Source organism: Sanguibacter keddieii DSM 10542, assembly GCF_000024925.1.
GTDB classification, from domain to species: Bacteria; Actinomycetota; Actinomycetes; order Actinomycetales; family Cellulomonadaceae; genus Sanguibacter; species Sanguibacter keddieii.
The window spans coordinates 3,730,469-3,788,139 of record NC_013521.1 but is presented as its reverse complement, the minus strand read 5'-3'; the positions used below and the strand labels follow the sequence as shown (position 1 = coordinate 3,788,139).

Annotated in this window: 44 protein-coding genes and 1 tRNA gene (2 of these 45 running past the window's edge); 15 read left to right on the top strand and 30 right to left on the bottom strand. The window is 72.3% G+C overall.

Features of this window, described 5'->3' with window-relative positions; genetic code table 11:
• Both SKED_RS16635 and SKED_RS16630 read right to left on the bottom strand, forming a co-directional pair.
• Positions 1-503, bottom strand: the 5' portion of a protein-coding gene (locus SKED_RS16635) for a DUF4166 domain-containing protein (RefSeq protein ID WP_012868349.1). Its footprint begins 184 nt before the window's first position; only the first 503 of its 687 coding nucleotides appear in the window; the start codon lies at positions 501-503; the stop codon falls past the left edge of the window.
• Positions 500-1,312: a hypothetical protein gene (locus SKED_RS16630; RefSeq protein WP_012868348.1), complete on the bottom strand. Its 813-nt coding sequence runs from the start codon at positions 1,310-1,312 to the stop codon at positions 500-502. The genes SKED_RS16635 and SKED_RS16630 overlap by 4 nt, the downstream gene beginning before the upstream one ends.
• Before the next feature lie 137 nt (positions 1,313-1,449).
• On the opposite strand from SKED_RS16630, the gene SKED_RS16625 reads away from it, so the two are divergent.
• The gene (locus SKED_RS16625) at positions 1,450-2,793 is read left to right on the top strand and encodes an MFS transporter (protein WP_081448024.1); all 1,344 of its coding nucleotides are present in this window, start codon (positions 1,450-1,452) and stop codon (positions 2,791-2,793) included.
• A gap of 136 nt (positions 2,794-2,929) precedes the next feature.
• The gene (locus tag SKED_RS19210) at positions 2,930-5,935 is read left to right on the top strand and encodes a hypothetical protein (protein WP_012868346.1); all 3,006 of its coding nucleotides are present in this window, start codon (positions 2,930-2,932) and stop codon (positions 5,933-5,935) included.
• 106 nt (positions 5,936-6,041) lie between these two features.
• Here the strand turns inward: SKED_RS19210 and SKED_RS16615 are convergent, their stop codons facing one another.
• The 4 genes from SKED_RS16615 to SKED_RS16600 all read right to left on the bottom strand — a co-directional run bounded on the left by SKED_RS16615 (position 6,042) and on the right by SKED_RS16600 (position 8,092).
• Positions 6,042-6,314, bottom strand: a complete 273-nt coding sequence (locus tag SKED_RS16615) for a hypothetical protein (RefSeq protein WP_012868345.1) — start codon at positions 6,312-6,314, stop codon at positions 6,042-6,044.
• Between the two features lie 145 nt (positions 6,315-6,459).
• On the bottom strand, positions 6,460-6,831 hold the full coding sequence (locus SKED_RS16610) for a hypothetical protein (RefSeq protein ID WP_012868344.1): 372 nt from the start codon (positions 6,829-6,831) through the stop codon (positions 6,460-6,462).
• A gap of 161 nt (positions 6,832-6,992) precedes the next feature.
• Complete coding sequence (locus SKED_RS16605; RefSeq protein WP_012868343.1) at positions 6,993-7,715, bottom strand: DUF1700 domain-containing protein; 723 nt, start codon at positions 7,713-7,715, stop codon at positions 6,993-6,995.
• A complete protein-coding gene (locus tag SKED_RS16600) occupies positions 7,712-8,092 on the bottom strand; it encodes a PadR family transcriptional regulator (protein ID WP_012868342.1) in 381 nt (126 codons plus the stop codon). The genes SKED_RS16605 and SKED_RS16600 overlap by 4 nt, the downstream gene beginning before the upstream one ends.
• 148 nt (positions 8,093-8,240) lie before the next feature.
• Between SKED_RS16600 and SKED_RS16595 the strand changes: the two genes are divergently transcribed.
• Together SKED_RS16595 and SKED_RS16590 are read left to right on the top strand one after the other, a co-directional pair.
• Positions 8,241-8,906, top strand: a complete 666-nt coding sequence (locus SKED_RS16595) for a PASTA domain-containing protein (protein WP_143755805.1) — start codon at positions 8,241-8,243, stop codon at positions 8,904-8,906.
• An 88-nt stretch (positions 8,907-8,994) separates the two neighbouring features.
• A complete protein-coding gene (locus tag SKED_RS16590) occupies positions 8,995-9,432 on the top strand; it encodes a VOC family protein (protein ID WP_012868340.1) in 438 nt (145 codons plus the stop codon).
• 51 nt (positions 9,433-9,483) lie between these two features.
• On the opposite strand, the gene SKED_RS20385 is transcribed toward SKED_RS16590, so the two are convergent.
• The gene (locus SKED_RS20385; protein WP_012868339.1) at positions 9,484-9,645 is read right to left on the bottom strand and encodes a hypothetical protein; all 162 of its coding nucleotides are present in this window, start codon (positions 9,643-9,645) and stop codon (positions 9,484-9,486) included.
• Between the two features lie 118 nt (positions 9,646-9,763).
• A complete protein-coding gene (locus SKED_RS19205) occupies positions 9,764-10,417 on the bottom strand; it encodes a winged helix-turn-helix domain-containing protein (RefSeq protein ID WP_012868338.1) in 654 nt (217 codons plus the stop codon).
• Between the two features lie 410 nt (positions 10,418-10,827).
• Between SKED_RS19205 and SKED_RS16580 the strand changes: the two genes are divergently transcribed.
• Positions 10,828-11,427 (top strand): Ltp family lipoprotein, encoded by a 600-nt coding sequence (locus SKED_RS16580; RefSeq protein WP_012868337.1) that lies wholly within the window; start codon positions 10,828-10,830, stop codon positions 11,425-11,427.
• Positions 11,428-11,488: 61 nt separating this feature from the next.
• Here the strand turns inward: SKED_RS16580 and SKED_RS16575 are convergent, their stop codons facing one another.
• Both SKED_RS16575 and SKED_RS16570 read right to left on the bottom strand, forming a co-directional pair.
• Positions 11,489-11,713 carry a hypothetical protein gene (locus tag SKED_RS16575; protein WP_012868336.1) on the bottom strand — a complete coding sequence of 75 codons (225 nt, stop codon included), beginning with the start codon at positions 11,711-11,713 and terminating at the stop codon, positions 11,489-11,491.
• Between the two features lie 99 nt (positions 11,714-11,812).
• Positions 11,813-11,888, bottom strand: a tRNA-Lys gene (locus SKED_RS16570).
• A gap of 358 nt (positions 11,889-12,246) precedes the next feature.
• On the opposite strand from SKED_RS16570, the gene SKED_RS16565 reads away from it, so the two are divergent.
• Positions 12,247-12,531: a Fe-S cluster assembly protein HesB gene (locus tag SKED_RS16565; protein ID WP_042439590.1), complete on the top strand. Its 285-nt coding sequence runs from the start codon at positions 12,247-12,249 to the stop codon at positions 12,529-12,531.
• Positions 12,532-12,676: 145 nt separating this feature from the next.
• Here SKED_RS16565 and SKED_RS16560 read toward each other — a convergent pair whose 3' ends face one another.
• Entirely contained in the window at positions 12,677-13,408 is a 732-nt protein-coding gene (locus SKED_RS16560; protein ID WP_012868334.1) for a M50 family metallopeptidase, read from the bottom strand.
• Between the two features lie 282 nt (positions 13,409-13,690).
• Between SKED_RS16560 and SKED_RS16555 the strand changes: the two genes are divergently transcribed.
• Positions 13,691-15,229, top strand: coding sequence for a DEAD/DEAH box helicase (locus tag SKED_RS16555; RefSeq protein WP_012868333.1), 1,539 nt, complete (start codon positions 13,691-13,693; stop codon positions 15,227-15,229).
• A 113-nt stretch (positions 15,230-15,342) separates the two neighbouring features.
• On the opposite strand, the gene SKED_RS16550 is transcribed toward SKED_RS16555, so the two are convergent.
• Complete coding sequence (locus tag SKED_RS16550) at positions 15,343-16,542, bottom strand: MFS transporter (protein WP_012868332.1); 1,200 nt, start codon at positions 16,540-16,542, stop codon at positions 15,343-15,345.
• Between the two features lie 113 nt (positions 16,543-16,655).
• On the opposite strand from SKED_RS16550, the gene SKED_RS16545 reads away from it, so the two are divergent.
• Both SKED_RS16545 and msrB read left to right on the top strand, forming a co-directional pair.
• Positions 16,656-17,258 (top strand): TetR/AcrR family transcriptional regulator, encoded by a 603-nt coding sequence (locus tag SKED_RS16545; protein ID WP_012868331.1) that lies wholly within the window; start codon positions 16,656-16,658, stop codon positions 17,256-17,258.
• Positions 17,259-17,357: 99 nt separating this feature from the next.
• Positions 17,358-17,765 (top strand): peptide-methionine (R)-S-oxide reductase MsrB, encoded by a 408-nt coding sequence (gene msrB, locus SKED_RS16540; protein WP_042438157.1) that lies wholly within the window; start codon positions 17,358-17,360, stop codon positions 17,763-17,765.
• Positions 17,766-17,882: 117 nt separating this feature from the next.
• Here msrB and SKED_RS16535 read toward each other — a convergent pair whose 3' ends face one another.
• The 4 genes from SKED_RS16535 to SKED_RS16520 form a co-directional block, all read right to left on the bottom strand.
• Positions 17,883-19,142 (bottom strand): hypothetical protein, encoded by a 1,260-nt coding sequence (locus tag SKED_RS16535; RefSeq protein ID WP_012868329.1) that lies wholly within the window; start codon positions 19,140-19,142, stop codon positions 17,883-17,885.
• On the bottom strand, positions 19,126-19,833 hold the full coding sequence (locus SKED_RS19200; protein ID WP_052293907.1) for an RNA polymerase sigma factor: 708 nt from the start codon (positions 19,831-19,833) through the stop codon (positions 19,126-19,128). The genes SKED_RS16535 and SKED_RS19200 overlap by 17 nt, the downstream gene beginning before the upstream one ends.
• Before the next feature lie 219 nt (positions 19,834-20,052).
• Positions 20,053-21,780, bottom strand: coding sequence for an MDR family MFS transporter (locus SKED_RS16525; protein ID WP_012868327.1), 1,728 nt, complete (start codon positions 21,778-21,780; stop codon positions 20,053-20,055).
• Positions 21,781-21,795: 15 nt separating this feature from the next.
• On the bottom strand, positions 21,796-22,290 hold the full coding sequence (locus SKED_RS16520) for a MarR family winged helix-turn-helix transcriptional regulator (RefSeq protein WP_012868326.1): 495 nt from the start codon (positions 22,288-22,290) through the stop codon (positions 21,796-21,798).
• A gap of 334 nt (positions 22,291-22,624) precedes the next feature.
• Here SKED_RS16520 and SKED_RS16515 point away from each other — a divergent pair, with 334 nt between their 5' ends.
• Positions 22,625-23,905 (top strand): hypothetical protein, encoded by a 1,281-nt coding sequence (locus SKED_RS16515; RefSeq protein ID WP_012868325.1) that lies wholly within the window; start codon positions 22,625-22,627, stop codon positions 23,903-23,905.
• Positions 23,906-24,026: 121 nt separating this feature from the next.
• Here the strand turns inward: SKED_RS16515 and SKED_RS16510 are convergent, their stop codons facing one another.
• The 5 genes from SKED_RS16510 to SKED_RS20125 form a co-directional block, all read right to left on the bottom strand.
• On the bottom strand, positions 24,027-25,520 hold the full coding sequence (locus tag SKED_RS16510; protein WP_012868324.1) for a sugar porter family MFS transporter: 1,494 nt from the start codon (positions 25,518-25,520) through the stop codon (positions 24,027-24,029).
• Between the two features lie 231 nt (positions 25,521-25,751).
• Positions 25,752-26,798 (bottom strand): hypothetical protein, encoded by a 1,047-nt coding sequence (locus SKED_RS16505; protein WP_042438154.1) that lies wholly within the window; start codon positions 26,796-26,798, stop codon positions 25,752-25,754.
• Entirely contained in the window at positions 26,788-27,432 is a 645-nt protein-coding gene (locus SKED_RS16500) for an ABC transporter ATP-binding protein (RefSeq protein ID WP_012868322.1), read from the bottom strand. The genes SKED_RS16505 and SKED_RS16500 overlap by 11 nt, the downstream gene beginning before the upstream one ends.
• On the bottom strand, positions 27,429-28,583 hold the full coding sequence (locus tag SKED_RS16495) for a peptidoglycan-binding domain-containing protein (protein ID WP_012868321.1): 1,155 nt from the start codon (positions 28,581-28,583) through the stop codon (positions 27,429-27,431). The genes SKED_RS16500 and SKED_RS16495 overlap by 4 nt, the downstream gene beginning before the upstream one ends.
• A 31-nt stretch (positions 28,584-28,614) precedes the next feature.
• Positions 28,615-29,082, bottom strand: a complete 468-nt coding sequence (locus tag SKED_RS20125; RefSeq protein WP_012868320.1) for a hypothetical protein — start codon at positions 29,080-29,082, stop codon at positions 28,615-28,617.
• 882 nt (positions 29,083-29,964) lie between these two features.
• Between SKED_RS20125 and SKED_RS16485 the strand changes: the two genes are divergently transcribed.
• The 3 genes from SKED_RS16485 (at position 29,965) to SKED_RS16475 (ending at position 32,618) form a co-directional block, all read left to right on the top strand.
• Positions 29,965-30,564, top strand: a complete 600-nt coding sequence (locus tag SKED_RS16485; protein WP_012868319.1) for a hypothetical protein — start codon at positions 29,965-29,967, stop codon at positions 30,562-30,564.
• A 423-nt stretch (positions 30,565-30,987) separates the two neighbouring features.
• Positions 30,988-31,608 carry a DUF47 domain-containing protein gene (locus SKED_RS16480; protein WP_012868318.1) on the top strand — a complete coding sequence of 207 codons (621 nt, stop codon included), beginning with the start codon at positions 30,988-30,990 and terminating at the stop codon, positions 31,606-31,608.
• A gap of 5 nt (positions 31,609-31,613) precedes the next feature.
• On the top strand, positions 31,614-32,618 hold the full coding sequence (locus SKED_RS16475; RefSeq protein ID WP_012868317.1) for an inorganic phosphate transporter: 1,005 nt from the start codon (positions 31,614-31,616) through the stop codon (positions 32,616-32,618).
• Between the two features lie 113 nt (positions 32,619-32,731).
• Here SKED_RS16475 and SKED_RS16470 read toward each other — a convergent pair whose 3' ends face one another.
• The 5 genes from SKED_RS16470 to mshD form a co-directional block, all read right to left on the bottom strand.
• Positions 32,732-37,594, bottom strand: a complete 4,863-nt coding sequence (locus SKED_RS16470; RefSeq protein WP_143755803.1) for an ExeM/NucH family extracellular endonuclease — start codon at positions 37,592-37,594, stop codon at positions 32,732-32,734.
• A gap of 344 nt (positions 37,595-37,938) precedes the next feature.
• Positions 37,939-38,559: an L-threonylcarbamoyladenylate synthase gene (locus tag SKED_RS16465; protein WP_012868315.1), complete on the bottom strand. Its 621-nt coding sequence runs from the start codon at positions 38,557-38,559 to the stop codon at positions 37,939-37,941.
• Positions 38,560-38,628: 69 nt separating this feature from the next.
• The gene (locus SKED_RS16460) at positions 38,629-39,660 is read right to left on the bottom strand and encodes an NUDIX hydrolase (RefSeq protein WP_012868314.1); all 1,032 of its coding nucleotides are present in this window, start codon (positions 39,658-39,660) and stop codon (positions 38,629-38,631) included.
• Positions 39,657-41,954, bottom strand: coding sequence for an RNA degradosome polyphosphate kinase (locus SKED_RS16455; RefSeq protein WP_012868313.1), 2,298 nt, complete (start codon positions 41,952-41,954; stop codon positions 39,657-39,659). The genes SKED_RS16460 and SKED_RS16455 overlap by 4 nt, the downstream gene beginning before the upstream one ends.
• 79 nt (positions 41,955-42,033) lie before the next feature.
• Positions 42,034-42,981 (bottom strand): mycothiol synthase, encoded by a 948-nt coding sequence (gene mshD / locus SKED_RS16450; protein ID WP_012868312.1) that lies wholly within the window; start codon positions 42,979-42,981, stop codon positions 42,034-42,036.
• A gap of 137 nt (positions 42,982-43,118) precedes the next feature.
• Here mshD and SKED_RS16445 point away from each other — a divergent pair, with 137 nt between their 5' ends.
• Entirely contained in the window at positions 43,119-44,000 is an 882-nt protein-coding gene (locus SKED_RS16445) for a DUF5666 domain-containing protein (protein ID WP_012868311.1), read from the top strand.
• A gap of 197 nt (positions 44,001-44,197) precedes the next feature.
• Here SKED_RS16445 and SKED_RS16440 read toward each other — a convergent pair whose 3' ends face one another.
• The 4 genes from SKED_RS16440 to SKED_RS16425 form a co-directional block, all read right to left on the bottom strand.
• On the bottom strand, positions 44,198-47,533 hold the full coding sequence (locus SKED_RS16440; protein ID WP_012868310.1) for a bifunctional proline dehydrogenase/L-glutamate gamma-semialdehyde dehydrogenase: 3,336 nt from the start codon (positions 47,531-47,533) through the stop codon (positions 44,198-44,200).
• A 102-nt stretch (positions 47,534-47,635) separates the two neighbouring features.
• Complete coding sequence (locus tag SKED_RS19195; RefSeq protein ID WP_012868309.1) at positions 47,636-48,532, bottom strand: hypothetical protein; 897 nt, start codon at positions 48,530-48,532, stop codon at positions 47,636-47,638.
• Positions 48,533-48,603: 71 nt separating this feature from the next.
• On the bottom strand, positions 48,604-50,592 hold the full coding sequence (gene acs / locus SKED_RS16430; RefSeq protein WP_012868308.1) for an acetate--CoA ligase: 1,989 nt from the start codon (positions 50,590-50,592) through the stop codon (positions 48,604-48,606).
• Positions 50,593-50,679: 87 nt separating this feature from the next.
• Positions 50,680-53,496, bottom strand: a complete 2,817-nt coding sequence (locus SKED_RS16425) for a helix-turn-helix transcriptional regulator (RefSeq protein WP_012868307.1) — start codon at positions 53,494-53,496, stop codon at positions 50,680-50,682.
• A 336-nt stretch (positions 53,497-53,832) separates the two neighbouring features.
• On the opposite strand from SKED_RS16425, the gene SKED_RS16420 reads away from it, so the two are divergent.
• A protein-coding gene (locus tag SKED_RS16420; protein ID WP_012868306.1) for a choice-of-anchor G family protein crosses the window boundary here: on the top strand, positions 53,833-57,671 show its start. It continues 5,854 nt past the right edge of the window; the window shows 3,839 of its 9,693 coding nt (coding positions 1-3,839); it begins with the start codon at positions 53,833-53,835; its stop codon lies off the right edge, out of view.

The following is a 57,671-nucleotide window of genomic DNA, read 5'->3' as shown; positions in this document are numbered from 1 at the left end:
GTGCCCGAGGCGACCATGGGGAACGAGAAGCCGACGGGGCCCTCGTAGAACCGCTGCGCGCCGGAGCGCAGCAGCAGCCCGCCGCGCTCGTCGACGGTGAGGTCGAGGTCGACCGCGAGGTGCTGGTGCGTGCCGAGGTAGTCGAGGACCCTGCCGGCCTGCGCGTCGTACACCATGGTCGCGTCGAAGCGGCTGCGCCGGCCGCGCGGGAACTCGAAGGTCCGCACGAAGGTCGTGGTGTCCCGACCGAGCCCGTCGACGTAGCAGTAGTTCTCGATGGTGAACGGGACGCCCCTGCCGGTCCGGGGGACCAGGATGTTCCGCCAGGCCCCGAACCACAGGAACGGGACCGTGGCCAGCGGCCCGCGCCACACCTCGTCCATCACCCCGCGCCCGACGCAGGCGTTCTCGCCGTCCGGGGTGAGGCCGAAGCGCCGACGCATCTGCGGGTGCAGGCGCTCGACGTCGCTGCCGAGGGCCTGCGCGAACACGGAGGTGGTCATGAGCGGGGCTCCTCGGTGGGGTCTGCAGGTGCAGGTGCGGGTGCGGGTGCGGGTGCGGGTGCGGAGGCGGAGGGGCCAGGGGCGTCGCGACGGACCCGCTGCAGGGCGGCCTCGTCGACGTCCGCGGCGATGCGAGGGACCGACGGCCGGTGGCCCGGCCGTGGGCGGCGCAGGCACCGGCGTGCGCGGGGGATGCGCACCGGAGACGGCACACCGATGGCGAGCAGGACGGCGGCGACCGCGGCGAGCGGGACGGGGGAGAGCAGCACGACCGCAGCGACCACCAGCGCCACCCGCAGGGCCCAGACGACGACGGTGCGGCGCAGCGCGTCGGCCGGTGCGAGGCCGTGGTCGAGCCAGAGGCGCAGCCGGTCGAAGCTCCACGCGGTCATCCACCCGATGAGCGGACGCACGACCGCGCGGTCGAGGGCGCGCCCCTGCCACCCGGGCACGTAGTCGTAGCCGGTGAAGAACCTGATGTGGTCACCGTCGGGGACGTAGCGCCAGTACCCGTCGCCCGACGCGATCGGCGAGAGCCGTGAGTCCGCGGAGAACCGCAGGGCCGAGGTGCACGAGCCGTCCGGGCGGTGGCGCTCGCCCCGGGAGACCCCGACACCCGTCATCGGCGCGAGGGGCACGGTCCGGTTGTCGTAGCGGAAGCGCTGCGGCTCGCCGGGCGGCGTGGGCAGGTGGGTGATGGACGAGAAGCGCAGGTCCCACGAGGCGTGCGCGCCCGGGTCCTGGGTGGCGTGCCACAGCCGGTCCATCGGCGCCGCCACGAGCGTCTCGACGTAGATCCCGGTCCCCATGCCTCGCACCCTACCGACGGGCCCTGCCCACGAGCGCTCGCCCGACACGTTCGCGGGGTATCGCGCGCCGTACCCCGGGAGCGTGTCGGGTGGTCTCTCGGTGGACGGGAGACGGGGGACCGCCTAGGTTTATCTTGATGTCAAGATACTTCGGGGGTCGGCGCGCGCGCAGCCAGGGTCAGGGCTGGGTGCGCCCGATCGTGTGGCCCGTCCTCGTGCCGACCACGCTGATCTTCGGCGCCGAGGGCGCCGCGATGGTCGTCCTCGGCCTCTCCGCGATCGCCGGCGGCGCATCGCTCGCGCTCGCGGCCCTGGTGGTCGCGACCGTCGGCATCGGCCAGCTCGCCGGCTCCATCCCTGCGGGACAGCTCACCACGCGCTACGGCGAGCGACGCGTGCTCGTCGTCGCGAGCCTCGCCTCGACGGTCACCTGGGCCGGTGCCGCCCTCGTGAGCTCGCCAGCAGCGCTCGCCGCGGTCGGGTTCGTCGGGGGAGTCGCGTCCGCAGCCTTCGCCGTCGCCCGGCAGTCCTACACGATCGACGTCGTGCCCCACGCCTACCGGGCGCGCGCGATGTCGCTCCTCGGCGGGTCCGGCCGTGTCGGGCTCGTCCTCGGGCCGCTCGCCGGGGCGGGGCTCCAGGTCTGGTTCGGGCTCGCCGGAGGGTTCGTCGTGGCGAGCGCTGCGGCCGCGCTCGCCGCGCTCACGCTCCTCGTCGTACGCGAGCCGGGCGACCGCGGGGTAGCCGGGGCGGCTGGGTCGTCCCCGGCTGCCACCGCGTCGCTGCCTGCCACGTCGCGGGACCGTGCCGCGGCACAGGACGCCGTCGCCTCCGACCCGCGCCGGACGACCCGTCCGGCGACCCTGCGCGAGCTGGTGCGCGCCCACGCCTCGGTCCTCGCGACCGTCGGCATCGGTGTCGTGGTCATCAACCTCGCCCGCTCGCTGCGACCCGTCCTGGTGCCGCTCGCGCTCTCCGAGGCGGGCGCCGACGCCCACACCACCTCGCTCGTGGTCGCCGCGGCCGCCGCCGCCGAGCTCATGCTGTTCTACCCGGCGGGCGTCGTGATGGACCGGTACGGCCGACGTGTCGTCGCCGTCTCGTGCTCGGGCGTCATGGGGGTCGGCCTGATCCTCATGGGGGCGCTCGGAGCCCTCGAGGGGCTGGCCGGCATCGTGGCCGGCGCCGTGCTGCTCGGTATCGGCTCGGGCATCGGGTCCGGCGTCGTCAAGACCCTCGGGGCCGACGCGGCACCGGTGCGTGACCGGGCCACGTTCCTCGGCGTGTGGAACGTCCTCGGGGAGACCGGCGGTGCCGCCGGACCGCTCGCCCTCAGCGCGCTCACCGCGGTCGCCTCGCTCGCAGGGGCCGGCGTCGTGCTCGGGGTGGTCGCGCTCGCGGGGGCCGTGGGGCTGACCCGGTGGCTCTCACCCGGCCGTGCCGGACCGTGGGCGCGGCCCGGAGCAGCAGCCGGCGCCTGATCCCCTGGCACCTGAGAGCCCTCGGTGCCTGAGGTTCTCGCCCGGGAGGCCTGCCGGACGGTCGGGGTTCAGCGCCCGTTCACCTCGAGCGGGTTGGTTGGCGGCGAACGGTCCGCCCCCGACCCGAAGGTTCCTGATGCGCCTCGTCTCCCGTCTCGCAGCCGTCCTCGCTGCCTCCGTCGTCGCAGGAGGTGCCCTCGCGCTGCCCGCCGGCGCGGCGGACCCCGCGCCCGACAGGCTCGCGCTCTCCGTGGTCGGCGACGGCGCCACCACCGGGAACGTCGCCGTGCCCGTCGCGCTGCGTCTCCTCGACGGAGACGGCCTCGTCTCCGGGACGGTCCCGCTGCCGACGACCGCCGACGGCGACCAGCACGCCCTCACCCTCGGCGCGGACCGCGACCAGCAGGGCGCGCTGCAGCAGTCCGCCGACCACCGCTTCGTCACCCTCGCCGGGTACGACGCGGCACCGGGGACCGCAGACGTCAACGCGACCACCGCGCCCGGTGTCCTCCGCGTCGTGGCGCGCGTCGCCGAGGACGGCACGGTCGACACCTCGACGACGCTCGCCGACGGCTTCTCCGCGCGGCACGTCCGCGGTGCCGTGACCGACGACGGCTCGACCGTCTGGGTCGGCGGCCACGGCGGTGACGCCCCGACCACCAAGGGCGGTGTCCTCACCCTCCCGCTCGGTGGCGACGCCCCGACGGCCGTCACGACGGGGTCGTCGAACCTCAACAACGGCAGGGTGCCGGTCCTCCACGACGGCCAGCTCTACGTGTCGAGCGACCGCAGCGGCTTCTCCGGCGTGAACAAGGTCGGGACGGGGACGCCCACCACGCCGTCCACCCTCGAGCTCGTGGCCGCAGCGCCGGCCGGCGCGGACATCGCCCACGACTTCACCTTCGTCGGCGAGGACCTGCTCTACGTCGCCTTCACCGAGGGGACCGGGCAGGGCCTGGCCAAGTACGTGCGGGACGGTGCCGGCTGGCAGCACGTCGGGACGTACCCCGGGGCGTTCTGGGGCGTGACGGGGCGCGTCGCCGGTGACGACGTGGTGCTCTACGCCGTGCGCGGCGCCTCGCAGGGCAACGAGGCCGTCCGCCTCGTCGACCAGGGCGACACGACGGTCGACGTGGTCCACGACGAGACCATCGCCCGCGCGGGCCTCGGCGAGGCCTTCCGCGGTGTCGCCTTCGCCCCGGGCTTCGTGCCCGGCGACGGCCCCGTCGACACCGGCTCCGAGCAGCCGGGCATCGCCTGGGACGTGCGTGTGGCCAGCGGCTCCGGCAACGTGCTCTCGGCCGTCGTCGGCGACCCGACGAACCCCGTCGCGACCGGGACCGTCACCGACCCGCTCGGCGAGGACGTCACGCTCACGGCGACCTCGGGCGACGCCGCAGTGGTGCCCGACGAGGGCATCACGGTGACGGTCGCGCCGGACGGGACCTTCACCGTCGCGGCCGTGCCTGCAGCCGCCGGCCGCGCGCCCCTCACCCTGACCGCGACGACCACCGACGGACGCACCAGCACCTCGGTCCTCGACTACTGGGTCTCGACCGCGCTGTCCGACCCGACCGCCACCACGCACGTCGGCATGTCTGACGCGTCGGCTGCGTACGACGTCGGCGACGGCTACTTCGTGGCGGGCGACGACGACTCCAACCAGATCCGCCTCTACGCCCCCGAGGGCGGAGAGCCCGTCGCCGAGTTCGACTTCCACGACCAGGTGCCGGCCGGCGACCCGTCCCGTCCCGCCGACGCGTGGGACCTCGAGGCGGCCGCCCGCATCGACGACGTCATCTACTGGGTGGGGTCCCTCGGCAACACGAACAGCGGCAACGTCCGGCTGGCCCGCGACGTGGTCGTCGCGACCCGCGTTGTGGGCTCGGGCGCCGGGACGACCCTCGAGCTCGTCGGCTCGACGCACGGCATCCGCCAGGCGCTCGTCGACTGGGACGTCTCCGACGCGCACGGCCTCGGAGCCGACACCTTCGGCTTCGACGTCGCCACGCAGCCCGGGTGGTCCGCACGCGGCCCGCACTCGCTCAACGTGGAGGGTGCGGCGATCGCGCCCGACGGCACGACGCTCTGGCTCGCCTTCCGCTCGCCCATCATCACCGGCGCCGACGGGGCCGACCGCGCCACGATCGTCGGGGTGCGCGACATCGCGGACGTCGTCACGGGCGACGCGCCCGTCGTGATCGGCGACCCGGTGCTGCTCGACCTCGACGGCCTCGCGTACCGCGACATGGAGCGCACCGACGACGGGCAGTACCTCATCCTCGCCGGAGGCTCGGACGAGGAGGGCGGCTTCGCGGTGTTCGGGTGGAGCGGCGACCCCGCCGACGCACCGGTGCGGTCCGCCGCAGACCCGGTCCTGGCCGGGTGGGACGGGTCCTACGAGGCCATCGTCAGCGCACCGTCCCTGGTGGACGGCACCGTGGTCCGCCTGCTCAAGGACTCGGGGACCGTCGACATCTACGGCACCGGGACCGTCGCGCAGGACCTGCCCAGCACCGAGCTCAAGAAGTTCGTCGGGCACGACGTCGACCTCTCCTTCGGGGCGCTCTTCACCCCCAAGTCGGTGACCCTGGCCGCCGGCACGACGCTGCGCGCGGGGGAGCCCTTCGAGCTGCTCGCCTCCGGCTACGCCGCAGGCGAGGCCGTCGACGTGGTGCTGCAGTCGGCCCCCGTGACGCTGCTGAGCACCTCGGCGGACGCGGCCGGACGGCTGAGCGCCACCGCCGTGGTCCCGGTCGACGTCCCGGCCGGCGAGCACACCCTCGTGATCTCCGCCGCGAGCGGCGAGGCACGGCTGCCCGTCACGGTCCTCGCGGCCGCCCCGGACGACGGGACCGTCACGCCGCCGCCCGGGACGGAGACGCCTGCTGAGTCGGGCGTGCCCGGTGAGTCGTCTGCGCCCGGTGCAGGTGGCCCCGGGGGCGACGGTGCCGGTGCCGGGGGAGGCGCGGTCTCCGGGCCCGCTGCCGGCGGTGCGGGTGACGGGTTGGCCTCGACCGGTGGTGACGTCGCCGAAATGGTGGCCCTCACGGTGCTGCTGCTCCTGGCGGGTGGCACGGCCGTGGCCGTGCGCCGGTCGCGGGTCCGGGTGCTCACCGACGCCGGGACGTCCCGGCAGTAGTCGCGAGCCGTCGGCGGGCAGAGTGCCCGCCGACGGTCGCGGAGGGCAGGACGCGAGGAGGGCGGCCGCCGTCCTGGGGGTCGCCTCGCGGGGTCGAGCGGTCCGGTCAGACCGGGATCTCGACCGTCCCGCCCTTCTCGGCCTGACGGACCCAACCGGCCACGACGTCGGCGCCGCTGTGGATCGGGTCGGTCGTGTCGATCTTGAAGGCGATGGGTACCCCGGGGCTGAAGGACAGCGCCACGGTGCTCTGCGGTCCCTGGAGCTCGACGAAGAACCCCTGGCGGTGCTGGAAGGCACCGACCGTCGCGAGCTGCAGCCCGACGAGGTCCTTGTCGGCGACCACGTACGAGTCCGCTCCGTACCTGAGGGTTCCCATCCCACGCTCCATCTGCTCGGTGCGCAGGCGGCAGCCCCGTCGCGCTCGCCTGACCTATCGGCAGGTCAGGGCGTCGTGTGAGCGGTGCAGGTGGGTGTGAGGCAGGGACGAAGCCCGCGTGCCGTGTCGAGCTTGCGCTGGCGTGTCAGCGCGCGAGGAGCTGGCTCACCCGTTGAGGACTGACCTCGAGGATCGACGCGATGTCGGTCCCGGTGAGCCCCAGCCCCTCGAGCTCGCGCGCGGCTGCTCGTGACTCGGCCGCCGCGTCCCCCTGCATCCGAGCGGCCTCAGACACGGCGCGCCGCGCTGAGGCGACGTGGTCGAGAACTGTCCGGTCGATCGCGGGCGCGACCGCGACCTCGAAGGAGCCGGCGTCGATGTCGAGCATCGAGGACACCAGACCCCGGACCGCCTGAGGTGCGTCCTTGAGAGTGCGTGACTGCGTCGCGCCGAGGCCGTCGACGGTCAGCAGCCACCACCGTCCGTCTCGGACCGCTGTCGCCGTGTAGAGCGTCATGTGCAGGCCTCCAGCTCCGGTGTTCCCATGACTATGGGTCTAGCCCACCTAGATGTCAACGTCGTCCGAAGAGGTCACACCTGTGGACGGCACCTGCTGTCAACAAGCGTGCCCGCACGAGAGAGGCTGCTGCGTCGGACCCTCCCCGACGTCGAGCCGGTTCAGCGCGTCGCGCGGCGGAGGGCTCGTCGGGTGGTGACGACCATGCCGACGAGTCCTGCGACGGCGAGGGCCGCGATGACGACGGTCGCGGCGAGGGCACCGTCGACCGGACCGGTGGTGCACACGGTCTGGACGTCCTGGCCGGTGGCGGTGGTCGAGCAGGTCTCGACGCCGACGGCGACGGAGTAGGTGACCCAGACGGCCAGCCCGGGGACGATCGCCGACACCGTCGCGAGCATCTTCTCGGGCACGGTCCACAGCGACGTCCCCCACACCAGCACGAGTCCGGCGACGGCCAGCGCGATCGGGAGCACGAAGGGGAAGAGCGCCGTCCCGACGAAGAGCAGGCCGAGCGCGAGGACCGGGACCCAGGGCTCGCGCCAGCGGCTGGGGCGCGGCAGCGTGTGCTCGAGCCGCGGGAGCAGGCTGGTCTGGAGGGTCTGCGCGCCCTGCTCGGACGCGGCCTCGGCGGCGATGAGCTGTGGGTCGCCGAGGTCGCGGAGGACGGCGTCGACCGTCGCGCCGTCAGCCGGACCGTCGACGGGGTCGGCGTGCTGCGTCGCGTCGAGGATGTGCTCGCGCAGACCGCCCACGATCTCGGTGCGGTCCTCGACGCCGCGCGCCGCGAGGGCGGCGTCGACCTCCGCGAGGTACCGCTCGACGGGGTCGGGCGCGGTGCCGTCGGGGCGGCTGCCAGGACCTGCGGTGCTCATCGAGGTCATGACGGTTCCTCCTGGTGGTCGACGGTGCTGTGGTCGATGGGGGTCGGGTGGTCGGACAGGGCCGCGTCGACGGCGTCGCGGAACGGCACCCAGGCCGACTCGAAGGCCTGCAGCGCGGCCTCGCCGTCGTCGGTGAGCCGGTAGTAGCGGCGGGGCGGGCCCTCGGTGGACTCCTGCCACGACGACGCGACCAGGCCGGTCTTGCGCAGCCGTGACAGCAGCGGGTAGAGCGTGCCGGCGCTCGCCAGGAGGGTGCCCTCGAGGTCGCGCGCGATGTCGAAGCCGTAGCGCTCTCCGGAGCGCAACGACGCGAGGATGCAGTGCTCGACGACCCCTCGACGGAGGTTCGCGAGAGCCTGCGACTGGCCAGGTACCATGCGACGCACTCTACTGGACGGGGACGGTCGTCCGAGGGTGAAGAAATCTGCCCACGTGCCCACGCTGGCGTGGAGAAAGGGCGCTGTCGGGACCATTCGTCGTGTCTGTCCTGGCTGCGCGCACCGTCCCGTCGGTACCCTCGTCCGCATGACTCTTCGCGCTGCCGCAGTGCTCGTCGCCGCCGGGCTGCTCCTCGCCGGGTGCTCGTCCGAGGAGGGGCCCGAGAGCGGGACCGCGTCGGTGTCGCCGTCGGTTACGCCGACCGAGCCTCCCGAGGAGACGGAGACCGAGCGGGCGTCCGTCGAGGTCCCTGACGTCATCGGCATGGACGGGGCGTCGGCTCTCGCGGAGCTCGAGAAGGTCGGCCTGGGGGCTGCGGCGTCCTGGCAGAACGTCGAGGTGGCTCCAGACGGCGAGCTCGACGTCTTCACGCAGGAGCCGCGCGCTGGCGAGACGCTCCTGTCGGGGGACGAGGTCGTCCTCGTGCTCGACGTCCCGGCGGTCCCGGAGATCCTGGTCCGGCAGACCGGTCAGGCGTACGAGGTGCTGGTCGGCGCGGGGGTCGACGAGCGTCAGGTGGGGTGGATCGTCACGGACCTCATGAACCCTGACCGCACGCCGTACCACCTGGACGTCGTCGAGCCCGACCGGCCGGCCGGCACCTACTCCGTCGTGGTGCGGTGCGAGATGGCGCCGTCGCCGGAGGAGAGCATCCTCGCCGAGGCGACCTTCACGGTCGACGACGGCGCGCCGACGGAGGGACGCCAGACCGCCGACACCCTCACCATGGTCGACGAGAGCTCCTGCGCCTGAGCCGCACGCCCCGGTGGTGTGTGCACGACTGCGGCTGCGCGGACGCGCACACCGGGCGGGACCTCCGGGACTCGCTAGTGTCAGACGCATGAGCATCAAGCTGGAGAACGTCGGCATCGCCGTGCGCGACCTCGACGCGACGATCGCCTTCTTCACCGACCTCGGGCTGACGCTCGTGGGACGCGACACGGTCAGCGGGGAGTGGGCTGACACCGCCGTCGACCTCGACGGCAACCATGCCAACATCGCCGTGCTCCAGACGCCCGACGGGCAGGGGAGCATCGAGCTGTTCGAGTACATCCACCCGGACGCGATCGAGACGGAGCCGACCCGCCCGAACGAGATCGGGATGCACCGCGTCGCCTTCTCCGTCGACGACCTCGACGCCGCCCTCGAGGTGGTGGCCCGGCACGGCTACGTACCGCTGCGCGGGGTCGCGACCTACGAGGACGTCTACCGGCTCACGTACGTGCGCGGTCCGAGCGGGATTATCGTGATGCTCGCGGAGGAGCTGGGCAAGGGCTGATCCGGCAGCCTTCGGGTAGACGGTGTGCCGTCCACGGTCAGCTGAGGCTCGTCATCGGTCGTGAGCATCCCACTGCGGCACGACACCAGCCTGGGTCGCTCGAGAGACGAGCTGGTGCACCTTCGACGCGATGTCGATCGCCTGCTGCGCCTGGTCGGACGTCTTGTCCGGGGCGGTGTACCCGTACTGGCTGTCGTTCCGACCGGCTCGCATATCGTGAATCGCATTGGCGACCTCGGTCGTGATGATCCGCTGCAGCTGAGCAAGAGCGGCGTCAGATGGTGCGACTCGACGTCCGGGGGCCGTCGGGAGCTCTGGGTTCTGCTGGATATCAGTCTCGCGGCGGAGGGATGCGTGCGATGAAGTCGTCGAGGCTGCTCAGGTCGGCGGGTGGGCCGGCGAGCGCGTCCTGCGGGGCGTGCACGACGCGGACGGAGGGCTTGGAGCTCAGCGCCTGGAGGAGCGCTCGTCCGCCCTCGCTCGGTTCGTGAGCATCGACGAGGGTGGGGCTCACCGGTGTCCCGAGACGCTGCGTCGCTGTGCGCACTGCGGCGTCGATCTCCCTGGGCGCCGCGTTGGCGACACGGACCAGCAGGTCGATGTCGTGCGGGGGCGGCCCTGGGATTCCGCTGACGCGCGCTGCCCAGGATCCGAAGACTCGCATCTCTGTGATCCCTCGGACGTCGGTGAAGGCCGAGGAGATGATCGCCGGGACCTCCATCGTCGCCTCGAGCAGCTCCACGAGGGGACGCACCGCAGGCGTGTCGGGCCGCCCTCGGACGAGCCGCGCGCGTCCGAGGCGCGTGCTGGACACGAGGCCGTCCACCTCGAGCTCGTCGCACGCGCGCGACGCGGTCGTCCGGTCCACGCCCACCTTCGCGGCGAGCTCGGTGATGGTCTGCGGGGTGCTCGCGGTCAGGATCTCCCACGCGAGTGCCGCGGAGTGCGCAGACCGGAACATCGAGAAGGTGGTCGGTGCGCGCATCGGAGGGCTCCCTTCTGGTGGTCGAGTCCACGCCGTCGGAAGACACGTGCAGATACTGCACGGTAGCAGGTGGTGCGTCGTACCCAACCCCAGCCCTAGGCCAAGCCCCCGGGCGTCGAGGCGACGGGCTCGTCGCGGCCAGTGCGCTCGTCCTGGCCTCGCAGCATCGCGGCGCCGCTACGCTCCGAGAGACATCCACAGCACGCAGGGGGAAGAACCACATGAGCGCCGACGACCGACACGTCCCACCACCGCCCGTGCCCCCGGCTCCCTGGGCGCCGGCGACCGCGCCCGTCCCCACCTCTGCCGGAGTTCCTGGCTTCGCCGGGCCGGGTCCTGTGGGACCGGTAGGACCTGGCGATCCCGGAGCGGCCTTCGGGCCGGGCGGCACCGGACCGGGCGGTGCGCCGGTGAAGAAGTCCCGACGCTGGGTCCTCCCGACCGTCGTCGGCGTCGTCGCGCTGCTCGTCGGGGTGGGTATCGGAGGCAGCGGCTCGTCAGAACCGGCCGACGAGCCGACCGCTGCAGCCTCGACGACACCGGCCGACACCTCCGAGGTCGACGACCTCAAGGCGTCGCTCGAGGCCGCGGAGGCTCGTGTCGGTGAGCTCGAGACCGAGGTAGAGGAGGCGAAGGCAGCGGTCCCCGAGGAGCCGGTCGCGACCGTGACGGAGGAGCCCGTCGAGGCCGCCCCTCCCGCTGAGGCCCCAGCGCCGGACCTCTCGCTCTCCCAGCAGAACGCCGTCGGGTCGGCGCAGAGCTATCTCGACTACAGCGCGTTCTCACGGACCGGCCTCATCGGACAGCTCGAGTTCGAGGGTTTCTCGACCGACGACGCCACCTTCGCGGTCGACCACATCGCCCCGGACTGGAACGCGCAGGCCGCCGAGTCGGCGCAGAGCTACCTCGACTACAGCGCGTTCTCCCGCCAAGGGCTGATCGACCAGCTCGTCTTCGAGGGGTTCAGCGTCACCGAGGCAGAGTTCGGCGTCGCAGCGGTCGGGTACTGACGCGAGCGCAGGTGACGCCGCATCGTCCCGGTACAGCGCGGGGCCGGTCGTGCACCGCGTGTCAGGAGGCGACGAGCTCGCGACCGGCGAAGTAGCGTGAGTGCGTCTTCTTGATCGTCTCGAGGGAGTCGCTCACCAGCGAGACGATCTCGATGTCGGCGTCGGTCCGCACGCGCTCCCGCTCGAAACGCAGCTTGATCGCGTCGCGGTGACCTGTGTCGGAGAGGAACTGGGTCACCGACCAGTCGCTGGTGCGACGGTTGTACTCGATCAGAAAAGCGGCCATGACCTGAGGTTGCGCCACATCTGTGCCCAGTGGCGGTCCTCGCGCCTCGCTGAGCCGGTGGAAGTCGTTGGTATCGCAACGATCCTGGCGGGTGGTGCGTGGTGGGCCCCGTGGGGCTCGAACCCACGACCCGCGGATTAAAAGTCCGATGCTCTGCCAACTGAGCTAGAGGCCCCTGGCGTGCCTGGCTGTCGGGTCGTCCTGCGTGCTCGTGCGGGCAGCGCTGGCCGACGTCGACCGTTGCGACGCGCCAGCGACAGGTTACGCGGTCGGGTGGTCTGGGTGCGAACCGGGTCCTGAGGGGTGGTCTCGGCGCAGAAGTTTCACAACTGCTCGTCAGCCCCACGATGCCGGGGCTGAGAGCGCGTCCACACCGCCGTCATGGCAGACCGTGGCGTCCTCCTGGGTTGCGTGGCCCCCGGGGACTTGATTCGGTGGAGTGGTCCGAATGACTCCACGACGGGTCGTCGAACGACGCGACACCCATGCGTCTCGACGGTCCGGGAGTGCCCGGCAACACCCAGGAGACCAGCATGCTGACTCTGACTGACAATGCCCGACAGGCCGTCGTCGACCTCGCCACGCAGGCCGAGCTGCCCGCTGACGGCGGGCTGCGGATCGCCGCTGCCGAGGGGACGCCCGGTGACTTCGACCTGGCCCTCGTGACCGAGGCCAAGACCGAGGACGAGGTCATCGACCTCGGCTCGACGCACGTGTTCGTGGAGAAGGTGACCTCGACGGTCCTCTCCGACCTCAGCCTCGACGCCGAGCCCAACGGCGCGTCGACTGCTTTCAGCCTCACGCCGCAGCAGGCGTGACCTGACATCCTGAGCTGCGCCGGGCGGGTCCGCCCGCACGGCGCTAGGTGCCCCGGTCGCCTCACCACCCCCCTGGGACGGTGACCGGGGCATCTTCATGCCCGCCCCGGCTCGGTCGTGAGCATCGTCGGCGGGACCGCCGCCCTCAGAGCCGCGGCAGCGTCTCGATGGACCAGAGGCCGATCCACCAGGACCCGAGCACCAGCGCGCCGACGGTCACCACGAGGAACACCCCGACCCAGAACAGACCGGGGAAGGGCGTGAGTCCGGCGAGCATGTCGGCGTCGGAGGTCCGTGCCTTGCCGCGTCGGCGCTGGGCCTGGAGCTCGAGCACCGGTCGCGGTGCCCCGATGAGCAGGAACCAGGTGACCAGGTAGGCGACGGCCAGCTGCCACTCGGTGCTGGCGTACCAGGAGACACCCACGAGCACGACGGCGCTCACCAGGATCGACAGCAGCCCGAACCAGTTGCGGATCTGCAGCAGCATGAGGGCGAGCACGAGGATCAGCAGCCACAGCAGCCCGACCCCGTAGCCCTGGCGCAGCATGAACGCCGCCCCGAGCCCGACGAGACCCGGCCCGACGTAGCCGGCGAGGGCCGTGAGGATCATGCCGAAGCCACGTGGCTTGCCATATGACAGGGTGAGGCCCGAGGTGTCGGAGTGCAGCCGGATGCCACTGAGGCGGCGCCCGGTGACGAGCGCGGCCACGGCGTGCGCGCCCTCGTGGGCGATGGTCACGACGTGCCGCGACAGCCGCCAGGTGGGGCGGAAGCAGACGATCGCGAGGGCGACGGCGGCGGTGACCCACACGACGCTCTGGTCGGGGGCGGGCAGCTGCTCGGTCGCTCGGGACCAGATCTCGGAGAGGATCGACACCCGAGCATTGGACCACACGGGTACCGGCCGACCAGGCGAGTCGCTCGTCACATCACACGATCTCCAGACAGTCCACGCCCCTCTCGTGAGAGACTGGGAGGAGGCAGCGCGACATCACGCGCACCGAGCGTCGAGGGAACAGCCCGACGGCGCCAAGAGATAAGGCAACCCTTGACGAACTCCCAGCGCTCCGGCGCGCCCGCATCCTCCCGTACCCGGAACCGTTCAGGCCAGCGGCCTGCCGGCGCACCGGCCAGCAGCACTCCCGCCGCAGCAGCCCCCGTGGCCGCGGCCCCGGCGGCCCCGCTCGCGACGTCGTTCGACGACTTCGCGCTGCCGGCCCCGATCATCAGCTACCTCGCCGACAACGGCATCGCCGCCCCGTTCCCGATCCAGTCGGCGACGCTCGGCGACACCCTCGAGGGCCGCGACGTCCTCGGCCGCGGCCGCACCGGCTCCGGCAAGACCCTCGCGTTCTCGCTCCCGACCGTCACGCGCCTCGCGGCCGACGGCGGACGTCGTCGGCCGGCCCGCCCGCGCGGCCTCGTAATGTGCCCGACGCGTGAGCTCGCCAACCAGATCAACGCGACCATGGAGCCGCTCGCCAAGCTCCTCGGCCTCAAGACGACCACCATCTTCGGTGGCGTCGCGCAGAGCCGTCAGGTCACCGCGCTCCAGGGGGGCGTCGACATCGTCATCGCCTGCCCGGGCCGCCTCGAGGACCTCCTCGGCCAGGGCCTGCTGTCCCTCGACGACGTCGAGATCACCGTCCTCGACGAGGCCGACCACATGGCCGACCTCGGGTTCCTCCCCGGCGTCAAGCGCATCATGGACCGCACCCCCTCCAAGGGGCAGCGCCTGCTGTTCTCGGCGACGCTCGACAACGGTGTGGACCAGCTGGTCAAGCGCTACATGGACGCCCCGACGAGCCACTCGGTCGACAGCGCGGACTCGCACGTCTCGACCATGAGCCACCACATCTTCGAGGTGGCCGACGCCGCCGCGAAGCGCGACGTCATCCGTGAGCTCGCCTCCGGTGTGGACAAGCGCGTCCTCTTCACGCGCACCAAGCACCAGGCCAAGAAGCTGGCCAAGCAGCTCACGGCCGACGGCATCCCCGCCGTCGACCTGCACGGCAACCTCGGCCAGGGTGCGCGCGAGCGCAACCTCGAGGCGTTCTCGAGCGGCGCCGTCAAGGTGCTCGTCGCGACGGACATCGCGGCCCGCGGCATCCACGTCGACGAGGTCAGCCTCGTGGTGCACGTGGACCCGCCCGCCGAGCACAAGGCGTACACGCACCGCTCGGGCCGTACCGCCCGTGCGGGCTCCGGCGGCGACGTCGTGACGATCATGCTCCCCGAGCAGCGTGGGGACGTCCGCGACCTCACCCGCCAGGCGAAGATCAACGCCCAGCCCCGCAAGGTCGTCCCGGGCGACGCGCTCGTGACCGACCTGATCGGCGAGGTCGCCGACTACGTGACCCCGGCTCCCGTGCAGGAGCAGCCGCAGCAGCGCCAGGGTGGTGGCGGCGGAGGCCGTGGCCGCTCCGGTCGCGGCGGCTCCTCGGCCGGCGGCTCGGGCGAGGCCCGTGGCGGCGCGCGCGGCGGGTCCTCCCGCGGCGGTGCGTCGGCAGGCGGCGGACGCGGCGGCTCGAGCCGTGGCGTGACCACCTACTCCACGAGCACCCCCTCCGCCGGTGGCGGCAGCGGGTCCGGGCGTCGCTCCTCCGGTGGTGGCCAGCAGGCGGCAGCCGGCAGCGGCGCGTCGACCGGTGGCGGCCGCTCCGGCGCTTCCCGCGGACGCCGTCGCGCGCAGGGCTGAGCCCAGCGCGAGCGGACGCGTCCCACCACAGCACGACGCGGCCTGAGGCTGCGCAGCACGAGGCCCGTCGGTCACGACCGACGGGCCTCGTGCCTGTCTGGGGGCAGGGTGCTCTAGCGTCGCGGGAAGGCGTGCGTCCTGCCGAGGGCGACGACGAGCAGGGCGACCGCGGACAACCCGACCATCGCGACGGGCAGCGCCGCGGGTCCCCTGCCGTCGACGAGGAGCGCACCGAGCGCTCCGCCACCGAAGATCGCCAGGTTGAAGGCGGTCGTGAGCATCGCGTTGGCCACGTCGACGCTCTCACCGGCTGCGTCCCCCACGGCGGTCTGCAGCTGGGTCGCGGACCCGCCGAACGCGACACCCCACAGGACGACGGCGACGACCGTCGCCAGCGGCGAGCCGGGGAGGGCGAGCAGCAGCGCACCGGCGACGACGAAGGTCGCGGTGCTCGCGAGGGCGAGCCCACGGAGCGCCCGGTCGACGAGGCTCCCCGTGACCCCGATGCCGACGAGCGCGGAGACGCCGAAGACGAGCAGGACGAGGTCGGGGCGGAGCCCGACGCCCGCTCCCTCGAGGTACGGGGCGATGTACGAGTAGAGCAGGTTGTGCGCGAGCATCCAGGTGAACACCACGCCGAGGACCACGGCCACACCGGGGATCACGAGCACACGGCCGAGCGGGAGCCGAGACCCTGCCCGCTGTCCCGGGGCGTCCGGGACGTGCGCGAGCACCAGCAGGACGACGACCACGGTGAGCGCCGACACGGCGGCGAAGGACCACCGCCAGCCGACGGCAGAGCCGAGCCACGCGCCGAGCGGTGTCCCGACCGAGAGGGCGACCGGGGTGCCCGCCATCGCGATCGCGACGGCGCGGCCCGCGTGCTCGGGGGCGGCGACGCGGCGTGCGTAGCCGGCGAGCATGCCCCAGACCAGGCCGGAGAACGCCCCGGCGACGAAGCGCACGGCGAGGGCGAGCGCGAGCGTCGGGGCGAGGGCTGTGAGCGTGTTGGACACGAGGAAGCCGAGCATCCCCACGACGAGCAGAGGCTTGCGGGGCGCTCCGCGCGTCATCGCGATCGTCGGGATCGCGGCGACCACTGTGCCGAGCGCGTACGTGGTGATGAGCTGGCCGGCGGTGCCGTCGCTGACCTCGAAGTCTTCTGCGAGCTGGGGGAGGAGGCCTGCCGGGAGGGTCTCGGTCACAATGATGATGAACCCGCTGAGGGCCATCAGGGCGAGGGCGAGGACCGGGAGGCGGTGCTCGACCTCCGGCTGTCGGTAGGTTGCGGGCTCAGGTGCAGGGGCGGTCACGTCGACTCTTCTCGATTTATGGAATGAACGTTCCCATAGTGAGGAGACGACTCTGGTGTGTCAAACTGGAACGAGCGATCCGAAAGAACGCGCAGCGATCCGAGAGGACTGAGATGGCACGGCAGGGACGACCGAGGACCTTCGACGAGCACGACGTGCTCGACGCTGCGATGCAGGTGTTCTGGCGCCACGGGTACGAGGCGTCCTCGATCGCCCAGCTGCGGGCGGCGACGGGTCTGTCCGCCGCGAGCCTCTACGGCGCCTTCGGGTCGAAGGAGGGGCTGTTCGAACGCGCGGTCCAGCACTACGTCGCCGGACCGGGGCGGGTCAGCGACCTCGTCGGCGACCCGACCCTCGACCCGCTCGACGCCCTCGGCCAGATGCTCCACGGGACGGTCGAGATGCAGTCCGACCCGGCGCACCCGGGCGGGTGCCTCGTCACGCTCTCGGCGACCGTCGGAGCAGGCGGAGACGACGACGTCGCCGCGCGCCGCGCCGTCGCGGCTCGACGAGCGCAGGACCGGGCTGGTGTCGAGGCGTGCCTGCGTCGAGGTCGCGACGGTGGCAGCGTCCGCGCCGACATCGACGTGGAGGTGTCAGCGGTCCTCGTGCACTCCTTCGTGCTGGGGGTCTCCACACAGCTGCTCGACGGAGTGCCGCCCGCGGCACTCCACGCCGCAGCCGACCTCCTGCTCGACGGTCTCCGTCGCACCTGACTCTGACCCACGAGTCTTGGCCCGGTTCCCGGACCAGGTCGCGGCGCCCGCGGGAATGCCGCAGGCTGGTGAGCAGTTGATCCGTGCGGAGGTGGACCCATGTCCTATGAAGTGACCAAGACCGACGAGCAGTGGCGTGACGAGCTGAGCCCCGAGGAGTACCAGGTGCTGCGCCAGGCCGGCACCGAGCGCCCCGGGACCGGTGAGCTGCTGCACGAGAACCGCGAGGGTGTGTTCCGCTGTCGTGCGTGCAGCGCCGAGCTGTTCCGCTCAGACACCAAGTTCGACGCCCACTGCGGGTGGCCGAGCTTCTTCGCGCCGCAGGACTCCGACGCCGTCGAGCTCATCGAGGACCGCACCCTCGGGATGGTCCGCACCGAGGTGCGCTGCGCCCGCTGCGGCTCGCACCTGGGGCACGTGTTCGACGACGCGCCGCAGACCCCCACGGGCGAGCGGTTCTGCATGAACTCGATCTCGCTGACCTTCGAGGACGGCAAGACCGCCTGAGCGCAGCGCGACAGACGTAAGACAGACAGAGCCCACCGGGCCCGAGGGAGATACCTCGAGGGCCGGTGGGCTCTGTCGTGCCAGCAGGGCTGTGCCAGCAGGGCTGTGCCAGCCGTGTCAGTACGTCGCGAAGTACTGCGACGTCGTGTAGAAGTCGTTGATCGTCACCTCCTCCAGGCCTTCCGTGTCCACCTGGAACAGCCACGAGTCGTCGGCGGTGACGGGGAACCACTCGAAGGTGGTCGAGTAGGTGGTGCCTCCGTCGACGTCGGCGAGCTGGGGCGAGATGCCCGCGTAGGGGTGCATGCGTGTCACGGTGCTGCTGCGCAGGGGGAGCTTTGACTCGTCGTCCACGCAGATCTCCTGGGAGTCGCCGAGGAACACGATCGGCTCCCGGGTGTCGGGGCCCGCCGCGTCAGCGTCCTCGTAGGCGAAGCAGGTGGCGGCGTGGCCGTCGATCGTCTCGGACCGCTGGCTGCCCTCGACCAGCACCCAGCTGGTGCCCTCCCCGGACACGATCTCGGCCGCCAGCGCCCGCACACCGTCGATGCGTGCGGTCAGGACGTTGGTGAGCGGTCCCCACTCCACGTTGCCGTCCTCGTCGACCTCGCCGGTGCCGGTCAGCGACTCTGCCGGCTCTGCCGAGTAGCTCGCGGCCCAGATCCCGAGGTCGCGGTCGACCGAGTAGCTGCCCCACATCCCGTCTGGTTCGTGCAGCGTCCCGAAGGACGCGACCCACCCGTCCAGGTCGACAGGCTCGTCCTGGAGGCCGTTCCCCGCATAGCCGGCGACGACCTCGCGCATGAGCGCGACGTTCTGCTCCTCCGAGAACGCGTACACCTCCTCCGGTGCGTAGTCGTCGAGAGCAGAGGGCACGCGCCTCTCGGGCAGCACCGTGATGACGTGCGGCGAGCCGCTGGGTGAGGTCACGGTGCGCTGGTACGACTCTCTGACGACCTCTCCCTCGGTGATCGTCTGGTCCCGGGTCGTCATGACCACGTTCAGCTCGTCCTGCGCGGCCAGGGCGACGAGGCTCTGCTCGAGCAGCAGGGTGGTCGAGACGATCTCGGCCTCGCCGCCGCTCGGTGCCGGGCTCTCGGGCGAGGTGGGGGAGGCGTCGCCGGTCGGGCGGACCACGCCGTCGTCGGCCAGCGGGGCAGGGTCGCTGCTGCCCGGCAGCCCGACGGCGAGGGCGACGCCGAGCGCCCCGATCCCGAGCAGGGCGCCTCCGCCGGCCAGGGCGCGGCGCTGCCGGCGTGCGCCGTTCGGGGCGGACGTGCCGATGCTGGTGAGGAGCCGGCGCTTCACGGCGTCCAGGTCGGAGTCGTCGGCGACGGGGGTCGCCGGGTCGAGACGGGGGTCAGGCCTGCTGTCCATGGGGGATCCTCTCGTCGTGGGTGCGGTCGCGCGTCGTCCGCGGGCCTGCCGGGTCGGCTGTGCCTGGCCGGTCGTCGTCCTCGGCGACCTCGTCGGCGTCGGGCCCGAGGAGGGCCGCGAGGCGTTCGCGTGCGCGCCGTGCGCGCGTCGAGGCGGTGTTGGTCGAGCAGCCGAGGGCGACGCCCAGCTCTGCGGAGGTCAGCCCCTCGGTGACGACGAGGCGCAGCACGTCCTGGTCGGTCGTCGAGAGCTGCTGGAACGCCCGGCTGATCTGGTCGCCCGTGTCGACGGACGGTGCGTGGTCGGGGACGGACCGGCGGGCGTGCAGCCGGACCCGTGAGAGGAGGTCGCCGGAGCGGCGCTCGGACCGCAGCCGGTTCGCGACGGTCCGCCGGGCGACGCCGAGCAGCCACGCGAGCTCGAGCTCCGGGATGTCGTCGAGCCGTCGCCAGGCGACGAGGAACACGTCGCACACGACGTCCTCGGCGTCCTCGCGGGGCAGGCGCCGACGCGCGTAGCGCAGCACGGACCGCGCGTGCTCGTCGTAGAGGGCCTCGAGGCGGGCGTGCGCCTCGGGCTGGTGGCGGGCCGTCACGGTGACGGGTCCGTGACCGAGGAGGTGGGGAGTGTGGTCATCGGGACGGGCGAACCCGCTCCTCTCGTCCTGGGCGACGCCGGGTGCGTCGCTCACCCCGGTCAGTGTCCGGACCCGCGCCGGTGTGACACGGACGTCCAGACTTCTTTCAGGAGCCTCTCACGAACGACCCTGGCGCCCGGTCGCCTCCGCGTCCGCAGAGTGCCGCCGAGTGGGCCGCCGCGACGCAGACGAGGCCCGGACCGTGTGTCGGTCCGGGCCTCGTCTGCTCGAGGTGCTGCTGTGCTGAGCTGTGTGGTGCTCTGCTGCGGTGCGTCAGCCCTTCGGGCCTCGGCTCGCCGTGGCGTCCTCGCGGGCGGCCTCGTCAGCGGCGGTCTCACCGGAGCGCACCTCGGCCTCGTCGGCCGTGATGTCCTCGTCGCTGCGCACGGCACCTGCCGTGTCGGCGGCGTCGTGGCCCATCTCCTCGAGGCGCTGCTGGACACCGGACTTGGTGCCGAGCGGGATCTCCTTGAGCAGGATCACCGCGATGAGCGCGATGAGCGCGAGCGGGGCGGCGATGAGGAAGATCTCGGCGACTCCGGCGCCGTAGGCCTTCTCGACGACGTCACGGACCGGTGCCGGCAGGGTGCTCACGTCGGGGATGGTCCCTCCGCTCAGCCCACCGCCCTCGACGCCCAGGCTCTTGAGGCCGGCGGTGACGTCGGTCGTGATGCGCGAGCCGAGGATGGCGCCGAGCACCGCGACACCCATGGCACCGCCGAGCGTCCGGAAGAACGCGATGGTCGCGGTCCCGGTGCCCATCTCCTGCGGGGAGAGGGTGTTCTGCGCGGCGAGCACGAGGTTCTGCATGAGCATGCCCATACCGACACCGACGACGAACAGGTAGACCCCGATGAGCGCCATGTTGGTGTGGTAGTCGATGGTGCCCATCAGAGCGAGACCCACCGTGAGCGAGACCGCGCCGACCAGCATGAAGCGCTTGTAGCGCCCGGTGCGGGTGATGAGCGTCCCGATGCCGGTCGAGGCGATGAACTGCCCGGCGATCATCGGGATGGTCAGCAGGCCGGAGACGGTCGCGGACTTGCCGCGGGCCACCTGCATGTACTGGCTGAGGAACACCGAGGTGCCGAAGAGCGCGATGCCGACCGCGGCGCTGCCGATGACGGCGAGCACGACCGTGCGGTTGCGGAAGAGGCTGAGCGGGATGATCGGGGCCTCGACGCGGCTCTCGACCCAGACGGCGAGGACGAGCACGAGGACCGAGCCGAGGGCCATCGCGACCGACTGCCAGGAACCCCACGCGAACTGGTCGCCCGCGAAGGTCACCCAGAGCAGCAGCCCAGAGATGCCGACGGAGAGCAGGAACGCGCCCCAGTAGTCGAGGCGGACGCGGACCTTGGGCATCGGCGGGAGCTTGAGGGTGCGCTGCAGCGTGATGATCGCGGCGATCGCGAAGGGGATCCCGACGAAGAAGTTCCAGCGCCACCCGACGCTGTCCGTGAGCGCACCGCCGAGGAGCGGTCCGCCGACCATGCCGACGGCCATGATGGCGCCCATGAGGCCCATGTACTTGCCGCGCTCGCGCGGGGAGATGATGTCGGCGATGAGCACGGTGGCGAGGGCGGTGAGGCCACCGGCGCCGATGCCCTGGAAGGCGCGGAAGAGGATGAGCGTGCCCGAGCTCTGCGAGGCGCCGGCGAGGGCGGCCGAGATCACGGTGATGACGAGGGCGATCTGGATGAGCGTCTTGCGGTTCACCAGGTCGGCGAGCTTGCCCCAGATCGGGGTGCTGATGGTGGTGGTGAGCAGCGTCGCGGTGACCACCCAGGTGAAGGCGGTCTGCGTGCCCTGGAGGTCCGCGAGGATGACGGGCAGCGACGACGACACCACGGAGGTGGCGAGGATCGACACGAACATGCCGAGGAGGATCCCGGAGAGGGCCTCGAGCACCTGGCGGTGCGACATCTGCTGGGGTTCACCAGGGACGTGCTCGTCCCCGGTGGTGACCGGCGCGCTGCCGGTCTCGGTGGTCTTGCTCATGAGGGTTCCTTTACGTCAAACAGTCTGTAGGTCGTGCGGCGAGCCGCCCTGCGTCGGGGCAGGCGTCTCGTCCTGGTGGTCGGCGATCGTGCGGGCGAGCGCCGCCATGTGGTCCGTCGCGGCGGACAGCTCGTGGGGGTCCCAGTCGGAGAACATGTCGGTCATGAGCGCGGTGACGTGGTCCTTGAGCTCGTCGACGCGCGCGTGGCCGGTCTCGGTCAGCTCGATCGAGCGCGAGCGGCGGTCGCCGTCGTCGACCGTGCGGCGCACGAGGCCCGCGTCGACCAGCGCGCTGACCTGACGGCTGGCGACCGAGAGGTCGACCCGCAGGTGCTGCGCGGCGCAGCCGACGGAGACCGGCTCGGCCGTCGCGTACAGGTAGCGCAGGATGCCGATGCCTGCCCGGGGCAGGTCCATCGAGCGGGCGAGGCGGGCGCCGATCTCACGCTGGGCCCGTCCGAACTCGTCGAGCGCACGGAGCATGTCCTGCACCGCGTGGCTGTCGATCATGTCTTCTCCTCTGCAACTCCTCCATCCTAAGTTGTTGCTTGCAGAATGCAAGTAGTTTCCGCGAGGTCTTGCTGTGACCTCGCGCACCGATGCCGACACCCGGGGAGGCAGCATCTCGACGCGCGTCGTGCGCCCGCCCGGGGTACCTTTCTGCTCGCCCCTGACCTGCGAGGTCGTCGGCAGCCCCGGCACGGCGACGCAGGTTTCCACCCGCTCCGACAGGCCCGCGGCGCTCATGCCACGCCCACGTCGGCCGATAGGTCACTGATGCACACCACAGCCGCAGGAGCGGGCGGACGACGACCTCGCCGCCCGCGCACCACAGGAGACGCACATGGCACGGATCGAACGACGGACGGTGCTCCAGTTCGCTGCGCTCGCCGCCGCAGCACCCTTCGTCGCCCACGGGTTGAGGACCGAGTCCGCCGTGGCTGACGCCCCGCTCGTCGCGCCGTCCGCCCCGGGCGTCGACGCGGCCTTCGCGTTCCTCGACGCCCTCGTCCCGCTCGCCGAGCCCGTCCTGCCCGGCACGCCCGCACCGCCGGCGAGCCGCGCGCTGCCGCGCAGCTACTCCCGCGGGTACCTCGGATCCATCGGCTTCGACGTCGCGTTCTCCTACGACTGCGCCCTGGTGGTCCTGGCCTACCTCGCCCGCGGCTCCGCGGCAGACGTCGAGCGCGCCACGACCGTCGGCGACGTCCTCGTGACGCTCCAGGAGGGTGACGCCGAGCTCGACGGGCTGTTCCGCAACTCCTACATGGCGAGCCTGTCCGTCGACGACGCCGGGCTGCCCCGGATCGCCTCGCACGCCGCGACCACCGGGAACCAGGCCTGGGTCGGCATCGCGCTGCTCGCGCTGCACTCCGCCGTCGACGACGACAGGTTCCTCGTGGCAGCCCTCCGGCTCGCCCGGACCGTCGTGTCGACCACCTACGACGACCGCGGCCTGCCCGCCTTCTCCGGCGGGCGCGGCGAGGACGGCCGCGTGCTCACCTGGCGCTCGACCGAGCACAACACCGACTGCTACACGTTCTTCAGCGAGCTCGCACGGGTCACCGCCGACGCGGAGTGGGCCGACCGTGCCGCCGACGCGCGCGCCTTCGTCGAGTCGCTGTGGGTGCCCGAGGGCGGGTACTTCCTCGTCGGCACGGTCGACGACGGCGTGACCCCCAACGTGCACCCCATCGCCGAGGACGCGCAGAGCTGGACGTACCTCGCGCTGCGCGACCCCGCCTACGCCGGGTCCCTCGACTGGGCCGCCGAGCACCTCGCCGCGCACGACGGCGACGTGCACGGCGTGACGGTCTGCCACGTGGCGAGCACCGACAAGGTGTGGCTCGAGGGCACGGCGCACCTCGCCGCGGCGCTCACCGTCCGCTCGACCGAGACCGGTGACGCCCACGGCGAGGCCGCGCAGGCCGCGGCGCTCCTCGACTCCGTGTGGCTCGCGCAGGCCTCGGGTCCGTACGCCGACGGCATGGGCGTCCCGTCGGCGTCGTCGGACAACCTCGACTCCGGGTTCGGCGACCTCGTGTACTCGTCGCTGCACACCGGGAGCACCGCGTGGGCGATCATCGCCGCGCTCGGCGCGAACCCCCTGGCCGTGGTCCGTTGACGAGACCGGCACCACGACACCGCCCCTGACCCGGGGCCTGCCGGGAGCCCGTACAGCAGACGACGCGAGGCCCGTCCCCGGTGAGGGGGCGGGCCTCGCGTCGTCAGCGGTGCCGGAGGCGTCAGACCTTGACGTCGTCCTCCATGTCCTCGAGGTCGCGGTTGCGGGTCTCCTTGACCTTGGCGAGCACGAACACGAAGGACAGCAGGGCGAAGGTGCCGTACATGCCGTAGGTGAAGGGCAGGCCGAGGTTCTCGGACAGCGGCGGGAAGCTCACGGTGATCGCGAAGTTCGCGAGCCACTGGGCTGCCGCGGCGATCGCGAGGGCCGAGGCGCGGATGCGGTTGGGGAACATCTCGCCGAGCAGCACCCACACCACGGGGCCCCACGACGCCCCGAAGGACACGACGAACACGTTCGCCGCGACGAGGGCGATGGTGCCCCAGGAGCCGGCGAGCGTGACGTCGTCACCGGAACCGGTCGACTGCGTGAAGGCGATCGCCATCATCACCAGCGACACCGTCATCCCGGCAGACCCGGCGAGCAGCAGCGGCTTGCGGCCGATCTTGTCGACGAGCGCGATGGCGACGAAGGTCACCACCACGTTCGTCACGGCGGTGATGGTCGAGACGGTGAAGGACTGCGAGTCGTCGAAGCCGACCGAGCGCCACAGCGTCGTGGAGTAGTAGAAGATCACGTTGATGCCGACCAGCTGCTGGAACACCGACAGCAGGATGCCGACCCACACGATCGGCAGCAGGCCGAAGCGTGGGCCCTTGAGCGACGCCTGCTTCTCCAGCTTGGCGTCCCGGGTGACCGACGCCTCGATGGCGTCGACCTTCGCGTCGAGGTCGACCGGCCCGAGGACCGAGCGCAGCACGGCGCGGGCCTCGTCGATCTTGCCCTTGCCCACGAGGTAGCGCGGCGACTCGGGGACGGTCAGCGCCACCCACGCGTAGATGCCGGCGGGGACCACCGCGATGAGGAACATCCAGCGCCACGCGTCGAGGCCGAAGAGGCTCGCGCCCATGGCGATCGGGGCGCCGTCTGCGACCGGGCCGGCCGTCTCGGCGAACAGCTGGTCCGAGAGCAGCGCGGCGAAGATGCCGATGGTGATGGCGAGCTGCTGGAGCGACGCGAGACGGCCGCGGATCGCGGTCGGGGAGATCTCCGCGATGTACGCCGGTGTCACCACCGACGCGATGCCGATGCCGATGCCGCCGACCACACGCCAGAGGATGAGGTCCCACACGGCGAAGGCGAAGCCGCAGCCCACCGCCGACACGAGGAACATGATCGCGCCGACGAGCATGACGCGCGGCCGTCCCCAACGGTCCGCCAGACGACCGGCGTACCAGGCGCCGAGCGCACAGCCGAGGAGGGCCACCGCCACGGAGAAGCCGACGAGCGTCGAGCTGAGCTCGAAGTCCTTCTCGATGGCGTCGACGGCGCCGTTGATCACCGAGCTGTCGAAGCCGAAGAGGAACCCGCCGACCGCCGCCGACACGGCGAGGGTGATCGCCTTGCGGTGCGCGGCCTTCGTCTCTGGGCTGTCCGGAGGAGCCTGGCCCCCGTCACCCGCCTTGCCTGACTGTCCTGCCGACGACGTGGTCATCGCTGCCTCCGCTGTGCGTTCGTGGTCACGGCGGTCGGCGGCGCAGGCGTCGCGGCCACAGGACCTCTGGGTGATCTTCACTGTAACGACGCGAGACGATATCGGCGCGAGGAGCAGAACCGTGCACCGGACGGGTGAGGCGATCGTCACGTCGGCCCGGGTGGCGGGATCTCGACGCGGGTGGCCTCGTGGACACCGGGCGCGGCACCGCCGCTGCGCCTGGGGTGGGCCTCACCGGTCTTTGGCGAGGTCCGAGGCCCGGCGGAGCACGGCTGCGGAGGCAGCGGTCCCGGCGCAGACCACCCAGGCCAGACCGCCGACGACCGCCCAGAGGACCGGGACGGCGGGGTCGCGCAGGTGCGTCCCGAGGACGAGTGCTGCGGTGGTGCCCGACGTGACGAAGAAGCCTGCGACGATCATCTGCTCCAGCAGCAGCATCGTCGCGAGGGACCGCCGAGACGTCCCGGAGAGCCGGTACGCCGCGAGCTCGCTCGACCGGAGCCTGCTCAGGGCCAGTGCGGTGAAACCTGCGAGGACGGCGACCGCACCGGGGAGGAACCTCTCGGTGCGGGCCAGGTGTCGTGCGACGACGTCGACGGTCTCGCTGTACGGCGACGTCGCGACCAAGGGCTCGCCGACGAGCTGCAGCTCGGACAGCACTACCTGCCGGGACTCCTGGACCGGCAGGTAGGGGTCGAGCACCACGACGCAGTGGTCGCCCGTGGTCGTCGTGGGGTCGAGTGGGACGCCGAGTGCGGCCCCAGTGGAGATCCCTGCGGGTACCGGTGGACCTAGCGCCGCCTGGAGCACCTGCCCGCTCGCGGTGACGAGCACGATCGACTCGTCGGCGTCGGCGTCGGGCCAGAGCGCCGCGCCGACCACGGCGTCGTGCGTGGTGAGCAGAGGCAGGAGCGTGTCGCTGACCGGCTGGAGCGGTACGAACGAGCCGAGCTCGACAAGGTCGGTCCGCTCGGCGCGTCCGACCAGACCTGCGGCCTGCACCTGGTCGTACCGGGTCAGCCCGTCGCAGGAGGTGCGGCTCACGGTGCTGACGGCATCCGACGCGGGCGGCGTGAGCACCACGACGTTGCGTCCGGCGAGGCCGAGGTCGTCGAGGGTGGAACCGAGCGCGTCAGCCTGGTGCACTACGAGGGCGGTCTGCCCGGCGCCGAGGAGGACCGCCACCGCGAGCACCGGGAACATCCTGGCGGCCGGAGAGAGGACGTTCTTCACCGCCTCGCGGACCAGCATGGTCAGCGACCACCGGTCATGCTGCACGGCTGCGCCTCCGGATGTCGACGGCGTAGCTCGCGGCAGCGATGAGGAGCGGGTCGTGCGTGGCGACCACCACGGTCGCGTCGACGCTCAGCGAGTGGAGGAGTGCGGCGACGACCTCGGTGCTGGCCGCGTCGAGGCTCGAGGTGGGCTCGTCCGCGAGGATGATCGGCTTCGACGACGCGAGGGCCCGTGCGAGGCTCACGCGCTGCAGCTCCCCGCCGGAGAGCGTGCGCGCCAGCGACGACGCACGGTCGGCGAGGCCGACCCGGTCGAGGGCGTCGTGCGCGGTGCGGCGAGCCGCGGGGAGAGGCTGCCCGTCGCCCAGCGGTCCGAGCATGACGTTGTCGAGCGCGCTGCGCGCACCGAGGCAGTTCGCCCCCTGAGGGACCCACGCGACGAGCTCTGGGCTGGGACCGGTGACGGTCCCGTCGTCGACCCGGCGCAGCGAGACGGCCCCTGCGCTCGGGGCGACGAACCCGCTGACGGCGTTGAGCAGGGTGGACTTGCCGCTGCCCGACGGGCCGACGAGCGCGCCGACCTGACCGGGGTGCAGGACCGCCGAGAAGCCGTCGAGGACCACGCGGTCCCCGAAGGCGAAGGACACCGAGTCGAAACGCACCTCCAGCTGTCTCATGCGCAGTCGTCCAGCACGGAGCCGGGGAGCGACCGGGGGTTGCGGACGACGGTCTGGCCGACCAGGTCCGCGGGGACGGAGGCGAGGCCGATCTCGCCGTCGACCGTGGTCGCGTCGGTCAGCGGGATCGCATCGGCGGAGGTGACGACGCCGGTGCTGCGCGTCTCGTCCGTGCTGAACACGCACCGCGTGCCGGCTGCCGTGGTGTAGACGGCGGTGGTGGGCACGGTGCCGCGCACGGGTGCGTCGGGCAGGTGGAGCACGAGGCCGGTGAAGGACTGCGTGGTGTCGTCGGTGGTCAGGTCGACCGTGCCGCGCTCCGCCGCAGAGACGAGGGCGGCATGGAGCGCGTGGACCTCCTCGGGGGCCGGCGCCAGGGAGGTTACGGGGACCTCCTCGTCGGAGAGCAGGAGGGCGAACGGTCCGTCCTTGCCGGCGAGCCGGAGCGTCGACTCGGCGCTGAGGGTGAGCGAGAGCGGCAGCACCGGCCCGGCGATCACCGGGTCACCGAGGGCCACCATCTCCCCGACCGACGTCAGCACCGACTGCACGGACGGCGACCCGGCAGGGACGAACACCACGGACGACGGCTGGAAGACCCCGTCCGCGGGGAACCCGTTGGCGCGCTGGTACGCGGTGATCGCGCGCCGCAGGCTCGGGCTGTACGACGCGCCTCGCCCGAGCGTGGTCTCCGACCCTGCGGCTGCCAGGTAGTCACGCAGCCCTTCGACGTCGGCGCCGGACGTGCCCGGGCCGATCTCGCGGTAGAGCGGCGCCTCGGCCACGTGAGCGCGCAGCACCGCGCCGTCGACGGAGACCACCGCGTCGGTCGGGGCCAGCACCTGCCCGGGCGACGCGTGCACCGCGGTGACGAGCCCGGCCGCCGGGACGACGACGTCGTGGGGGGCCGTGACCTGGAACGTGGCGGTGACGGTCTGGCGGTAGTCGTCCTCCCGCGACCCGACCGTCGCCGTGACCGGCAGCTCTGACTCGACCGACGAGGCCTCCCGTGACGTGGCGAGCGGCACCACGACGGCCAGTGCGAGCACAGGCACGAGCCAGAGCGCGACGAGCGGCGCGGTGAAGGCCAGAGCGCGGAAGAGTCGGGTCCGTGGCGCTGGTGGCGGCGGCCTCTCGGTGCGAGATCGCATGAGTGTCCTTCGTGGGTGTCTAGAGGCCAGGTCAGCAGTCACCGAAGGAGATGCCGTGCTCGTCGAGCTGGGCATTGACCTCTCGTGAGGTGTCCTGCGGTTCGATCCCGCGTTCGAGGAGGCACTTCTTGATGAGCTGCGTGGTGTATGAGAAGTCCTCGTTGGCGAGCTGCCACACAAGGTCGATCTCGGAGAAGTGGTACTCGTAGCAGGGCTCGTACACTCCGGCGCCTGTGGCTGCCTGCGGGAAGGAGTAGTCGTAGACGTTGCCGGTCATCCCGCTGTCGGAGACCTCGTAGCCGCCGTCGGCCATGCAGGCCTGGAACTCGCGGAAGGCCTGCTCGTAGTCGTCGGCGGTGACCTCGCCGGTCTCCACGGCGCGGGTCTGCGCGGCAGACCGTTCAGGCTCGGCAGTTCGTCCGTCCGGCCCGGTGTCCGGCGACGTCGACGAGCAGGACGTCGTGAGCAGCAGCAGGGCGATGAGGAGGCAGGTTTTCATGTGGGTCTCCGGCAGAAGGGAAGGGAGAGAGCTCAGTGCGGGCGAGGGGGGGCGGGCACCCCGTCTGTGGACGGGGTGCCCGCCGGAGATCGACGGGTCGGGTTCAAACCCGCGTCGTAAACGAGTGACCGTAGGGCCAGTGCGCCCTTGTCACGGAGTGCACGGCCGAGAGGACACCCCCGGGTGAGACCGCGACAGAGCGGTGATGGCTCCGCACTCCTGTCTGGTGGATGGTCACGGGATCTCCAGGGCGTCTGAAGTTCGCGTTGACCTGGACGGAACCGCACGCATGGTCTGCCGACTGCCATGTCCTGGCGGAGCTCGTCTGTGTCTGTCCTGCGAACGACGAGTTGACGTTGCAGTTCATCGATCCCGTGCCGGCCTGTGCGCTCGTCATGCCTGCAGCCATCAGTGCGGCTGCCAACGCGAGTGTGATCGTCTTCCGGTGCTTCATCTCTGGTCTCTCCCTTGGAGCTGGAGGGTGGGGTGAGAGCGCGGGGGCGGGGCGGAGCAGGTCTGGTCGGGAGCATCTGTGCGCCCGGTCTCGACCTGCGTCCACCACGGACAACCATCACCTGGGAGGCTCTCGGGCAGTCGGCCTGTCGGACGCTGCTGTGAGTGCCGGTGGACCAGCTGGAGCGCCTGTGCTCGTGGTCCGTGCAGGGGCCCGAGGGCCTCTGTGCCGAGGCGTCGGCTTCGACGCCTTGTCCCATAAGGTGGTTATCAACAATTTGGGTTGTCAAGCAGCTTTACGAGGATAGTGACTCTTCGTACGTTTGGGTGTGCTCACGGTTGGCACCCGACCGTCCCGGGGCGAGACTGGTCTGCATGACTGACTCACCTGGTCCCGTGGGCGGGCGCCCGCAGCCCCGCCGTCCGGCGATGCTCGACCCGCGCGCGGCCGAGGAGATCCCGGGGTCCCTCGACCCGACGCTCCGGGGGGAGATCGCGCACACGACCGCCGCCGCGATCGTGCACCGGGCGCGCGCCAAGGAGGACCCCGAGGTGGTCGACCGCCTGGTCCGGCTCGTCGAGCACGAAGGGCTCGACGTGGTGGCCGGTCTCTGGGCCGACAGCCCGGCCGAGACGTTGCCCGGAGCGCTCTGGCGGCTCTACGTCCTGCGCGAGTGGGTGCGCCGTGACCCGACGACCGTGGCCGAGCGGTTCCGGCTCGGGGTTGACGCTGCGCCCGTGCACGAGGTCGTCGCCGGGGTGGTCAGCCCGCCCGGGCCCTCGGACGTGCGGACCGTTGCCGACGCGGTCCTCTCGGGCGTGTTCGCCGGCGACCTCGCGGTCGCGCTCGAGCGAGCCGCGGCGTTCTGCCGGATCCTGGCGGTCGGGGCGGCCTTCGACGCGGACTCGGTCGACCTCGTCGACAGCGACCGCGGGACCCGCCTGACGCGCGGCGCGGCCTCGCTGACCCGCACCGCCGAAGAGCTCGAGCAGGCCGCGACCATGTGGCGGGCCGACCGACTCGAATGATCGAGCGAGGGCGCGTAGGGTTGTTCTCGACGCCGGGCCACTGTGGCCCCGGGCTCCAACACAAGCCGCTACGAGCGGCCTTCGCGCCGTCAGGCGCTACGTGGTCCGGCGTCCTCGAAGCACGTCCGGACGGAGCTCCCCGGCTCCCTCCAGGCACCTCCCCAGCACCGTCGCCGGGTCGAGGCAGCACCACCTGCGGCCACCGACGGCCCCTCTGCGCGCCGGGCAGAAGTGGGACCTTCGTCTCACCGGCCGGTCGGTCTCCTGTGTGTTCACCGTGAGTCTGCGCCCCGGACACCCGAGAAGTTGTGAGTTCACCTTTTCGCTGCCCTACGCTGGGGACGATCAGTCGATCTCTCGACGTCGCTTCACGGTCGTCACTCACTGTCGGTGAACGTCTCTTTCCCCCCAACGGAGCCTGCTGTGCGCCTGCGCCTCACCCCGCGCGATACCTCGTTCTTCGATCTCCTCGCCGACTCGGCGAGCCACCTCGTCGTCGGTGCGAACCTCCTGAGCGAGCTGCTCGGTGCCGACCGGGCGGGCCGCAAGGCGATCGCCAAGAAGCTGGCCGACGTCGAGCACGCCGCAGACGAGGCGACGCACTCGATCATGCGCCGCCTCAACTCGACCTTCGTCACGCCCTTCGACCGGGACGACATCTCGGGCCTGGCGTCGGCGCTCGACGACTGCATGGACTTCATGGAGGAGGCCGGCGACCTCATCGTGCTCTACAAGCTCGACGAGCTGCCCGCCCGCGTCTCGGACCAGATCCAGGTGCTGCAGCGCTGCGCCGAGCTCACCGCCGACGCCATGCCGCACCTGCGGTCGATGGGTGACCTCACCGACTACTGGGTCGAGGTCAACAGCCTCGAGAACCAGGCCGACAAGATCCACCGCAAGCTCCTCGCGCAGATGTTCGACGAGATCGCCGACCCCATCCAGCTGATGAAGCTCAAGGAGGTCGTCGAGACCCTCGAGCTCGCCGCCGATGCGTTCGAGACCGTGGCGAACATGGTCGAGACCATCGCCCTCAAGGAGTCCTGACTCCGGTGGAGGTCGCGCTCGTAGTTGTCGTCGTCGCGCTCGCACTCAGCTTCGACTACACCAATGGATTCCACGACGCCGCCAACGCGATCGCGACCTCGGTCTCGACCCGTGCGCTGACCCCGCGCGCCGCGCTCATCATGGCGGCTGTGATGAACTTCGCGGGAGCGCTGCTCGGGACCGAGGTCGCCGAGACCATCGCGAAGTCGATCGTCAACCTCGACGGGGCGCCAGACCACACGGCCCTCGTCGTCATCTTGTGCGCCCTCGTCGGCGCGATCACGTGGAACCTCATCACGTGGTGGTTCGGGCTGCCGTCGTCCTCGACGCACGCGCTCATCGGCGGCCTGGTCGGTGCCGGCCTGGCCGGTGGCCTGGGGATCTACGGGTCGGCGATCGTCGACAAGGTCGTCCTCCCGATGATCTTCTCGCCGCTCATCGGCTTCGGCCTCGCGTTCTTCGTGATGGTCGCGGTGCTGTGGATCTTCCGCCGGGCGTCGCCGAGCAAGACGAACCGCCGCTTCCGGATCGCGCAGACCGCTTCCGCAGCAGCGATGGCGCTCGGCCACGGCCTCCAGGACGCGCAGAAGACCATGGGTGTCATCTACATGGCGCTGCTGACCGTCGGCTTCGCGAACGCGGAGGACGGCATCCCCCTGTGGGTCAAGCTCGCCGCCGCCGCGGCGATCTCGCTCGGCACCTACTCGGGCGGGTGGCGCATCATGCGGACCCTCGGCCGCAAGATCATCGAGCTCGACCCCGCCCGCGGTTTTGTCGCCGAGTCGGTGTCGGCCGTGGTGCTCTACGTCAACGCCTTCGTGCTGCACGCACCGGTGTCCACCACCCACACGATCACCTCGGCGATCATGGGTGTCGGCGCGACCAAGCGCCTCTCGGCCGTGCGCTGGGGCGTCGCCAAGAACATCGGCATCGCGTGGGTCCTCACCATCCCGGCCGCCGCGCTCGTGGCCGCGATCATGTACTGGATCCTGCACCCGATCCTCGGCTGACACGGTCCGACCTGGCAGTGCAGAAGAGGCCCGTCGCTCTCGCGACGGGCCTCTTCTTCCGTGCTGGTGGTGCTGGTGGTGCGGGTCCTGCTGGTGCGGTCGCCCGCTCCGGGTCAGGCCTGCTGGCGCCTGCGGGCCACGAGCAGCCCACCACCGACCAGGGCGAGAGCCGCGAGGACCGCGAGGCTCAGGACGTCGCCACCGGTCGAGGCGAGACCGTCGCCCGACCCGGCACCCGCGCCCGAGCCGTCGGCGGCGAGGACAGTGAGCGCTGCGCTCACGTCGATGCCGTCACCGAGGACACGGATCGTGTGGTCCCCGACCGCGGTGGCGAGGGGGATCGTCACCGTGAGCGTCCCGGCGCCGTCGGCGTCGAGCACGAGCGAGCCGAGGAGGACGGGCTCGGAGTTGAGCCACACCTCGGTCGCGAGTCCCGGCGTGCCACCCTCGACGCGGACGTCGAGGGTCCCGCCCGCGACGACCTCGGTCGACGAGAGCGTCACGGTCGGCTCGGAGCCCTGTGCGCCGAGGGCGACCGGCAGGACCGCGACGGTCCCGCTGGGTGCCGCCGTGAAGGTGAGCTCGGAGGCGACGACGCCCTCCGGGACCGTGAGCTCGACCGTGGCCGAGCCGTCGGTGACCGTGGCCGTGCCGACCTCGGTCTCGCCGAGGGTGGCGGTGACCGTGGTGTTCGCCGGGGACCCGAGGCTTCGCAGGTCCAGACGGTCGAGGGTGACGGTGGTGGTCAGCCCCGGGGTGAGGGCCAGGCCCTCTCCCGCGACGACCTCGGCACCCGAGACCTGCACGCCGGAGCGCGCGTAGCTCGGCGCGACGGGGGAGTTGTCCTGCAGGTACTGGACCCAGCCCTCCCAGTCGAGCAGACCGGTGTTGACCGTCTCGGAGGCGTCCGCGAAGACCCGGAAGTTGTCCCCGCCGGAGGCGAGGAACGAGAAGGTCCCGATGCGGTAGTCGGCAGCCAGGTCGATCGGCTCGCCGTCGATGGTCACGGAGCGGACCACCCCGACGGTGAGCGTGGGGTCGGCCGGGTCGGGGACCTCGTCGTAGGTGTAGCTGACGTTGTCCGACAGCCCGAGCTGCAGGTACGGCCGCGAGGGGACCTCACCGTCGGCGGTGCGCTGCCACTGCTGCTCGAGCATCGTGACGACCTGCTCGCCCGAGAGCGTGACGATGGTCAGGTCGTTCGCGAACGGCAGGACCGCGAGGGCCTCGGCGAAGGTCACGACACCGTCGGAGCCGTAGAGGAGCTCCTCGCGGAGACCGCCCGAGTTCACCACGCCGAAGTCCGGCGCGGCCGGGAGCGCGGAGAGGCTGTCCCGCAGGGCGTTGCCGACCAGGGTCCCGAGGGTCGAGGCCTCGGCGCGGTCGTCGCGCTCGCCGCCGGTGTAGGCACCGTCGACGACGGAGCCGCCCGCGAAGGCGGTCGTGATGTCGGCCGTGACCGAGCCGACCGGCTGCGAGCCGATCTCGTCGGCGTAGGCGACCGCGTCGGCGACGATCCGCTCGACCTCGGCGACACGCGGGTACGTGGCGACCAGGGTCTCCTCGGGCGTCGTGGTGCGCGGCACGTTGACGGCCGTGTAGTCGACCACGTCACGGGACTCGAGGTCCACGTCGAGCGTCACCTTGCCGAGGAACTCGCCGTACGACCCGGTCTGCAGGATCGGACGGGTCGAGCCGTCGGTGGTCCCGGGGACGGGAGCGTCCCAGGCGTACTGCTTGTGGGTGTGCCCGGTGAAGATGACGTCGACCGCGGGCGAGGTGCCCGTGACGATCTTCGCGAAGGCGCCGCCACCGGCGACCTCCTCCGCGAGGGTCGCGCCGTCGGGCGTGCCCGCTCCGGCGCCCTCGTGGTACTCGGCCACGATGACGTCGGCCTCGCCGTTGCTCTCGTCGCCGTCGGTCAGCTGGGCCGCGACGCGGTTGACCGCGTCGACGGGGTCGCCGAACTCGAGGTCGGCGATGCCGGCCGGCGTCACCAGCGACGGCGTCTCCTGCGTGACGACGCCGATCACGGCGACGCGGACCCCGTCGACCTCGTGGATGCTGTACTCGTCGAGAGCAGGCTCCCTGGTGCCCTTGGTGTAGACGTTCGCACCGAGGTACGGGGCGTCGAGGGCCGTGGACACACGACCGGTGAGGTCGTCGAAGCCCTTGTCGAACTCGTGGTTGCCCACGGCGCTGGACGCCAGCTCGAGGGTGTTGAGGACGTCGATGGTCGGCTGGTCCTGCTGGATCGCCGACGTGAACAGCGACGCACCGATGTTGTCGCCCGCGGAGAGGAACAGGGTGCTGTCCTCGCCGGCTGCGGCGCGCTCCTCCTCGACGGTCCCGGCGAAGGCCACCGTGGACGGACCGCTGCCGTCCTCGCCGGACAGGCCGATCCGGCCGTGGAAGTCGTTGATGTTGAGCAGGGTGAGGGTGGTCTCCGTCGCCTCGGCCGCGGGCTCGCCGGCGGTGAGGCCCACGACCACCGGGTCGTGGTCGGAGGACCGGAACGCGTCAGCGCGGTAGAAGTCGCCGGCGGTCACGTTGAAGCGCGAGTACTCGAGGGCGATCGACTCGGGAGCGTTGATCTCCCAGACGTCCGAGCCGGTGAAGCGCTCGGCGGCCGACTCGTTGAGCAGCACGTGGTCGAGCGAGCCGTTGAGCCCCTGGTAGGAGTAGGTGAGCTCACCACGGCCCTCGAGCGTCGTCGCGTCCTGGTAGCCCGCCCCGTAGAGGTGCAGCAGCGGGTCCTCGTGCGTGTAGGCGTTGAAGTCGCCCAGCAGCAGGACGTCCTCGACCGGGACGCCGGCCTCGGCGGAGACGGCCGGGAGGGCGGTCTCGTCGACCCACGTCGCCAGCGCGGTCGCCTGAGCGGTGCGCGCTGCGTTCCAGGCACCCTGGCCGAGGTCGCGCTCGGCGCCCGAGGCACCGCCCGCGGACTTCGACTTGAAGTGGTTCGCCACGACGAAGAACGGCTTGCCGCCGTCAGCAGGCTCGAAGGCCTGCCCGATGGGCTCGCGGGCGTTGACGAAGGTCTGCCCGGCGCCGCTGAGGGTCCCGAGCGCGTGCGACTCGCCGACGGGGGTCACGGCTGCCGTCTGGTAGATGATCGCGCCGGAGATGACGTCCTGGTCGGCGACGGCCGGCAGGTCGGCGGGGGACTCGACGAAGGCCCAGCGGTCCTCGCCGGCCTCCGCGTTGAGCGCGGCCACGAGCGTGCCGACGGCCTCGTCGGGAGCCTCGCCGAGCGCTGCCGAGTTCTCGATCTCCATGAGACCGACGACGTCGGCGTCGAGACGGGTGATGGCGTCGACGATCTTGTCCTGCTGACGCTCGAGGTTGTCGGCGTCCCACGCACCGCGCGGGCCGTTGCCCGGGCAGGTGTTCGTGGTGATGCCCGCGCCGGTGCGGTCGGTGTACGAGGAGCACCCGGTGACGGTGGAGCCGGTCGTCGTGAAGTAGTTGAGCACGTTGAACGCGGCCACGGTCACGTCGGCGTCACCGATGGCGGCGGTGTCCGGCGCCGCAGGACGCTCGCCCGAGAAGACGACCGGGTAGGCGTCGACGTCGGCCGGGGTGACCTGCGAGGTCGGGTTGAGCTTCCAGGTCCCGTTGCGGAAGTCGACGACCACCGGGTCGGTGAACTCGACCGAGGCCCCGACGCGGACGGTGCCGTCGGCGGTGACGTACGGCGGGACGCTCGCGTTGTTCGGCGAGCTGAGGTAGTTCCACGACGCGCCGTCGTCGAGCACGACACCGCGGGCTGCGTTGTCCGCGACCACGGCGTCGTGAGCAGGCGTGCCGTAGGGCGCGACGTCGGTCGGCTGCAGCAGCGGGCTGTCACCGACGGCCAGGCCGACCTCGCCGTACTGGTGGGTGGTGTACGTGTTGGTGACCGTGAAGCCACCCTGCGGCAGCACGAGCATCGACTCGAGGGACTCGCGCCCCGCGTCGGTCGCGGGCCACGCGCACTCGGCGGCGACGGGGGCTGCGCCCTCGGCGGTGCCCGGTGCGACGGTCGGTGTGGCGATCTGGGTGAGCCCGTCGTACTCGCCGGCGACACCGGTCACGTCGACGTAGTCGCCGACGGCGACGGTGGGTGCGCTCGCGGTGTAGACGAACAGCGCGGAGGACGCCTCGCCCTCGGCGGGGCAGGTGAGACCGGTGCCGGCCTCCTGGATGACGAAGCCGTTGTAGCCACCGGTCGGGTAGGACGCGGTGACGTACCCGGAGGTCGAGACCTGCTGGTCGAGGTAGGGCGTCGCGGGACCGGTGCCCTGGATCTGGGCGATGGTGAGGTCACCGGCGTCCTCCGGCGGCGGCGGTACGGGAGGACCGTCGCCGTTCGAGTTCACCGGGGTCGGCGCGCCGGCGACGAAGTCGGCAGCGTTGTCGCCGGTGTTGGCGAAGTCGGTCCGTGAGGCCGAGGTGGTGGCGCTGAGGACCGGTGCGGGCGCCGTGCCTGCGAAGGTCGCCGCCGTGCCGTAGCCGACGAGGTCGACGACCGCGGGGTCGGTCGCGCACGCCGTGGGTGCGCACACCAGGGGGTCGGTGCTCGACACGAGCGCGAAGGTGCCGTTCGCGGCACCGGCCGGGATGTCCGCCTGGGCGTCGGGCGTGGGCAGGTCGAGGGTGCCGCCGGCCCCGGGGGCCAGCTGGACGAGGTAGGAGCCCTTGGCGGGGATCTCGCCGGTGAGCGGGGCGCTCTGGGAGCCGGCGGTGAAGCCGCTGCCCGCGGCCGCGTACCTGATGCTCCAGCCGTCGACGGTGACGGGCTGGTCGGTCGTGTTGTGGAGCGTGACGAAGTCGTTCTTCAGGGTGGCGCCGCTGTTGCCGCCACCGCCGTACACCTCGTCGATGATGACCGCTGCGGAGGGTGACACCGCTGCCTGGCTGGGTAGCGCCAGGAGTGGTGTCGCACCGAGGGCCACGGCGATCGCCGCACCCCCGGCCAGTGATCGTGATCTCATGGTGAGCCGTTCTCTTCGCGTGGGACCTGGATGGTGCGTCCATGCGACCAGACCGGGATCTCTCGCTGGTGACCATGAGGTTTCCAGCGGGTGAATACCGGGATCTGAGACGCAGGTCAGACCTGATCGGCGCGAACGAGCCGTTCATGACGCGCGGTCGGACGGGTTTCACCCTGTCAGCACTTTCCCAGATTCGGAAGATGGTGCTTCTGAGACCCGTGTGCTAATCACGCGCGCGGGCGTCCGACGTCCGGCGACGACGCGTCCGGCACGGGTGCGCAGGCACGACGACCACCCGGCCCACCGAGGCGCGACCGGGTGCTGACGAGTCCTGAGGAGGTGGCCTACTCGAACCGGCTGGGGTCTCCCAGACCCACCCGGACGACCTCGGGGGCACCGCTCGACCAGTCCACGACCGTCGTCGGCTCGGTGCCGCAGTCGCCGCCGTCGACCACGACGTCGACGACGTGGTCGAGCTCTTCCTTGATCTGCCACCCGTCGGTCGGCTGCGTCTCGCTGTCCGGGAGCAAGAGCGTGCTCGACAGCAGCGGTGCACCGAGCGCGCGCACGAGCGCGAGGGCGACGGGGTTGTCGGGGATGCGCACGCCGACGGTCTTCTTCTTCTCGTGGGCGAACCGGCGCGGCACCTCCTTGGTCGCCGGGAGGATGAACGTGTAGGCCCCCGGCGTCGACGACTTGATGGCACGGAAGGCCGAGTTGTCGAGCCGCACGAACTGCCCCAGCTGCGCGAAGTCCGCGCACACCAGCGTGAAGTGGTGCTTGGCGTCCAGGTGCCGGATCCGGCGGATGCGGTCCGCGCCCGTGTGGCTGTTGAGAGAGCACCCGAAGGCGTACGAGGAGTCCGTCGGGTAGACGACCAGCGCGTCGTCGCGGAGCATCTCCGTGACCTGCGCGACGAGGCGCGGCTGCGGGTCCTGCGGGTGGATGTCGACGTATCGAGCCATGCCACGACGATAGGGGACGGCGCGCCCGCCCGCACCAGGGTGCTGGTGCCCCCGCCCGCACGAGAGGCGCTAGTGCAGGGGCGGGCGGACGTGCTCCACGCCGACGACGCGCGGGCCCTTGGCCGTCTGGGTCACGTGCGTCACGAGCATCTCGCCCGGCTCGAGGAACGGGTCCTTGGTGGGCAGCGCGGAGGCGACCGAGCGGCGCGAGTGCTGCCCGAGGACGTCGAGGACCGTGGGCAGCACCGGGCGGTGCGTGCACAGCACCGTCGGCTCGGCCGACTCGAGCAGCGACCGGACCACGGCCGCGACGCGGCCCGGCGAGCGCTCGTGGTCGCTCTCCGTGAGGTGCTCGTTCGACTCGGTGTCGAGCCACGCCGCCCGTGCGTAGGGCGCCATGGTCTCCGAGCAGCGTCGCCACCGGCTGGTGACGACCGTGCTGATCCCGAAGGCGGCCAGCACCGGGACGAGCGCCGCGGACTGCGCGTGCCCGGTGGGCGTGAGCGGCCGGTCCGTCTCCGTCCCGTGCCACGAGGACCTGCCCTGTGCCTTGCCGTGCCGCGCGATGACCAGCGCCGTCGTCGCCAGCCGACCCTTCTCGTGCTCGGCGACGAGCGCCGCGAGGGGGATGCGGTCGGCGGTGCGCGTCAGTGCCGCCCGGGCGGCGTCGACGTCCATCCACTTCTTGGCGTCGATCTCAGCCGGGTCGACCGGGGGCACCGGGGCGCGGGCCGCGAGGGCCGGGGCCACCGCCCCCGTCGTCGCCGCCCAGTAGTGCACGCGCTTCACGGCGCCGTCCGGGGTCAGGTACTGCAGGCCGGGCAGCGGCAGGCCGAGGGTCACGGGGCGCCCGGTCTCCTCGGCGACCTCGCGGGCCGCGGCCGTCGGCAGCGTCTCGCCCGGGTCGAGCTTGCCCTTGGGCCACGACCAGTCGCCGTAGCGCGGCCGGTGGATCAGCAGCACCTGGAGCCGCTCGTCGCGGACCCGCCAGACGAGCGCCCCGGCCGACTCGATGACCGGTGTCTTGTCCGTCGCCGTGTCGCTCACGCCGGTGGCCCCACGGACCCGGAACGGAGGGGTCGTCGGGGCGTCGACCCTCATCGGCCGAGGACCATCCGACGACGCTGACGCACGATGAGGTCGTGCTGGACGTCGCCGAGAGGCTGGCCGTCCTCGTCCAGGTGGTGCCGGGTCCACGTCCCGTCGGCCGCGAGGTGCCACGAGGCCGACTCGGGAGACATCGAGGCGTCGATGAGGTCGACCAGCCCGTTGATCTGCGTCTCGTCCGTCAGGCGCACCAGGGTCTCGACCCGTCGGTCGAGGTTGCGGTGCATGAGGTCGGCCGACCCGATGTACACCTCGGGGCCGCTCGCCGGCCCCTCGGCGATCGCCGGGCCGGAGGAGTTGGCGAAGGCGAAGATCCGCGAGTGCTCGAGGAACCGACCGAGGATCGACCGCACCCGGATGGTCTCGCTGAGCCCCGGGACACCCGGGCGCACGGCGCAGATGCCGCGCACCACGAGGTCGACCGGCACGCCCGCCTGCGACGCGCGGTAGAGCGCGTCGATGGTGGCCTCGTCGACCACGGAGTTGACCTTCATCTTGATCCACGCCGGCTTGCCCTCGCGCGCGGCGGCGGCCTCGCGGTCGATGCGCTCCACGAGCCCCGAGCGCACGGAGCGCGGGGCGACGAGCAGCCGGTGGAACCGGGACTGGGGCGCGTAGCCGCTCAGCTGGTTGAACAGGCGGGTGAGGTCCTGGCCGACGTCGGGGTCGCAGGTGAGCAGGCCGAGGTCGGTGTACAGGCGCGCCGTCTTCGGGTTGTAGTTGCCTGTCCCGACGTGGCAGTAGCGCCGCAGGCCGTCCGGCTCCTGGCGCACCACGAGCGACAGCTTGCAGTGCGTCTTGAGGCCCACGATGCCGTAGACCACGTGCACGCCGGCCTGCTCGAGCTTGCGGGCCCACGAGATGTTGTTCTGCTCGTCGAAGCGCGCCTTGATCTCGACCAGCGCCAGCACCTGCTTGCCGGCGTCGGCGGCCTCGATGAGGGCGTCGACGATCGGGGAGTCGCCCGAGGTGCGGTAGAGCGTCTGCTTGATGGCCAGGACGTCGGGGTCGGCCGCCGCCTGCTCGAGGAAGGTCTGGACCGACGTCGAGAACGAGTCGTACGGGTGGTGCAGCAGGACGTCGCGCTCGCGGATCGCCGCGAAGATGTCCGACGGCGTCGCGCTCTCGACCTCGGCGAGGAACCGGTGGGTGGTCGGCACGAACCGCGGGTACTGCAGGTCCGCGCGGTCGATGTCCGCGATGAGGTTGAGCCCGGTGAGGTCGAGGGGCGCCTGGAGCGTGTAGACCTCGTCCTCGACGACGCCGAGCTCGCGGATCAGCAGCTGGCGGATGCGCGGGCTGATGCCCTCGGCGAGCTCGAGGCGCACCGGCGGTCCGAACCGGCGGCGCAGCAGCTCCTTCTCCATGGCCTTGAGGAGGTTCTCGGCGTCGTCCTCCTCGACCTCGACGTCCTCGTTGCGCGTCACCCGGAAGGTGTGGTGCTCGAGCACCTCCATGCCCGGGAACAGGTGGTCGAGGTGGTGGGAGATGATGTCCTCGAGCGGCACGAAGGACGTCGGCCCGGTCCGTGTGGCCTGCGTGCTCGGCGCGCTCGGACGGCCCTTGGCGTCCACGGCGATGAACCGGGGGAGCAGCGGCGGGACCTTCACGCGCGCGAAGTGCTCCTTCTTGGTGGTCGGGTTGAGCACGACCACCGAGAGGTTGAGCGAGAGCCCCGAGATGTACGGGAACGGGTGCGCAGGGTCCACGGCCAGCGGCGTGAGCACCGGGAAGATCTGCTTGCGGAAGAACTTGTGCAGGCGGTCCTGCTCCTGCTGCGACAGGTCCTCCCAGCGCACCAGCGTGATGCCCTCGGCGCCGAGCGCCGGCTGCACGTGCTCGGAGAACGCCTTGGCGTGGCGCGCCATGAGGTCGTGCGCCCGCGTGCCGATGGCGTCGAGCACCTGGCGCGGGGTGAGGCCGGACGCGGCCGTGACCGCGAGGCCGGTCGCGATGCGGCGCTTGAGGCCGGCGACGCGCACCATGAAGAACTCGTCGAGGTTCGACGCGAAGATCGCCAGGTACCGCACCCGGGCCAGCAGCGGCTGCGCCTCGTCCTCGGCGAGCTCGAGGACCCGCTCGTTGAAGGCGAGCCACGACAGCTCGCGGTCGCCGAAGCGGTCGTCGGGCAGCGGCTCGAGCTCGGCGCCGGACGCGACGGTCTCGCGCTCGCCGATGTGCTCGGCGATGTGCGCCGCGAGCTCGGGGTCGATCGGTGCCGAGCCCGGCGAGGGCGTGACGGGTCCGGTCCCAGGGGTGCGCCGAGAGGTCGCGGTCGATTCGCTCATGGGATCATCGTGGCACCTGTTGGTGAACTCTGGGTGCTCACAGGCCAGATCGGTGAGTCACGGCACGTCGAGCGGGGTGCTAGGCGGTCGCGTCCGACGGCCGGGCCATCTGGACGTCGACCGTGGCGCGCGTGAAGCCCGCCGCGGTGTAGGTGCGGATCGCCACGGTGTTGTCGCCCTCCGTGTAGAGCTCGACCACCTCCACGCCCACCTCTCGCAGCCGGTCCAGGCCCGCTGCCGTCAGCGCCGTCCCGAGGCGCAGGCCCTGGGCCGACGGGTCGACGCCCAGCGCGTAGATCTCGCCGACCCGAGGAGCGTCCTGCGGCTGGTCGGCCGGGACCTTCAGCCAGCAGAAGCCGACCAGGTCCCCGTCGCGCTCGGCCAGCAGGAACGACCCGGCGTCGAACCAGGGCTCGGCGACGCGGGCCGCGAGGTCCGTCTGGGTGAGGCGCCCCTGCTCCGGGTGGGACGCGAAGGCCCGTGCGTTGACCGCGAGCCACGCCGCGTCGTCCTCGCCCGGCCGGAACGCGCGCAGGCTCACACCCGGTGCGAGCGGCGCGGCAGGTGCGGACTCGGGCGTGCTGGTGCTGCCGTCGAGCGGGAGGTGCATCTTCCACAGCTCACGGACCACCACGAGCCCCGTGCGTGCGGCGAGGCTCCGCGCGGCCGGGAGGTCGCCGTGCGCCCAGACCGACAGCACGCGGCCCTCGGCGTCCATGAGCTCGAGGGCGTGCTCGAGCAGCGCGGTCCCCACGCCGTGGTGCCGTGCGAAGGGGTGCACCACGAGCTCGGCGCTCGCGGTCCCGGGAGCACCTCGGTCGACCTGGGCGTAGCCGGCGAGGTCGTCGGCGGCGCGGACCATGAGGTGCGTGGTCGGGGCCTCGGCGTCGAGGAGCCGCAGCAGCGGCTGCTCGGAGAGCGGTGCTACCTGGTCGACGTGCTCGGCCGCGCGGGCCAGCCGGTGGACGGCCTGGGCGTCGGCTGCGGTCAGGGGGCTGGTCTCGACGTCGATCTCGCTGTGGTCCACCCCCTGATTCCATCACGGGCACGGTGGCTGGTGCCGGACGCGCGCCCGCGGAGGGGCACACCCGCAGCGGGCACACTCACAGCCGGCGCACGGGGAGCCCAGGCCCCGCGCCCAGGAGCGGGGGCCAGCCTCGTCGCATGAGCACAGACGACACCACCCAGCCCCAGCCCCGCTACCCCGGACCGGCAGTCCCGCCGGTGCCCGCGCCGCCCGACACGACCCAGCCGCTCCCTCCCGTCTCTCAGGTTCCTCAGGAGCTCCCTCACGAGGCCCCCGACCCGCTCCCCGCTCAGGCGGCTGTCCCGACGACGGAGCCGACGACCGACCAGGCGACGCACGCGGCGTACCTCAACAGCTCGGCCGGTGCCCGCCCGGACGGACGGCGCCGTGCCGGTGCCGGTCTCGCGATCGGCGGGGTCGCCGCGGCGGGTGCGCTGTTCGTCGGCGGGCTGCTGGTCGGGTCCGCGACGGGCGACGACTCCGGAGACGACGGGACCAGCGCCGTCGCGGCACCCGCCACGGGAGCCGCGACCGGTGGTGGGGCCGGGTCGGCCGCGGGCGGCACGGCCCCCGACCCAGCGACGGACGGCACGGCTCCAGACGGCACTGCTCCCGACGGCACCGCTCCCGACGGCACCTCCGGTGGGGCTGCTCCCGACGGCGGCATGCTGCCCGGCGGGCTCACCTCCGGGGAGGTCACCGGCATCTCCGACGGCACGCTCACGGTGACCCTCGCCGACGGCACCGAGATCACGGTGACGACCACGGACAGCACCACCGTGACGACCACCGAGGTCGCGGACGTCTCGGCGCTCGCGGTCGGCGACACGGTGACCGTCACGGGCGAGACGGCCGCGGACAGCTCCGTCGCGGCGACCAGCATCGCGGAGGGCGAGGCCGTGACCGGTGGGCCCGGTGCCTTCGGCGGCCCGGGCGGTGCAGGAGGCGCCGGTGGCGGAGGGGGAGGCCCGCAGGGCACCCTCGAGCCGAACGCGACGACCGACGGGAGCGCGGGCTAGCGTCAGCCGCCGACGAGCATGGCCAGCACCCGGACCACCGGCGCCACGTCGTAGCCGTGCCGGTCGACCCGGGTGACGCGGGAGACCGAGACCGTCCGTGGCTGCTCGCCGATCGCGTAGGACCAGGCAGAGGGCGACCCAGGAGACGACGACGCCCGGGCCCCGGGGGCGTCCCCAGGGCCCGGGCGTCGGGTACGTCAGCCGCGCTCGAGGTGCCCGTAGCGGTGGCGGGTCTGGGACACTGCCTGCTCGCGGACCACCGTCATGAGCTCGCGACGACCGCTCGCGACGACAGGTGCGTCGAGCACGGTGACCGACCCGACGTGCGACGCGGCCGCCTCGCGGAGACCAGGCTCGGAGCCGACGACGCGGATGCGCCCCTCGACCTCGCCCGCGGCGACGCGCGCGGCGAAGGCCGCGGCGTCCTCGACCTCGGCCGAGCTGACCGTGACCGGCACGCCCGCCACGGACGCCGCGTGCAGCACGCGGTCGGCCTCGATGTCGACGGCGTCGGCCGCGACGCGCACCGTGAGGGTCGGGACGGGGCGGTAGCGGAGCACGTTGGACTCCGAGTCGAGACCTGTCGGGTCGTGCTCGACGCCCATCTCGCGCTCCCACCACGCCGCGTCGTCGGCCGCGGCCCACGCGAGCCACTCCTCCGGTGCGGACGTGCGGTCGGGGACGGAGGCGTCGTCCGACCAGTCGCCGAACTGCGCGACGTAGCTCGGGCCGCCGGCCTTGGCACCCGGTCCGACGACCGACGCCTTCCACCCGCCGAAGGGCTGGCGCTGCACGATCGCCCCGGTGATGTGGCGGTTGATGTACGCGTTGCCCACCTGGACGTTCTCGAGCCAGTGCGCGATCTCCGCCTCGTCGAGGGAGTGGATCCCACCGGTGAGGCCGAAGGACACCGCGTTCTGCACCTCGAGCGCCTCGTCGAGCGTGTCGACACGGACGATACCCAGCACGGGGCCGAACACCTCGGTGAGGTGGAACCACGAGCCGGGCTGGACGCCTGCCTTGACGCCCGGCGTCCACAGGTGGTCGGTCCCGGGGACCTCGCGCGGCTCGACCACCCAGCGCTCGCCCTCGTCGAGGGTCGTCAGCGCACGGTGCAGCTTCTCGCCCGGCTCGACCGTGAGCGGACCCGTGGTGGTCGCGAGCTCGGTCGCGGGTCCGACGGCCAGGGACCGCACGGCGTCGACCAGCTGGCGGTGCAGACGGGCGGAGCGCCCGACGGCGCCGACGAGGACGAGGAGCGACGCCGCCGAGCACTTCTGCCCGGCGTGGCCGAAGGCCGAGCGCACGATGTCCTTGACCGCGAGGTCGATGTCGGCCGCCGCGGTCACGACGAGCGTGTTCTTGCCCGACGTCTCCGCGAAGACGTGCAGGTCGGGGCGCCACCCCGCGAAGAGCTCGGCCGTCTCGATCGAGCCGGTGAGCACCACGCGCGACACCTCCGGGTGCGTGACGAGACGACGCCCGACCTCGCCCTCGTCGGCCGAGACCAGCTGCACGAGGTCTGCCTCGTAGCCGTGCTCGACGAGCGCGCGCCGGATCGCGTCGACACCGACGGCCGCGCAGCGCGGCGTCACGTGCGACGGCTTGATGATCACGGGGGAGCCGGCGGCGAGCGGGCCGAGGACCGAGCCGAGCGGGATCGCGACCGGGAAGTTCCACGGCGGTGTGACCACGGTGAGCCCCTCGGGCGTGAAGGTCGCGCCGGGCACCTCGTCGAGCTGCGCGGCAGACTCCGCGTAGAACGCGGCGAAGTCGACGGCCTCGCTGACCTCGGGGTCGGCCTCGCCGACGGTCTTGCGGGCCTCGTGGACCATGGTGCCGACGAGGTCCGTCCGAGCCTCCTCGAGCAGGCGGGCTGCCGTGAGGAGCACCTCCCGGCGCTGGGCGCCGGTCGTGGCGCGCCACGTGCCCGCGACCTCGGCGGCCCGGGCGACGACGGAGTCGACGTCGGCGGGGACGGCCAGCACGGTCGCCTCCGGGACCGACGCGGCGAGCCGTGCGGCGGTCTCGGGGGACACGACGACGTGCGCCCAGGCACGCGCCGACTCGACCGCGGGGTCGGTGTCGGGCGCGTTGACGAAGGGCTGGCCCGCGACGAGCGTCGCGGGGGCAGGGCGCTCGGCACGGCGAGGCGTCGTCGAGACCGTCTCGCTCGCGGCGACCGAGTCGCGGAACGCCTGCTCCTGGTGGTCCATCGGCGTGCCGCCCTCGGCGTGCTCGCCCGAGGTCTCGTCACCGGCGAACAGGGCGTGCACGAAGTTCTGCGAGGCCGAGTTCTCCTCGAGGCGGCGCACGAGGTACGAGACCGCGACGTCGAAGTCCTTCTTGGCCACGACGGGCGTGTAGAGCACCACCTGGCCGACGGCGTCACGCACGGCACGCGCCTGCGCCGGGGCCATGCCCTGGAGCATCTCGACGTCGAGCGCCTCGCTCACGCCGCGGTCGGAGGCCATGAGGTGCGCCAGCGCCACGTCGAAGAGGTTGTGGCTGGCGACGCCGATGCGCACCGCGTCGGTCCGCGCCGGGTCGAGCGCGCGGTCGAGGACGCGCACGTAGTTGGCGTCGACGTCGGGCTTGGTGTCGTACGGCGCCTGCTCCCAGCCGTGCAGCTCGGCGTCGACCTTCTCCATGGCGAGGTTGGCGCCCTTGACGAGACGCACCTTGACGCGTGCGCCGCCCGCGGTGCGACGGGCCGTCGCGGCCTCGGTGAGGACGTCGAGCGCCGCGCCCGAGTCCGGCAGGTAGGCCTGCAGCACGATGCCCATCTCGAGGCCGAGCAGCTCCGGGTCCTCCATGAGCCGCAGGAACACCGCGACCGTGAGGTCGAGGTCGTGGTACTCCTCCATGTCGAGGTTGATGAAGGTGCCGCGCTCCTTGGCCGCGAGGTACAGCGGGCGGACGGTCTCGAGGACGCGCTCCGTGCTGTCCGCGGTGTCCCAGGTGGACAGCTGCGACACGACGGCCGAGGTCTTGACCGACACGTAGCTGATGTCGGGGCGGGCGATGAGCGCGAGGATGCGCTCGGCACGGTGGCCGGCCTCCTGCTGGCCGAGGACGGCCTCGCCGAGCAGGTTGATGTTGAGGCGGAAGCCGTCGGCCGTGGCCTTGGCGATGTGCTTGGCCAGGCGTGGTCCGTCGTCGACCACGAGGTGCCCGACGAGCTGGCGCAGCCGGGTCCGCGCGGCGGGGACGACGACACCGGGCAGCAACGGTGCTGCGATGGTGCCGGCGGTGACCAGCAGCCTGTCGACGGGGTTGAGGAACGCTCCCGGTGCCGAGGCGACGGAGCGGAGCTCGGCCAGCTCGTGGGCGGCGACCTGGAGGTCGTCGGGACGGGCCACCCGGTCGACGAACCGGACGGCGAACTCGAGGCCGGCAGGGTCGGAGACCAGCTGCGCGAGGCGGTGGGTGGTGCGGCGCTCTGCCGCTGTCTGACCAGCGGCTGTGGCCGCCATCCACGTGCGCGCCAGGGTGGCGGCGTCGTCCGTGAGCTGAGTGAGAGAGAGGGACATGGCACCAGTGTGAAGGACGCGCAGGGGTGCGCGGAACACAGCACGCGCGGTGCTGCCTGCGCGGCCTCCTCGGACCCTCGGGCTCGAGGCGCCCGGCGCCCCTCAGCCCTCGCCGACCACCCGGTCGTGCACGGCGCGCAGCGACGACGCGGCGACCGAGAACGCGCCGTTCGAGGGGTCCACGTGCAGCACCGCGACGCCGGCCTCGACGAGCGCCTCGACGTAGCCCACGACGGCGTCGGTCGGCACCGCGACGACGGTCGGGGCAGCCGCGCGCTCCTCGGCCGGGACCGTCTCGTCCTCGGGCAGCCGTGCGGCGAAGGCCGAGGCCCGGGCCGCCGAGGTGAAGGCCACGAGCGTCGGCCCGGCGTCGTGCTTGACGGCGAGCGGCGTCTGCGAGGGTCCACGGGGCACGAAGTACCAGTGCTGGAGGCCGAACACCGCCTCCCACAGGGCCGACTGGGCCGCGGCGTCGCCCGGGGTGGCGCGGGCGCTGGCGGCGAGCTCGTCGACGATGGTCGAGTCCTGCGTGTCGTCCGTGCCGGCGGGCGTCTGGGCCGTGCGGGCCTTGAGGCGGCCGAGGTCCTCGAGCAGGGTGCTGAGCATCGACGGCTTGGCACCGAAGGGCGTGTCCTGCACGTCGAAGGCGAAGAGCCCGACCCCGCTCTGCTCCATCGCTCCGGCCGCCTGGAGGACGTCCCGCGGCGGGGAGGCGAAGACGGCGTTGGTGCCGCCGCGGCCGCCGTCGGCGAAGGCGATCGCGCGCGCCATGTCGGTGAAGGCGGGGACCGCCGACTCGCCGTTGAAGGTCACGAGGCCGGGGCGCATCGTGCCCGACGCGTCCTTGACGAAGAACCACCGCGGCAGCTCGAGGACCGTGCGCCACAGCGCGCCCCAGGCGATCGCAGACTCCTTGGAGCCCGCTCCGTCGCCAGAACCGGCGGCGACGGCGGCGGCGACGAGGGTGTCGATGGTGGCGGACGACTCAGAAGGCTTCATGAGTCCATCCTCCCCGAGGCCGCGTCCCGTGACGAACGGGAGACGCGGCCCCGGGGACGAGGGCGGTGCGGCTACCTCGTGGCGGGCGTCGCCAGGCCGCTCGCGATGAGGTCCATGACCGACGAGTCCGCGAGGGTGGTCGCGTCGCCGACGGTCCGGTGCTCGGCGACGTCGCGCAGGAGGCGGCGCATGATCTTGCCCGAGCGGGTCTTGGGCAGCTCCGGGACGACCAGGATCTTGCGCGGCTTGGCGATCGGGCCGATCTGCTGCGCCACGTGCGCGCGCAGCTGCTCCTGCACGGTGGCAGGGTCGGCGTCGGCCGCGAACTCCGAGCGCAGGATCACGAAGGCCACCACGGCCTGCCCCGTGGTCTCGTCGGACGCGCCGACCACCGCCGCCTCGGCGACGATCTCGTGCGAGACGAGCGCGGACTCGATCTCGGTGGTCGAGAGCCGGTGCCCGGAGACGTTCATGACGTCGTCGACGCGACCGAGCAGCCAGATGTCGCCGTCGTCGTCCTTCTTGGCACCGTCCCCCGCGAAGTACAGGTGCCGGAACCGCGACCAGTAGGTGTCCTTGAAGCGCTCGAGGTCGCCCCAGATGCCGCGCAGCATCGCGGGCCACGGCTCGGTGACCACGAGGTAGCCGCCGGCACCGTCGGCGACGGGCACGCCGGAGTCGTCGACCACCTCGGCCGCGATGCCGGGGAGCGGACGCTGCGCGGACCCGGGCTTCGCCGCGGTGACGCCGGGCAGCGGCGAGATCATGATGGCGCCGGTCTCGGTCTGCCACCAGGTGTCGACGATCGGGGTCGTGCCGGAGCCGATCACCCGGCGGTACCACTTCCACGCCTCGGGGTTGATGGACTCGCCGACCGAGCCGAGCAGGCGCAGCGACGAGAGGTCGAAGCGCCCGGGGATCTCCTCGCCCCACTTCATGCAGGTGCGGATGGCGGTCGGCGCGGTGTAGAGGATCGACACCTCGTATTTCTCGACGAGCTCCCACCAGCGTCCCTGGTGCGGGGTGTCGGGGGTGCCCTCGTAGATCACCTGGGTCGCGCCGTTGAGCAGCGGCCCGTAGACGACGTAGGTGTGCCCGGTGACCCAGCCGACGTCGGCCGTGCACCAGTAGACGTCGGTCTCGGGCTTGAGGTCGAAGACGTTGAGGTGGGTGTACGCGGCCTGGGTGAGGTACCCGCCGGTGGTGTGCAGGATCCCCTTGGGCTTCCCCGTGGTGCCCGAGGTGTAGAGGATGAAGAGCGGGTGCTCCGCCTCGACCCACACGGGGGTGTGCTGCACGTCGGCGGCCTCGACGGCGTCGTGCCACCAGATGTCGCGGCCCTCGGTCCAGGCGACGTCCTGGCCGGTGCGGCGCACGACGAGCACGTGCTGGACGGGGGAGGCGGGGCCGCCCTCCGGGGTCTCGAGCGCTGCGTCGACCGCCGGCTTGAGCGCCGCCGCGGAGCCGCGGCGGTAGCCGCCGTCCGCGGTGATGACCACCTTGGCCTCGGCGTCGGCGATGCGGCTGCGCAGCGCGTCGGAGGAGAACCCGCCGAACACCACGGAGTGCGGTGCGCCGACGCGGGCGCAGGCGAGCATCGCGACGACGGCCTCGACGATCATGGGGAGGTAGACGACCACCCGGTCGCCTGCCTCGACGCCGAGCGACGAGAGCACGTTCGCGGCACGGGACACCTCGCGCTGGAGCTCGGCGTAGGTGACGGTGCGGGTGTCGCCGGGCTCGCCCTCGAAGTGCAGCGCGACCCGGTCCCCGTTCCCGGCGAGCACGTGCCGGTCGACCGCGTTGTACGCGGCGTTGAGGGTGCCGTCGGCGAACCACCGGGCGACGGGGGCGCCGGACCAGTCGAGCGTCTCGGTGAACGGGGTCTTCCAGGTGACGAGCTCACGCGCCTGCTCGGCCCAGAAGGCCGTGCTGTCGCCGGCTGCCCGGTCGTAGAGGTCGGCGTGGGCGTTGGCCTGGGCCGCGAAGGCCTCGCTCGGCGGGAACGTGGCGACGTCCTCGTGGGTCTCAGGCGCTGTGGACGGGGTGTCCTGGGGCACGGCATACCTCCGGTGTGCATCGACGCTGGTGCGAGGGACCTTCGTCCCAGGTCGAGCATAGTGTGTCCCAGGCCACACCGGCTCGGGTCAGCGTGCGACGTCCCCCGAGAGCACAGCCGTGCTGCCGCCGAGGCGCGACACCAGCTCGGTGCGCGAGCGGACGTCGACCTTGCGGAACACCCGGGTCAGCGTCGCCTCGACCGTGCGGACCGAGAGGAACACCTGCGCGCTGATCTCCTTGTTGCGCATCCCCCGGGCCACCAGCAGCGCGACCTCGAGCTCCCGGTCGGACAGCACGGACCGCACCTCGAGCGGCACCGCAGCCCGCTCGGGACGCTCTGTCTGCCAGCCCGGGCGCCGCCGCGGGAGCGGCTCCGGCCGCGCGCCGTTCGGGGCAGAGAGCACCTGACGGAGGTGGTCGCGCGCCGGGCGGGAGAGCCGCTCGTCGGTCGACCACGCCGTGACCCGCTCCGTGCTCTGGACCGCCTCGCCCGCAGGAGTCCGCAGGACCGCGTCCACCAGGTCCTGCGCAGCCGCCGACATCCACGCCGCGTGACCCATGAGCGAGTCGCACCCGGGCGCGACGCGGCGCGCGTCCTCGGTCCGGCCCTCGGCCACGTAGGCACGGGCGAGGGCGACCGGGAGGACGACCACCGCCATCGCGTCGGGCAGGGCGGACCGCTCGTCGTCGTCGAGGAACAGCGAGGCGTGCGCCTGCTCGAGGTGCTCGAGCGCCTGGTCGCTCTCGCCGGCCGCGAGGAAGTACACCCCGCGCGTCGTCTCGGCACGCACGTCGAGCAGGGTCGGGCCGAGACCGCCCGCGACGGTGTGCCCGGGGAGCGACGGCTGCAGGAAGGCGTCGACAGGCCCGCGCACGTCGCCCGCGACCGCGCTGCCCACCCGGACGCCCACCCGGAGCGAGGTCGCGAAGGACCCGAGGTCCGAGATCTGCGACATCTTCTCGACGTGGTGCACGGCCAGCAGGTAGTTGCCCCGGGCGAACTCGATCATCGCGTGGTTGAGGTCGAAGAGCAGGCGCTCGTAGCGCGAGCGGGCCGTCCCCGGGAGGTCGGTCAGCACGGCGCGGGCGCTCTGCACCTCCCCCTCGTGCCGTAGGGCGTAGAGGAACAGGCCGACCGCCTCCCAGGGGGAGCGCCCCCACGAGGTGATCTCGCCCGGCGCCACCCGGTCGGTCGGGGCCGCAGCCCGGACCTCGGCCCAGCGGTGCAGGGCGTCCGCCGCGCCCACACCGTCGGCGGAGGCACCGGTGCGGGCGAGGACGTAGTCGAGCTCGGCTCGCAGCTCGTCCGAGAAGGTCGTGCGGCGGTCGCCCAGGCGCTCGACGAGCGTCTGGGCGGAGACCGGGCGCCCGACCGCGAGCAGCATCAGCGAGGTCTCGACCGTGAAGGCCTCGGCCTCGTGCTGCTCCGACGGGTCGGCCTGGTCGAGGGTGTCGAGGGCGAGGCTCGCGGACACGGCCTCGGCCGACACGAGGCTCGCGTTCTGCACCACCCGTGCCAGCGCGACGCGCCCCGGGCCGCCGGGGAAGCCGTCGATCGCGGCTCGCGCGATCGCCAGGGCATCGTCCAGGTACCCGTCGTGGAGCGCCACCTGGGCCTCTGCGGCGCACAGGATCCCGCGGACCTCGGGCGTGCAGTGCGGCCACGCCGCGGCGAGCAGCCGGCGAGCCCGGTCGCCGGCCTCGCGGCTGCTGCTCGAGCGCACCACGCGGAGCGCGTGCCCGACGAGCTCCGGCACGAGGCAGGTCGAGGCCCCCGGGGTGTCGGAGGTCGCGACGGCGCGGCTGAAGGCCTCCTGCGTCGCGTCGAGGTGCCCGACGCACGAGTCCAGGACGGCCTGGGCTGCGCGTCGTCGGACCCTGCTCGTCGTGGTCGCGCGCAGGTGCCGTTCGAGGAGGCCGCTCGCGGGACGGACCACGCCGGCGCGGCCGACGAGCGCACCGTCGTCCACGAGGTCCTCGAGGGAGGCCCCGATGCTGACGAGGACCCGTGACACGAGGTCGGTCGAGCGGGTGCCCGAGGCGACCACGAGGTGCAGGGCCTCGAGCGTCGGCGGTGGCAGCTCACCGAGGAGGTCGGAGACCGCGGCTCGGGCGGCGTCGCCGAGCGGCTCGGTGGTCGGTACGAGGCTGGAGCCGAGGAGCTGGGCCGCCGAGAGCTGGTCGACCAGCTCTTGGACGACCGCCGGGCGGCCGTCGGTGAGGTCCAGCAGGCGCTGGGCGATCGAGGCGGGCGGCGTGAGCGCGCGGGTGGTCTCTGCCACCTCCACGACCTCGGGCACCGTCAGCGGCTTGAGCTCGAGACGGCGGAAGTCGTGCAGCTCTGGTACGTCGTGCTCGCGCGTGGCCGTGCACACCACCCCGCCCGGAAGGGCGCTCGAGCGCGCGGCGAGGCGGGCGAACAGCACACGGCTCGCCGTGTCGACGTGGTCGACGTCGTCGACCAGCAGGTAGACGGGCGCCTGACCGGCCGTGAGGCGCAGCGCCTGCTCGAAGGCGCTCGCCATCGTGGCCTCGAAGACTTCTTCGTCCAGGGCATCACCTGAGGGGACGCGGCGCGACAGAGCGCGCCGGACCGCCTCCACGTCGTCTGCCGCTCCCACGGTCGGCAGCCCGAGCGCCGACGCCATGGCGGACTGGGCCATGACGGCCGTACCGTACGGGACCGTCGGAACGTTGCGCAGGCCGCGGACCCGGATGACGACCCCGTCGAGCGACTGCTCGAGGGCGTCGACCAGCGTCGACTTGCCCATGCCTCTCGGACCGACCACCAGCAGGCCGGAGTGCGGCCCCGCCTTGACGATCGCCTCGACCGCGGCGTCCAGCTGCCGCGAACCCCCTCCGTCGCGTCCCTCGGACGCCGTGCGTCCACCGTTGTCGTTCATCGAACCCCCCTTCGACGACGACGGGCGCGCAGGCCACCCAGACATCCTCGATCCGGGGCCGGTCGACCGTGAAGACGGTGCGCGCCGTCGTTGATCAATACTGCGGGGCCCGGGGAGAAAACCGCAAGAGCACCGCAGAACGTGCGGGTTCCCGCACGGATCCACAGGGCTAACCGCAGCCCCTCTCGCTGGCCGCGCATCCCGCGCCACGAGGACCCGACCATGAGGAGGCGACGCGCCCGGAGCGCGCGTGCGACCAGGTCAGAGACGACCTGGACGTACGCCAGCGACGGTCTGTGCGGCGCTCGGCGGAAATGGTCACGAGGGGACACTGACATGCATCACGAGAACACGCTGCGGCAGCGCACGAGGACGGTCGGGCGGCGGCTCGCCGCCATGGTCGCGACGGTCGGCCTGGTGATGATCGGGTCGCTCGTCACGCCCGCGTCCGCGCTCGAGACGGACAGCGCCGAGGCCGAGGGGCGGGTGGTGAGCGGCGGCGGGACCATCAACCTCGACGGCATCGCCAGCCTCGCCCCCGCCTACAGCGCCGACCCGAGCGCGCCGGGCACCGTCGCGAGCCCGCTCCAGCTCTCCGTCCTCAACACCCTCGGCATCGACCTCGGCGGCGGCGTCCAGCTGTTCGGGCCCAACGGCGTGATCGCCGTCGGTGCCCTCGAGCAGTACGCCACCACGAGCGACGAGGCGTCGTACGCCGCGTCCGGCGCCATCACGCAGGACGGGGCCATCGCCGTAGGTGGTCGCGGACCGCAGGACAACGCCTCCGTCGACGTGACCCAGCTGCTCGGCAGGGCCGGGGTCGCGCCGATCACGCAGGGACTCATCTCCCAGCTGCGCGTCGAGCTCGGAGCCCTCTCCGCGAACGCCGAGTCCGTCGGCGACGCGCTGGCGACCGGCGACTACCAGATCGCCGACGGCACCCTGATCTTCACCAGCCCCGTGGTCTCGACGCTCACGACCGACCTCGGGACCGTGCTCACCAACCTCTCGACGACCACCAACGCGATCACCGGTCCGACCGGTTCGCTCGGCAGCCTGCTGCCAGGCATCGCGAACGGTCTCGTGACGCCGCTCGCCAACGCGCTGCGGCCGCTGACGGCCGGTCTCGTCAACGTCACGAACGTGAACCTCACGGCCGGGCTGAACGTCAACCTCAACACCGCGCTCTCGGCCATCACCGCACAGCCGCTGACCAGCCCGGACAGCGCGGTGAGCATCAACTTCGCCACCGGCGAGGTCCGCGCCGACATCGCGCGGCTCATCGCGAACTCGCAGGGCGGCCCGTACGACGGCACCCTCAACAACCTCGCCCCGAACACCGAGATCCTCTCGACAGACCTCATCCAGGCCGCGCTCGACGGTGCCGTCGGCACGATCCTCGACCAGGTCCCGGCTCTGCTCGTCAACACCGCGACCGGGACGCTCAACAGCACCGCGATGAGCCTGCGCCTCACGGCCAACGCCGCCGTCGGCTCCGGGGTGCTGGCCGTCCCGCTCGTCAACATCGACCTCACCGTCAACGGCACCGTCGGCCAGTTCCTCGGGCTCCCCGGAGCCGGGGCCCCCACCATCGACGCCCGCCGTACCTCCGCGCTGGGGCTCGTCCCGATCGGCACCCTGCTGACGCCGATCCTCGGTGTCGTCACCGGGACGCTGCTCCCCGCCATCGTCACACCGCTCGCCAACGCGATCACCGGCGTCGGCATCCTCGACACCGCCTTCCGTCCGCTCGTCACCACGGCAGGGACGGCTCTGGCTCCCGTCGTCGGCGTCATCAACCAGGTCCTCTCGATCACCGCGAACGTGCAGGAGGCCGGCGACTTCACGGCGCCCGGAGGCTTCGACGACGGCGCCTTCACGCAGCGTGCCGTGAGCATCGACCTGCTGCCCCTGCTGGGTACGCCGCTCGCCGAGGTCGACCTCGCGTCGGCGACCGTCCGCTCCGCAGTGATCCCTGCGGTCGAGGTCGCGATCACCGCGCCGGCCGACGGTGACGTGCTCACCGTCCCGAGCTCGGGCGCGACGGTCGACCTGGCCGTCACCGGCACCGGTGAGATCGGCGCCGACGTCTCCGTCGCGGCCCCCGGGCTGACGACGCAGACCACCACCGTCGCCCCCGACGGCACCTGGACCGTGACCTTCCCCGCTGCCGGGGTGGGTTCCTACGCGATCACCGCCACGCAGGACGCGGACGGCGAGGTCAGCACGGCCGTCGTGAACGTGTCCGTCGAGGTCGGCGAGATCGACGACGTCACCATCACCGCACCCACGGACGGGACGGTCGTGACCGTACCGGTCGGCGGGACGACCGACGTCCTGGTCACCGGCTCCGGGCAGATCGGCGCGAGCGTCGTCGTCGCCCTCCCGGGCCAGACGTCGCAGACCGTGACGGTCCAGCCCGACGGCACGTGGACCGCCACCTTCGTCGGCGTCGGCGCCGGCAGCTACGACATCACCGCGACGCAGGCCGTCGGGAACCAGACGAGCTCGGCCGAGACGACTGTCGTGGTCGACGAGGTGCTGGCCGTGGGGATCACCCTGCCCGCACCCGGGACGGTCCTCACCGTCCCCGACGTGGCCGACACCACGACGCTCACCGTGACCGGTACGGGAGACCCCGGCGCAGACGTCGTCGTCTCCGTGTCCGGGCAGGCCGACCAGACGGTCCCTGTCGGACCCGGCGGCACCTGGAGCGCTACGTTCACCGGGGTGGGCGTCGGCGACTACACGGTCACCGCGACCCAGACCGTCGGCGACCAGACCACCGACGCGACGACCGACGTGTCGGTCGTCGTGGGCGTGGTGGCCGACGTGGCGATCACCCTGCCGACAGACGGGGCCGTGCTCACGGTGCCCGACGCCGGCAGCCTCGTCGACGTCGCGGTCACCGGAACAGGCGAGGTCGGCGCGGACGTGCTCGTCACCCTCCCCGGCTGGCCCGACCAGAGCACGACGGTCGGCGCAGACGGGACCTGGACGGTCACGTTCCCCGGTGTCGAGCTCGGGGCTCGCACCATCACCGCGACCCAGACCCTCGGCTCGTCGACGTCGGTCGCAGCCGTCGACATCACGATCGAGGTCGGTGACGTCGACGACGTGACCATCACGGCACCGACCGACGGACAGGTGATCACCGTCCCCGCAGGGGCGACGTCCCCGCTCGTCACCAGCGGCGCCGGCCAGATCGGTGCCTCCGTCGTGGTCTCCGTGACGGGGCAGCCCGACCAGACCGTGACCGTCGGACCCGACGGCACCTGGACCGCCACCTTCCCCGCCCTCCCGGAGGGCACCTACACCGTCACCGCGACGCAGGACCTCGGTGACGGCAGCACCGCCACGGTCACCGTCGAGATCGACGCCGTGACGCCCGTGGTGGTCACCGCACCGGTCGACGGCAGCACCACCACCGTCCCCACGGGCGAGACGACGGACCTGGTCACCACCGGCACGGGCGAGGCCGGCGCCGACGTCCTCGTCTCCGTGACCGGTCAGACCGACCAGACCGTGCCGGTCAGCCCCGGTGGCACGTGGACCGCGACCTTCCCGGGCCTCGGTGCGGGTGACTACACCGTCACCGCGGCGCAGGTCGTCGGCGACCAGAGCACCACGAGCAGCGCGACCGTCTCGGTCGTCGAGGCCGAGCCCGTCGTGATCACGGCGCCTGGGGACGGCGACGTCCTCACGGTGCCGGTCGGCGGCTCGACCGACCTCGTGATCACCGGCTCCGGCGAGATCGGCGCCCAGGTGGTCGTCGCGGCGTCGGCCGCCGGCCAGCTCACCACGACCGTCGGCCCCGACGGCACCTGGACCGTGACCTTCCCCTTCCTCGGGGCCGGTCCGCGCACCGTGACCGCCACCCAGACCGTCGGTGACCTGGTCACCGACGACGAGATCACGGTCGACATCGTCGCCGTCCCGGCCGTCACGATCACCGCCCCGACCGACGGGACGGTCGTCACCGTGCCCGTCGACGGGACCACCGACCTGCTGGTGACCGGTACCGGTGCCGTGGACGCGAGCGTCCTGCTCACCGTCCCCGGCCTGGCCGACCAGACCGTCACCGTCGGCCCGGACGGCACGTGGACCGCGAGCTACACCGGCCTCGGCGAGGGCAGCTACCCGGTGACCGCGACGCAGACCGTCGGGACCCAGAC

Coding starts and splice junctions, on each gene's coding strand:
- SKED_RS16565 (WP_042439590.1), top strand. CDS start 12,247: ATGCTGACTCTGACTGACAATGCCCGACAGGCCGTCGTCGACCTCGCC.
- SKED_RS16495 (WP_012868321.1), bottom strand. CDS start 28,583: ATGCGATCTCGCACCGAGAGGCCGCCGCCACCAGCGCCACGGACCCGA.
- SKED_RS19205 (WP_012868338.1), bottom strand. CDS start 10,417: ATGCGCGCACCGACCACCTTCTCGATGTTCCGGTCTGCGCACTCCGCG.
- SKED_RS16590 (WP_012868340.1), top strand. CDS start 8,995: ATGAGCATCAAGCTGGAGAACGTCGGCATCGCCGTGCGCGACCTCGAC.
- SKED_RS16460 (WP_012868314.1), bottom strand. CDS start 39,660: ATGAGGGTCGACGCCCCGACGACCCCTCCGTTCCGGGTCCGTGGGGCC.
- SKED_RS19195 (WP_012868309.1), bottom strand. CDS start 48,532: ATGAAGCCTTCTGAGTCGTCCGCCACCATCGACACCCTCGTCGCCGCC.
- SKED_RS16515 (WP_012868325.1), top strand. CDS start 22,625: ATGGCACGGATCGAACGACGGACGGTGCTCCAGTTCGCTGCGCTCGCC.
- SKED_RS16500 (WP_012868322.1), bottom strand. CDS start 27,432: ATGAGACAGCTGGAGGTGCGTTTCGACTCGGTGTCCTTCGCCTTCGGG.
- SKED_RS16600 (WP_012868342.1), bottom strand. CDS start 8,092: ATGGTACCTGGCCAGTCGCAGGCTCTCGCGAACCTCCGTCGAGGGGTC.
- SKED_RS16425 (WP_012868307.1), bottom strand. CDS start 53,496: ATGAACGACAACGGTGGACGCACGGCGTCCGAGGGACGCGACGGAGGG.
- SKED_RS16545 (WP_012868331.1), top strand. CDS start 16,656: ATGGCACGGCAGGGACGACCGAGGACCTTCGACGAGCACGACGTGCTC.
- SKED_RS16610 (WP_012868344.1), bottom strand. CDS start 6,831: ATGACGCTCTACACGGCGACAGCGGTCCGAGACGGACGGTGGTGGCTG.
- SKED_RS16575 (WP_012868336.1), bottom strand. CDS start 11,713: ATGGCCGCTTTTCTGATCGAGTACAACCGTCGCACCAGCGACTGGTCG.
- SKED_RS19210 (WP_012868346.1), top strand. CDS start 2,930: ATGCGCCTCGTCTCCCGTCTCGCAGCCGTCCTCGCTGCCTCCGTCGTC.
- SKED_RS16445 (WP_012868311.1), top strand. CDS start 43,119: ATGAGCACAGACGACACCACCCAGCCCCAGCCCCGCTACCCCGGACCG.
- SKED_RS16615 (WP_012868345.1), bottom strand. CDS start 6,314: ATGGGAACCCTCAGGTACGGAGCGGACTCGTACGTGGTCGCCGACAAG.
- msrB (WP_042438157.1), top strand. CDS start 17,358: ATGTCCTATGAAGTGACCAAGACCGACGAGCAGTGGCGTGACGAGCTG.
- SKED_RS16605 (WP_012868343.1), bottom strand. CDS start 7,715: ATGACCTCGATGAGCACCGCAGGTCCTGGCAGCCGCCCCGACGGCACC.
- SKED_RS16520 (WP_012868326.1), bottom strand. CDS start 22,290: ATGATCGACAGCCACGCGGTGCAGGACATGCTCCGTGCGCTCGACGAG.
- SKED_RS16470 (WP_143755803.1), bottom strand. CDS start 37,594: ATGAGATCACGATCACTGGCCGGGGGTGCGGCGATCGCCGTGGCCCTC.
- SKED_RS16455 (WP_012868313.1), bottom strand. CDS start 41,954: ATGAGCGAATCGACCGCGACCTCTCGGCGCACCCCTGGGACCGGACCC.
- SKED_RS16440 (WP_012868310.1), bottom strand. CDS start 47,533: ATGTCCCTCTCTCTCACTCAGCTCACGGACGACGCCGCCACCCTGGCG.
- SKED_RS20385 (WP_012868339.1), bottom strand. CDS start 9,645: ATGCGAGCCGGTCGGAACGACAGCCAGTACGGGTACACCGCCCCGGAC.
- SKED_RS16510 (WP_012868324.1), bottom strand. CDS start 25,520: ATGACCACGTCGTCGGCAGGACAGTCAGGCAAGGCGGGTGACGGGGGC.
- SKED_RS16625 (WP_081448024.1), top strand. CDS start 1,450: ATGTCAAGATACTTCGGGGGTCGGCGCGCGCGCAGCCAGGGTCAGGGC.
- SKED_RS16465 (WP_012868315.1), bottom strand. CDS start 38,559: ATGGCTCGATACGTCGACATCCACCCGCAGGACCCGCAGCCGCGCCTC.
- SKED_RS16595 (WP_143755805.1), top strand. CDS start 8,241: ATGACTCTTCGCGCTGCCGCAGTGCTCGTCGCCGCCGGGCTGCTCCTC.
- SKED_RS20125 (WP_012868320.1), bottom strand. CDS start 29,082: ATGAAAACCTGCCTCCTCATCGCCCTGCTGCTGCTCACGACGTCCTGC.
- SKED_RS16630 (WP_012868348.1), bottom strand. CDS start 1,312: ATGGGGACCGGGATCTACGTCGAGACGCTCGTGGCGGCGCCGATGGAC.
- SKED_RS16525 (WP_012868327.1), bottom strand. CDS start 21,780: ATGAGCAAGACCACCGAGACCGGCAGCGCGCCGGTCACCACCGGGGAC.
- SKED_RS16535 (WP_012868329.1), bottom strand. CDS start 19,142: ATGGACAGCAGGCCTGACCCCCGTCTCGACCCGGCGACCCCCGTCGCC.
- SKED_RS16485 (WP_012868319.1), top strand. CDS start 29,965: ATGCTCGACCCGCGCGCGGCCGAGGAGATCCCGGGGTCCCTCGACCCG.